At 65.2% G+C, this 53,949-nt stretch carries 49 protein-coding genes, 2 tRNA genes and 1 pseudogene; 28 read left to right on the top strand and 24 right to left on the bottom strand.

Going from position 1 to position 53,949, the window contains the following annotated elements:
- Positions 1–180: 180 nt before the first annotated feature.
- The 4 genes from ACIQLF_RS10700 to ACIQLF_RS10685 all read left to right on the top strand — a co-directional run bounded on the left by ACIQLF_RS10700 (position 181) and on the right by ACIQLF_RS10685 (position 2,196).
- Positions 181–252, top strand: a tRNA-Val gene (locus tag ACIQLF_RS10700).
- A gap of 33 nt (positions 253–285) precedes the next feature.
- Positions 286–358, top strand: a tRNA-Gly gene (locus tag ACIQLF_RS10695).
- 294 nt (positions 359–652) lie between these two features.
- Entirely contained in the window at positions 653–895 is a 243-nt protein-coding gene (locus ACIQLF_RS10690; protein ID WP_400297880.1) for an antitoxin, read from the top strand.
- Between the two features lie 104 nt (positions 896–999).
- The gene (locus ACIQLF_RS10685) at positions 1,000–2,196 is read left to right on the top strand and encodes a benzoate/H(+) symporter BenE family transporter (RefSeq protein WP_400297877.1); all 1,197 of its coding nucleotides are present in this window, start codon (positions 1,000–1,002) and stop codon (positions 2,194–2,196) included.
- Positions 2,197–2,292: 96 nt separating this feature from the next.
- Here the strand turns inward: ACIQLF_RS10685 and zapE are convergent, their stop codons facing one another.
- A complete protein-coding gene (zapE, locus tag ACIQLF_RS10680; RefSeq protein ID WP_400297875.1) occupies positions 2,293–3,330 on the bottom strand; it encodes a cell division protein ZapE in 1,038 nt (345 codons plus the stop codon).
- Between the two features lie 261 nt (positions 3,331–3,591).
- Between zapE and ACIQLF_RS10675 the strand changes: the two genes are divergently transcribed.
- The 3 genes from ACIQLF_RS10675 to ybaK all read left to right on the top strand — a co-directional run bounded on the left by ACIQLF_RS10675 (position 3,592) and on the right by ybaK (position 5,559).
- A complete protein-coding gene (locus tag ACIQLF_RS10675; protein ID WP_400297872.1) occupies positions 3,592–4,500 on the top strand; it encodes a sulfurtransferase in 909 nt (302 codons plus the stop codon).
- Between the two features lie 4 nt (positions 4,501–4,504).
- The gene (locus ACIQLF_RS10670; protein ID WP_400297869.1) at positions 4,505–4,954 is read left to right on the top strand and encodes a SufE family protein; all 450 of its coding nucleotides are present in this window, start codon (positions 4,505–4,507) and stop codon (positions 4,952–4,954) included.
- A gap of 95 nt (positions 4,955–5,049) precedes the next feature.
- A complete protein-coding gene (gene ybaK / locus ACIQLF_RS10665; RefSeq protein ID WP_400297866.1) occupies positions 5,050–5,559 on the top strand; it encodes a Cys-tRNA(Pro) deacylase in 510 nt (169 codons plus the stop codon).
- Here the strand turns inward: ybaK and ACIQLF_RS10660 are convergent.
- Positions 5,556–6,809, bottom strand: coding sequence for an alpha/beta fold hydrolase (locus ACIQLF_RS10660; protein WP_400297863.1), 1,254 nt, complete (start codon positions 6,807–6,809; stop codon positions 5,556–5,558). The two genes, ybaK and ACIQLF_RS10660, sit on opposite strands and share 4 nt — an antisense overlap.
- A gap of 144 nt (positions 6,810–6,953) precedes the next feature.
- On the opposite strand from ACIQLF_RS10660, the gene msrB reads away from it, so the two are divergent.
- The 10 genes from msrB to ACIQLF_RS10610 all read left to right on the top strand — a co-directional run bounded on the left by msrB (position 6,954) and on the right by ACIQLF_RS10610 (position 17,680).
- Positions 6,954–7,397: a peptide-methionine (R)-S-oxide reductase MsrB gene (gene msrB / locus ACIQLF_RS10655; RefSeq protein ID WP_400297861.1), complete on the top strand. Its 444-nt coding sequence runs from the start codon at positions 6,954–6,956 to the stop codon at positions 7,395–7,397.
- Between the two features lie 219 nt (positions 7,398–7,616).
- Positions 7,617–8,990, top strand: coding sequence for a DUF6421 family protein (locus ACIQLF_RS10650; RefSeq protein WP_400297859.1), 1,374 nt, complete (start codon positions 7,617–7,619; stop codon positions 8,988–8,990).
- A 75-nt stretch (positions 8,991–9,065) separates the two neighbouring features.
- On the top strand, positions 9,066–9,794 hold the full coding sequence (locus ACIQLF_RS10645) for an SDR family NAD(P)-dependent oxidoreductase (RefSeq protein ID WP_400297857.1): 729 nt from the start codon (positions 9,066–9,068) through the stop codon (positions 9,792–9,794).
- A gap of 79 nt (positions 9,795–9,873) precedes the next feature.
- Positions 9,874–10,929: a threonine aldolase family protein gene (locus ACIQLF_RS10640; protein ID WP_400297854.1), complete on the top strand. Its 1,056-nt coding sequence runs from the start codon at positions 9,874–9,876 to the stop codon at positions 10,927–10,929.
- Between the two features lie 110 nt (positions 10,930–11,039).
- Complete coding sequence (locus tag ACIQLF_RS10635; protein WP_400297851.1) at positions 11,040–11,678, top strand: DUF3000 domain-containing protein; 639 nt, start codon at positions 11,040–11,042, stop codon at positions 11,676–11,678.
- Positions 11,679–11,746: 68 nt separating this feature from the next.
- The gene (locus ACIQLF_RS10630; protein WP_400297849.1) at positions 11,747–13,057 is read left to right on the top strand and encodes an HRDC domain-containing protein; all 1,311 of its coding nucleotides are present in this window, start codon (positions 11,747–11,749) and stop codon (positions 13,055–13,057) included.
- A gap of 163 nt (positions 13,058–13,220) precedes the next feature.
- Positions 13,221–14,462: a thiolase family protein gene (locus ACIQLF_RS10625; protein WP_400297847.1), complete on the top strand. Its 1,242-nt coding sequence runs from the start codon at positions 13,221–13,223 to the stop codon at positions 14,460–14,462.
- 2 nt (positions 14,463–14,464) lie between these two features.
- Positions 14,465–16,597: a 3-hydroxyacyl-CoA dehydrogenase NAD-binding domain-containing protein gene (locus ACIQLF_RS10620; RefSeq protein WP_400297844.1), complete on the top strand. Its 2,133-nt coding sequence runs from the start codon at positions 14,465–14,467 to the stop codon at positions 16,595–16,597.
- 138 nt (positions 16,598–16,735) lie between these two features.
- Positions 16,736–17,167, top strand: a complete 432-nt coding sequence (locus ACIQLF_RS10615) for a ubiquinol-cytochrome c reductase iron-sulfur subunit (protein ID WP_400297842.1) — start codon at positions 16,736–16,738, stop codon at positions 17,165–17,167.
- Positions 17,168–17,203: 36 nt separating this feature from the next.
- The gene (locus ACIQLF_RS10610) at positions 17,204–17,680 is read left to right on the top strand and encodes a Rieske (2Fe-2S) protein (RefSeq protein WP_400297839.1); all 477 of its coding nucleotides are present in this window, start codon (positions 17,204–17,206) and stop codon (positions 17,678–17,680) included.
- Positions 17,681–17,722: 42 nt separating this feature from the next.
- On the opposite strand, the gene ACIQLF_RS10605 is transcribed toward ACIQLF_RS10610, so the two are convergent.
- Positions 17,723–18,157, bottom strand: a complete 435-nt coding sequence (locus ACIQLF_RS10605; protein WP_400297837.1) for a DUF5956 family protein — start codon at positions 18,155–18,157, stop codon at positions 17,723–17,725.
- 120 nt (positions 18,158–18,277) lie between these two features.
- On the opposite strand from ACIQLF_RS10605, the gene ACIQLF_RS10600 reads away from it, so the two are divergent.
- Positions 18,278–18,913: a cysteine hydrolase family protein gene (locus tag ACIQLF_RS10600; RefSeq protein ID WP_400297835.1), complete on the top strand. Its 636-nt coding sequence runs from the start codon at positions 18,278–18,280 to the stop codon at positions 18,911–18,913.
- Positions 18,914–19,177: 264 nt separating this feature from the next.
- Here ACIQLF_RS10600 and ACIQLF_RS10595 read toward each other — a convergent pair whose 3' ends face one another.
- Both ACIQLF_RS10595 and ACIQLF_RS10590 read right to left on the bottom strand, forming a co-directional pair.
- A complete protein-coding gene (locus tag ACIQLF_RS10595; RefSeq protein ID WP_400297832.1) occupies positions 19,178–19,879 on the bottom strand; it encodes a class I SAM-dependent methyltransferase in 702 nt (233 codons plus the stop codon).
- A 314-nt stretch (positions 19,880–20,193) separates the two neighbouring features.
- The gene (locus tag ACIQLF_RS10590; RefSeq protein ID WP_400297829.1) at positions 20,194–21,045 is read right to left on the bottom strand and encodes a class I SAM-dependent methyltransferase; all 852 of its coding nucleotides are present in this window, start codon (positions 21,043–21,045) and stop codon (positions 20,194–20,196) included.
- 158 nt (positions 21,046–21,203) lie between these two features.
- Here ACIQLF_RS10590 and ACIQLF_RS10585 point away from each other — a divergent pair, with 158 nt between their 5' ends.
- On the top strand, positions 21,204–21,797 hold the full coding sequence (locus ACIQLF_RS10585) for a hypothetical protein (RefSeq protein ID WP_400297826.1): 594 nt from the start codon (positions 21,204–21,206) through the stop codon (positions 21,795–21,797).
- A 9-nt stretch (positions 21,798–21,806) separates the two neighbouring features.
- Positions 21,807–22,495: pseudogene (locus tag ACIQLF_RS10580) on the top strand (FMN-binding negative transcriptional regulator).
- A gap of 47 nt (positions 22,496–22,542) precedes the next feature.
- Here the strand turns inward: ACIQLF_RS10580 and ACIQLF_RS10575 are convergent.
- A complete protein-coding gene (locus tag ACIQLF_RS10575) occupies positions 22,543–23,682 on the bottom strand; it encodes a beta-propeller fold lactonase family protein (protein WP_400297824.1) in 1,140 nt (379 codons plus the stop codon).
- 257 nt (positions 23,683–23,939) lie between these two features.
- On the opposite strand from ACIQLF_RS10575, the gene ACIQLF_RS10570 reads away from it, so the two are divergent.
- Positions 23,940–24,455 carry a putative immunity protein gene (locus ACIQLF_RS10570; RefSeq protein ID WP_400297821.1) on the top strand — a complete coding sequence of 172 codons (516 nt, stop codon included), beginning with the start codon at positions 23,940–23,942 and terminating at the stop codon, positions 24,453–24,455.
- 342 nt (positions 24,456–24,797) lie between these two features.
- On the opposite strand, the gene mscL is transcribed toward ACIQLF_RS10570, so the two are convergent.
- Complete coding sequence (gene mscL, locus ACIQLF_RS10565; protein WP_400297818.1) at positions 24,798–25,271, bottom strand: large conductance mechanosensitive channel protein MscL; 474 nt, start codon at positions 25,269–25,271, stop codon at positions 24,798–24,800.
- Positions 25,272–25,946: 675 nt separating this feature from the next.
- Between mscL and ACIQLF_RS10560 the strand changes: the two genes are divergently transcribed.
- Positions 25,947–26,699: a DUF4240 domain-containing protein gene (locus ACIQLF_RS10560; RefSeq protein WP_400297815.1), complete on the top strand. Its 753-nt coding sequence runs from the start codon at positions 25,947–25,949 to the stop codon at positions 26,697–26,699.
- 822 nt (positions 26,700–27,521) lie between these two features.
- Here the strand turns inward: ACIQLF_RS10560 and ACIQLF_RS10555 are convergent.
- From ACIQLF_RS10555 to ACIQLF_RS10535, 5 genes are all read right to left on the bottom strand, one after another.
- Entirely contained in the window at positions 27,522–28,943 is a 1,422-nt protein-coding gene (locus ACIQLF_RS10555; RefSeq protein ID WP_400297812.1) for an ABC transporter ATP-binding protein, read from the bottom strand.
- On the bottom strand, positions 28,940–29,704 hold the full coding sequence (locus ACIQLF_RS10550) for an energy-coupling factor transporter transmembrane component T (protein ID WP_400297810.1): 765 nt from the start codon (positions 29,702–29,704) through the stop codon (positions 28,940–28,942). The genes ACIQLF_RS10555 and ACIQLF_RS10550 overlap by 4 nt, the downstream gene beginning before the upstream one ends.
- 3 nt (positions 29,705–29,707) lie before the next feature.
- Complete coding sequence (locus ACIQLF_RS10545; protein ID WP_400297808.1) at positions 29,708–30,514, bottom strand: ECF transporter S component; 807 nt, start codon at positions 30,512–30,514, stop codon at positions 29,708–29,710.
- Between the two features lie 128 nt (positions 30,515–30,642).
- A complete protein-coding gene (locus ACIQLF_RS10540; RefSeq protein ID WP_400297805.1) occupies positions 30,643–31,731 on the bottom strand; it encodes a nucleoside hydrolase in 1,089 nt (362 codons plus the stop codon).
- 3 nt (positions 31,732–31,734) lie between these two features.
- The gene (locus tag ACIQLF_RS10535; protein ID WP_400297803.1) at positions 31,735–32,718 is read right to left on the bottom strand and encodes an aldo/keto reductase; all 984 of its coding nucleotides are present in this window, start codon (positions 32,716–32,718) and stop codon (positions 31,735–31,737) included.
- Between the two features lie 182 nt (positions 32,719–32,900).
- Here ACIQLF_RS10535 and argG point away from each other — a divergent pair, with 182 nt between their 5' ends.
- On the top strand, positions 32,901–34,328 hold the full coding sequence (gene argG, locus ACIQLF_RS10530; RefSeq protein WP_400297801.1) for an argininosuccinate synthase: 1,428 nt from the start codon (positions 32,901–32,903) through the stop codon (positions 34,326–34,328).
- 196 nt (positions 34,329–34,524) lie between these two features.
- Here the strand turns inward: argG and ACIQLF_RS10525 are convergent, their stop codons facing one another.
- Genes ACIQLF_RS10525 through dxs form a run of 3 tightly spaced genes read right to left on the bottom strand, consistent with a single transcriptional unit; the run spans position 34,525 to position 37,678 of the window.
- Positions 34,525–35,097, bottom strand: a complete 573-nt coding sequence (locus ACIQLF_RS10525) for a hypothetical protein (protein ID WP_400297798.1) — start codon at positions 35,095–35,097, stop codon at positions 34,525–34,527.
- A 14-nt stretch (positions 35,098–35,111) separates the two neighbouring features.
- A complete protein-coding gene (locus tag ACIQLF_RS10520; protein ID WP_400297795.1) occupies positions 35,112–35,714 on the bottom strand; it encodes a DUF402 domain-containing protein in 603 nt (200 codons plus the stop codon).
- A complete protein-coding gene (dxs, locus tag ACIQLF_RS10515) occupies positions 35,711–37,678 on the bottom strand; it encodes a 1-deoxy-D-xylulose-5-phosphate synthase (RefSeq protein WP_400297791.1) in 1,968 nt (655 codons plus the stop codon). The genes ACIQLF_RS10520 and dxs overlap by 4 nt, the downstream gene beginning before the upstream one ends.
- 180 nt (positions 37,679–37,858) lie before the next feature.
- Here dxs and ACIQLF_RS10510 point away from each other — a divergent pair, with 180 nt between their 5' ends.
- Both ACIQLF_RS10510 and ACIQLF_RS10505 read left to right on the top strand, forming a co-directional pair.
- Positions 37,859–38,290, top strand: coding sequence for a low molecular weight phosphatase family protein (locus tag ACIQLF_RS10510; RefSeq protein ID WP_400297787.1), 432 nt, complete (start codon positions 37,859–37,861; stop codon positions 38,288–38,290).
- A 157-nt stretch (positions 38,291–38,447) separates the two neighbouring features.
- The gene (locus ACIQLF_RS10505) at positions 38,448–39,470 is read left to right on the top strand and encodes a hypothetical protein (protein ID WP_400297784.1); all 1,023 of its coding nucleotides are present in this window, start codon (positions 38,448–38,450) and stop codon (positions 39,468–39,470) included.
- Positions 39,471–39,617: 147 nt separating this feature from the next.
- Here ACIQLF_RS10505 and acnA read toward each other — a convergent pair whose 3' ends face one another.
- The 3 genes from acnA to ACIQLF_RS10490 form a co-directional block, all read right to left on the bottom strand.
- Positions 39,618–42,323 carry an aconitate hydratase AcnA gene (gene acnA / locus ACIQLF_RS10500; protein ID WP_400297782.1) on the bottom strand — a complete coding sequence of 902 codons (2,706 nt, stop codon included), beginning with the start codon at positions 42,321–42,323 and terminating at the stop codon, positions 39,618–39,620.
- A 180-nt stretch (positions 42,324–42,503) separates the two neighbouring features.
- Positions 42,504–43,856, bottom strand: coding sequence for a class I SAM-dependent RNA methyltransferase (locus ACIQLF_RS10495; RefSeq protein WP_400297779.1), 1,353 nt, complete (start codon positions 43,854–43,856; stop codon positions 42,504–42,506).
- Between the two features lie 5 nt (positions 43,857–43,861).
- The gene (locus tag ACIQLF_RS10490; RefSeq protein WP_400297777.1) at positions 43,862–45,898 is read right to left on the bottom strand and encodes an APC family permease; all 2,037 of its coding nucleotides are present in this window, start codon (positions 45,896–45,898) and stop codon (positions 43,862–43,864) included.
- A 188-nt stretch (positions 45,899–46,086) separates the two neighbouring features.
- Here ACIQLF_RS10490 and ACIQLF_RS10485 point away from each other — a divergent pair, with 188 nt between their 5' ends.
- A complete protein-coding gene (locus tag ACIQLF_RS10485) occupies positions 46,087–46,761 on the top strand; it encodes a potassium channel family protein (RefSeq protein WP_400297774.1) in 675 nt (224 codons plus the stop codon).
- 8 nt (positions 46,762–46,769) lie between these two features.
- Positions 46,770–47,438, top strand: coding sequence for a potassium channel family protein (locus tag ACIQLF_RS10480; protein WP_387525620.1), 669 nt, complete (start codon positions 46,770–46,772; stop codon positions 47,436–47,438).
- A 275-nt stretch (positions 47,439–47,713) separates the two neighbouring features.
- On the opposite strand, the gene ACIQLF_RS10475 is transcribed toward ACIQLF_RS10480, so the two are convergent.
- From ACIQLF_RS10475 to ACIQLF_RS10465, 3 genes are all read right to left on the bottom strand, one after another.
- On the bottom strand, positions 47,714–48,628 hold the full coding sequence (locus ACIQLF_RS10475) for a cation transporter (protein WP_400297772.1): 915 nt from the start codon (positions 48,626–48,628) through the stop codon (positions 47,714–47,716).
- Between the two features lie 383 nt (positions 48,629–49,011).
- Positions 49,012–50,724: an ABC1 kinase family protein gene (locus tag ACIQLF_RS10470; RefSeq protein WP_400297769.1), complete on the bottom strand. Its 1,713-nt coding sequence runs from the start codon at positions 50,722–50,724 to the stop codon at positions 49,012–49,014.
- 4 nt (positions 50,725–50,728) lie between these two features.
- On the bottom strand, positions 50,729–51,271 hold the full coding sequence (locus ACIQLF_RS10465) for a PadR family transcriptional regulator (RefSeq protein WP_400297766.1): 543 nt from the start codon (positions 51,269–51,271) through the stop codon (positions 50,729–50,731).
- A 122-nt stretch (positions 51,272–51,393) separates the two neighbouring features.
- Between ACIQLF_RS10465 and ACIQLF_RS10460 the strand changes: the two genes are divergently transcribed.
- The gene (locus tag ACIQLF_RS10460) at positions 51,394–51,633 is read left to right on the top strand and encodes a hypothetical protein (protein WP_400297763.1); all 240 of its coding nucleotides are present in this window, start codon (positions 51,394–51,396) and stop codon (positions 51,631–51,633) included.
- A gap of 341 nt (positions 51,634–51,974) precedes the next feature.
- On the opposite strand, the gene ACIQLF_RS10455 is transcribed toward ACIQLF_RS10460, so the two are convergent.
- The 3 genes from ACIQLF_RS10455 to ACIQLF_RS10445 all read right to left on the bottom strand — a co-directional run bounded on the left by ACIQLF_RS10455 (position 51,975) and on the right by ACIQLF_RS10445 (position 53,445).
- On the bottom strand, positions 51,975–52,157 hold the full coding sequence (locus ACIQLF_RS10455; RefSeq protein WP_400297761.1) for a hypothetical protein: 183 nt from the start codon (positions 52,155–52,157) through the stop codon (positions 51,975–51,977).
- 145 nt (positions 52,158–52,302) lie between these two features.
- The gene (locus tag ACIQLF_RS10450) at positions 52,303–53,175 is read right to left on the bottom strand and encodes an FHA domain-containing protein (protein ID WP_400297758.1); all 873 of its coding nucleotides are present in this window, start codon (positions 53,173–53,175) and stop codon (positions 52,303–52,305) included.
- Between the two features lie 12 nt (positions 53,176–53,187).
- Positions 53,188–53,445: a hypothetical protein gene (locus tag ACIQLF_RS10445; protein ID WP_400297755.1), complete on the bottom strand. Its 258-nt coding sequence runs from the start codon at positions 53,443–53,445 to the stop codon at positions 53,188–53,190.
- Between the last annotated feature and the right edge of the window lie 504 nt (positions 53,446–53,949).

Here is a 53,949-nt window from a genome sequence, read left to right as displayed (position 1 = left end):
CGAGGTCGCGAGTTCGAACCTCGTTGTCCACTCCAAGAAATATGGACCTCAATTCTTTCGAAGAGGGGTCCTTATTCTTTGGCTTTCCAAAGAAGCAAAGCAGTACCTGGATTCACGCAGTTGGTTCCCTTCGATTTGATCGAACAGTAATTCAATGTAGAGTTCAGGTGCAGCAACTTTGGGCGATTGGCGCAGCGGTAGCGCGCTTCCCTGACACGGAAGAGGTCACTGGTTCGAACCCAGTATCGCCCACAACGATCTATACTATTTGTATCGATCGTTCATGTGGACATAGCTCAGCTGGTAGAGCGCAACCTTGCCAAGGTTGAGGTCGCGAGTTCGAACCTCGTTGTCCACTCGGAATAAAAGCCGCTCGGTTCTTCGGAACCGAGCGGCTTTTTCCGTTAAGCCGTTCCCCGGCTCCCCCTGCATCACACAGCCCGAATTTCCGGCGTTTCCGGTCAGCGCAATTGTTTCCGTGCATTGTGGCCGCTCACGTGGATGCAGCCCGCAATTAGTGACGCGCCATGGCGCATCTGATGCCGGTTGTCGCAAATTTCGGCGTGTGGCCTGTTGAATTGTGGCTTATTGCACATAGGATGAATCTCAGTCGGGGGCATGCCTAGCCCCCAAAATTGAGAGGAGGTGCCTTTTGTCTATTTTTGACGAGCTGAAGGGCAAGGCCGAAGAATTGAAGGACAAGGCCACCGAACTGATTCACCACAACTCGGAGAAGATCAGCGGTGGCATTGACCAGGCCGGCGACTTTATCGACGAAAAGACCGGCGGCAAGTTCGCCGAGCACGTGGACAAGGTCCAGGATGGCGCCAAGGGTCTCCTCGACAAGGTCGATGGTGACGACCAGGCTCCGACTGATCAGGCTCCGACCGCCTAGTCTCCTCCAATCCATGTAGGACTTGTGCCGTAGGCACGACAAACGGGTGCTGGTACTGCCGTGAGGCAGAACCAGCACTTGTTGTTTTTGAAGAAAGTTACACCTTGACCCATACCGTTCAGCAGAGCCCCGCACGGCGTTCGAGCACGATGCAACCGATCATGGCGGGCCTGGTCACGGCCCTTGTCGGATACACCTCATCGTTTGCCGTCGTCCTGACCGGACTCAAGGCCGTGGGCGCCACCGACGCTCAGGCGGCCTCCGGCCTTTTTGCGCTCACCATCACGTTCGCCATTTGCGCGATCGGCCTCGCATGGTTCACCAAACGGCCCATCACCACCGCGTGGTCGACCCCGGGTGCCGCCCTCTTGGTTGGGGCGGCGGGCCTCAACCTGGGGTGGAACGAGGCGGTCGGCGCATTCATCATGACCGGTGTGCTGATTGCCGCAACCGGTGCGATCCCCTGGCTGGGAAGGCTGCTGGCTTCCATACCGGTCCCCCTGGCCCAGGCGATGCTTGCCGGCGTGCTGCTCAAGCTCTGTCTGGCCCCTTTTGTGGCACTTTCGGACATCCCGCTTTACGTTGCCCCGGTGATCCTGGTGTGGCTGGTCTTCCTGCGCTTCAGTCCCCGATGGGCGGTTCCGGCCGCGATGGCCACCGCGTTGGCCCTCGCGGGAATCACCATGGGACAGGCCTCCGAATCCGGTGCCATGGGTGAACTGCTGCCGAGCCTCGTCTTCACCGCCCCGGCGTTCAGCATCGAGGCATTCACGGGAATCACCTTGCCGCTGTTTGTCGTGACCATGGCCTCGCAGAACGTCCCCGGCGTGGCGGTGCTGGCGAGCTTCGACTATGAAACGCCGTGGCGTGCATCGATGCTCAGTACCGGCATCGGAACCTCGATAGCGGGGATTTTTGGCGGCCATGCAATCAACCTGGCCGCAATCTCCGCGGCACTTGCCGCAGGCGAAGAAGCCGGCGAGGACCGCTCCAGGCGCTGGATCGCAGCGGTTTCCTCGGGCGGCTTCTACATCCTGCTGGGTCTGGCGTCGGCGGCCATCACGGCGTTGGCATCCGCCAGCCCCGCGGGCCTCCTTGAAGCAGCGGCCGGATTGGCGCTCCTGGGAACCCTGGGCACGGCCGCATCTTCAGCGCTGGCGGACCCGTCGAGCCGCATGAGCTCGTTGGTCGCATTCCTGATCGCCGGGTCCGGGCTCAGCTTCGCCGGCATCGGCGGCGCCTTCTGGGCTCTGTTGGCCGGCTTGGCCCTGCGTTTCCTCATCGAGCGGAAGCGCGGCTGAGCCCACGGCGCACATTCCTGGCGCGAAAAGGCCGCGTTGCCCATGCATCGAGTGCATGGGCAACGCGGCCTTCGTCATTTCCCGGGCGGGCTTTCCCTAGAGTGCGGGCTCCCCGGCCTGGCCTTCGCGGGCCAGTGCGGTCAGGCGGGAGACGGCGCGGAAGTACTTCTTCTGGTAGCCGCCGGCCATCATTTCCGGGGTGAAGAGCTCGCTGAACGGCTTGCCGGAGGCAACGATCGGCACGTCCTTGTCATACAGGCGGTCGGCCAGCACGACGAAGCGCAGGGCAACGGACTGCTCGGTGATCGTTTCGACGTTGTGCAGCACCAGCACGTCGGTGTCGCCGATCAATGCACGGTAGCGGCTGGGGTGGACCTTGGAGAGGTGCTCCGCCAGCTCGGAGAATTCGTCGATGGCAAAGGTCTTGTCGCCGTAGCGTTCCTTGGCGAACACCTCGATGGCCGAATCCTCCAGCGGATCCGGCGCGTCGGGCAGTCCGCGGTGGCGGAAGTCGACGCCGTCGACGCGGTGCACGTCGAACTGTTCGGCCAGGACCTTGATTTCGCGCTGGAAGTCGACCGCGGCGAAGCGGCCCTCGCCCAGGGCGCCGGGAAGCGTGTTGGAGGTCGCCGCTATCTTCACGCCGGCATCGGAAAGCTCGCGCATGAGGCGGGACATCAGCACGGTGTCCCCCGGATCGTCCAGCTCGAATTCATCGATGCAGACCAGCGAGTAGGTGCTGAGCACCTCGACCGTCTGGCGGAAGGAAAGCGCGCCAACCAAATTGGTGTATTCGACGAAGGTGCCGAAGGCCTTGCGGCCCGGGGCCAGGTGCCACAGCGAGGCAAGCAGGTGGGTCTTGCCGACGCCGAATCCGCCGTCGAGGTAGATGCCCGACTTGTGGGTCTTCTTCTTGCCGAAGAGCTTGCCCAGGAGGCCGCCCTTGGAGGCGCCGATGTGGCTGGCGAAGTGCTTGAGCTTGGTGACGGCCTCGGCCTGGGACGGTGCCGACGGATCCGGGCGGTAGGTCTCGAACGACACCTCGCCGAAACGGTAGGACGGGTGGAAGCCGGCAAGCAGCTCTTCAATCGAGACCGTTGGGGTCCGTTGGGAAAGATGCGCAATCGTGGCCATACGGCGGAACGGTCCTTAGCTTCGAGGTGTGGTGGTGATCGGCGCGCGGAATCACGCCCCCGCTATTTTACCGCCAAGTGAATCGGCAACCAGCATATGAGACTCATCGCACGCCGATGCCCCTCCGCTGCCGCATACACGGACGCTGGAAGCGAAATATGGCACAAGATGACAGCCTCCCCCACCATGGCCCGTCCCGGATCGCTAGGCTGGTGGTGAAGCACTTTTTCCCGATATTTCTTGTTGCGAGGTCAATTCATCATGAGCCTGCCCATCGACGCCGATCCCCGGTTCGCCAGCTATGCCCATCCGGAACGGCTGGTGTCCACCCAGTGGCTGGCGGCAAACCTCACCACCCCGGGCCTGGTCATTGTCGAGTCCAACGAGGATTTCCTGCTCTACGACACCGGCCACATCCCCAACGCCATCAAGATCGACTGGCACACCGACCTGAACGACGAGGACACCCGCGACTACGTCGACGGCGAGGCCTTCGCCGCGCTGATGTCCTCCAAGGGCATCAGCCGCGACAGCACCGTGGTGATCTACGGCGACAAGTCGAACTGGTGGGCCGCCTACGCGCTGTGGGTCTTCACGCTCTTCGGCCACGAGGATGTCCGCCTGCTCGACGGCGGCCGCGACAAGTGGATCGCCGAGGGCCGGGAAATCACCCGCGAAAAGCCCATGGTTGTCCCCACCGACTACCCGGTGGTCACCCGCGACGACAGCACCATCCGCGCTTTCCTGCCACAGGTGCTTGAGCACTTCGGCAATCCGATGATCGATGTCCGTTCCGCCGAGGAATACAGCGGCGAACGCACCCACATGCCCGCCTACCCGGAGGAAGGCGCGCTGCGCGGCGGGCACATCCCGTCGGCCGCGTCCGTGCCGTGGGCCCTGGCCGCAGCCGAGGACGGAACCTTCCGCTCACGCGAGGAGCTCGAGGAGGTCTACCTCGGCAAGGCCGGGCTGACCCCCGGTGACAAGGTCATCACGTACTGCCGCATCGGCGAGCGTTCCAGCCACACGTGGTTCGCCCTGCAGTTCCTGCTCGGCTTCGAGGACGTGCGCAACTACGACGGTTCCTGGACCGAGTGGGGCAATGCCGTGCGCGTTCCCATCGTCAAGGGCTCGGAACCCGGTGCCGTACCCGCAGGCATTGGAGCATAATCCCATGAGCGACCTTCCCAAGGAACTTGCCGAAATCGTCGACGACTTCCAGGCCGTCACCGAACGCGAGCGCCTGGAACTCCTGCTGGAATTCTCCGACGAACTCCCCGCGCTGCCGCAGCACCTGGCCGACCACCCTGACCTGCTCGAACAGGTCGTCGAGTGCCAAACCCCGCTGTTCCTGGCCATCGAGGTCGAGCCTGCCGGCGAGCAAAACGTCTCGCTGTTCTTCTCCGCCCCGCCGGAGGCACCCACCACGCGCGGCTTCGCCTCGATCCTGCACCAGGGGCTCGACGGGCTTCCCGCGGCAGCGGTGCTGTCCATTCCGGATGACATGCCCAACCGGTTGGGGCTCACCCGCGCGCTGACTCCATTGCGTTTGCGCGGCATGACTGCAATGCTGGCACGCATAAAGCGACAGGTGAACGAACGCCTCGCGGCGTCCAACGAGTAGCAACACCGGTGGCGGCACACGCCATTCACCGTGACGGGAATCGAGTTTGGGCATCGGCGCAGGCCGTTGCCCAAACCCTTCTTGAGGAACAGGCGATGACAAAGAAGAAAAGCCACGCAGCGGCCGGCACCCCGGCAACCACCCTGCTGGACCGCGAAAAAGTCGACTACACGCTGCACCCCTACACCCACGATCCGGCCGCGGATTCCTTCGGCTTGGAGGCCGCCGAGGCCCTGGGCGTGGCACCGAACCGGGTGTTCAAGACCCTGCTGGTCGCCACGGGAGAACAAGGCGCCTCGGCCTTGGTGGTGGGCATCGTGCCCGTCGACCAGTCCCTGGACCTGAAGGCGATAGCCTCCGCGCTGGGCATCAAGAAGGTTGAAATGGCCGATCCGGTGGCCGCCGAACGCCGCACCGGATACGTGGTGGGCGGCATTTCGCCGCTGGGCCAGCGGCAGCATTCGCGAACGATCCTCGACTCAAGCGCGATGGCCCATGAAACGATCTACGTTTCGGGAGGGCACCGCGGCCTGGACATCGAGCTGGCGCCGACGGACCTGCAGCGCCTGACAGACGCCCAGCTCGCGCACATCGCCCACCGCTAACCTCCCACTTCGGCGGGCTCCCCCGGCCGGGTCGAGTTCAGCACCGCGCCCACGAAATCCTTGACCTCCCGGTCCCAGCGTTCGGGATCGACGTTCCATTCGCGGGTGTGTCCTGCCCGGGTGAACCGCTTCAGGACCACCGTTTCCGGGTTGAGCTCGGCCAGCTGCTCCGAGGGGCCGATGGGCACGAAGTCGTCGTCCTCGCTGTGCATGATGAGCGTCGGGATGCGCAGCTGGTCGTGCCGTTCGACCCAATTCAGTTCCTTGAGGTCCAGCGGCGCGGCCAACCCCGTCATCCACCGGCCGGCCTTGTTGCTGAGCAGCCATTGGCCGAACCTTCCCACGGCCTCCGGGATCCGGTTGAGCTTGGCCTGGTGGGAGAGCACGTCGATCCAATTGATCACCGGGCCGTCAAGCACCATCGCCGAAATGCTGCGGGCGTTGCCCGACCTGTCGGCGGCTTGGAGCCCCACCGCACCTCCCATGGACCAGCCGAAGAGCATGACTTCCCTGGCACCCCGGGAAAGCGCATAGTCGATCGCCGCATCGACGTCCGGCCATTCCGTGGCCCCCAGGCCGTAGCGCCCGTCGACCGCGGCCGGGGCGACCCCGTCGTTGCGGTACGAGACCAGCAGCGCGCTAAGCCCCAGGTCGCCCAGCGTGGGAAGGGCCCGGATTCCTTCCTTGCGGTTGGCCCCGCGCCCGTGCACGCAGATCGCCCAGGTGTCGGCCCGGTCGGTGCCCGCGACAAACCATGCCGGGGCTCCCCCGTTTTCCGTGGGAATCTCGATCTCGGTGTATTCCACGCCGACGTCGGCCGGCGAATTGAAGACGACGCCGGAAAGCCTGCCGCGCACCGCGGCGGAAAGGTCGCCCGAGTAGACCTTCTCCACCGGGCGGGTGACGGTGCCGTCGCCGGTGCGGTATCCCTTGGGTTCGCCGAGGCGCGCGTGCCCGCGGTCGGCCGAGAAGAAAAGCGAATACCGGCCCGGGGCCGTCGAGTCCTTGTTGGCGGGAAGGATGATGTCCTGGCCATCGTCGGTCGGGACCACGGCCAGGATGGCCAGGCTCTCCTCCGGCACCGCGTTGGGGGTGACCACCCGACGGGCAAAATACGCGGCCAGGGCCGAGACACTGCCGGCGAACAACGATCCGGCAGCGGCGCCCACGCCGACACCCAATAGTGCAATGCTCAGGCCCTTGCCCGTTGACTTGGTACGCGGCAGACGCGGTGCTTGTTTTGCCATCATGGTTACATCATCGCAAATCTTTGCACCGCTGCCTTGCGGCCGTGCGGCTTTTCTCCGCTCGAATCTCCGGCGGCAGCGGATCCCCGCCGGCCAACGAGCGTTGATTCCGGGAATGACCACGGCCTGTGCCGTGTTGAACACATCATGAGCGATAGCCAGCATTCAGAGAATTCCCCGGCTCCTGAGGAGCCCGCGGTGAAAAAGACCGAGGAACAATGGCGCAGCGAGCTGACCCCCGACGAATTCCGGGTGCTTCGCAAGGCCGGCACCGAGCGCCCGTTCACCGGGGAGTACTGGGACACCAAGACGGAGGGCGTCTATGCCTGCCGTGCCTGCGGCCAGGAGCTCTTCACCAGCAACGCAAAGTTCGACGCCGGCTGCGGCTGGCCGTCCTTCTTCGCGCCGCTGGCCGAGGACCGCGTCCGGTACATCCGCGATTCGACCCTCGGCATGGCCCGGGTCGAGGTTCGCTGCGCCGCCTGCGATTCGCACCTTGGCCACGTTTTCGAGGGCGAGGGCTTCAATACGCCCACCGACCAGCGCTATTGCATGAACTCGGTCTCCCTTCGGCTGAAAACCGCCAAGTAGCGTCCTATTTTGCCGGGCGGGACCGGTCGGCGGCCGGCCGTTCCCGCCCGAGCATTCCCCCGAGTCGCACCTTGGGGCTTCACAACGGTTCGGAGCGTTAAAAATACTTACGCTAGGGCATATTTTCGATCAGCAACCATCGCATCTCAGTAGGCTGGATACAGAAGGCCGCGGAGCAACCCGCGGCACGCCCATCCGCACCGAAAGGGGTGTCAGATCATGACCCACGCGACTCTTCCCAAGCCGCTGTCAAACTCCGAGCTCGTATCCTCCGAAGCCTGGACTACCCTCAAGCTAGCCGCGACCGAGTTCCAGACCCTCCAGGTCAAGGATGGATCGGTGCCCGAGGCAACCGACCACGCCCACGCGGCCGAACTGGTCGAATCGATCGTCGAGGCGGTCCACACCCTTGCGCCCCAGTTCCCGCACGACGCCGAGTACCTCGAAGCCCTCGTCCGGGACCTGAACGCCTGGCGCTCGGCGGGCTTCGGCGTGCCCGACTTCCTGGATTCCCTGATGGGCTTCCAGCCGCAGACCCAGCGCGAGGACGGACTGCGCCACCTGGTCCTCTTCCCCATGTACACGCAGAACGGCTCCACCAACCGGTTGCTCGAGGCCGTGCTCGTCGAGGTCATCTGGCCCGAGTTCATCGGTGCGCTCGAGGCCGGGGACTACGGCAACAAGCTCTTCGTTCCGCTGCGCTTCCTGGACTTCACCCCGGGCTACGACACCAACTCCGCGGTGCTCTTCCCCGAATCCGTCGCGATCCGCGAAACCCCGTCCTTCACCTGGGGCGCCATCTTCCAGGACCGCGAGGCCGCACGCTTCCGCCGCGTGCTCAAGGCCGCCGCGGAGATCACCAACCTCGAACTGCCCGCCGACGCGGCGGCAATGCTCGGCGACCAGTCGCTGACCGAGGAAACCTTCGTGATGTGGGACCTGATCCACGACCGCACCCACATGCGCGGGGACCTGCCCTTCGACCCGTTCATGATCAAGCAGCGCATGCCGTACTTCCTGTACTCGCTGGAGGAACTGCGCTGCGACCTGACCGCCTTCCGCGAATGCGTGAAGATCCAGGGCGACGAGTCCCAGGACGAGGCGACCCGCCACCACGCCAAGCTGGTCCAGTACGCGGTGATCTTCGACCGCATCTTCCGCTTCGCAATCACCGGCACCCGCCACCGCAACTACGACGCCGTCGGCGGACAGCTGCTCTTCGCGTGGATGCACCAGCACCACGTGCTGCACTGGACCGACACCAAGCTGGCCATCGACTGGGACGCGGTCCCGGCCGTGGTCTCCGCACTCGGCGACGCCATCGACGAGCTGTACTGGCGTTCGATCGACCGCCCGAAGATCGCCCACTGGCTCGCCGCCTACGAGCTGGTCTCGGCCACGCTGACCCCGCACCCGGCCTCGGTCTGGGCCAAGGGCCCCGACGCCCTGCCGCTGACCGCGCCGCTGCGCGAGATGACCGACCAGGTGCTGGACGACGAGTTCCCGCTCTCGATGTTCTACGAGGCCCTGGGCAAGAAGATGACCCCCGTCATCGAGTCCACCATCGGCATGACCGGCACCAGCGCACTCTAATCCCCCTCCTGTGGTGCAAGGGTCCCTCGCGGGACCCTTGCACCACAGCTACATGTGAGGTCTACACTCTCGATCATGGCTACGTTATCCGATCTGACAGTACTCATCGCCGGGGCAACCTCCCCGGCCGGTGTCGCGGCCGCCCGCGCCCTGTGCGACGCCGGGGCCACCGTCCTGGCGGCAGGCTCCAACGCGGACCGGCTCGCCGAACGCCTGCCCTTTGTGCACGGGCGCTACGAGGTTGACTTGGCCAACCACGCGGCCGTCACCGAGATGCACCAGCTCATCGACACCGAACGCGGCCGCATCGACGGGCTGCTGCACCTGGTCGGCGGCTGGCGTGGCGGCAAGGGGCTGGCCGGGCAGTCGGACGACGACGCCGACTTCCTGCACGCCCAGATCATCACGACGCTGCGCAACACCACCCGGGTGTTCCATGAGGACCTCCTGGCATCCCCGCGCGGCCGCGTGGCGATCGTCAGTGCCACCGCCGTGGACGCGCCCAGCGGGTCCAACGCAAACTACACCACCGCCAAGGCCGGCGCCGAGGCCTGGATGCGTTCCGTCGCCGCCGCCATGACGGCCGCGCAATCGGGGAACAAAGCGGCCCCGGAACCCCAGCGCGCCGCCGCGGTGCGCTGGGTCATCAAGGCCTTCAGCGACGAGGCCACCCGGGCGGCCCACCCCGAACGCAATGTCGCGGGCTTCACCGACGTCGCCGCGCTCGGCGCCGCAGCGGTTTCCCTCTTCACCACCGACGCCGCCACGCTCAACGGGGCACGCATCCTGCTGCCCGCGCTCTGAGAGCGGCGTTACACTTTTACGGACGCACGGGCTTTTTGCCCATGCCATCTACACTTTTGACCAGTTAGGACCTTTCCCCGTGACTTCCCCCCTGCACGACACCTCGGTGCGCGGCTTCGCCTCCGACAACTACTCCGGCATCCACCCGGAGGTGCTTGCGGCACTGGCCGAGGCCAACGGCGGCCACCAGGTCTCCTACGGCGAGGACCAGTACACCGAACGGCTCGGCGAGGTCGTCAAAGGGCACTTCGGCCCGGAGGCCACGATCTTCCCGGTCTTCAACGGCACCGGCGCCAATGTCACGGCCCTGCAGTCGATGCTGCCGCGCTGGGGTGCGGTCATCTGCGCCGCCACCGCCCACATCAACTCCGACGAGAACGGCGCCCCTGAACGCGTGGGTGGCATGAAGCTGCTCTCGGTGCCGACCCCGGACGGCAAGCTCACCCCGGAGCTGATCGACCGCGAGGCCTGGGGCTGGGGCGACGAGCACCGCGCCCAGCCGCTTGCCGTCTCGCTGACCCAGTCCACCGAACTCGGCACCCTGTACACGCTCGAGGAGCTGCGCGCCATCACCGCCCACTCCCACTCGCTGGGCATGCGCGTACACATGGACGGCGCCCGGATCTCCAACGCAGCGGCCGCGCTCGGCGTCGGCCTGGGCGAGATGACCGCAGGCACCGGGATCGACATCCTGTCCCTGGGCGGCACCAAGAACGGCATCATCTTCGGCGAGGGCATCGTCACGCTGTCCCCCGGCCCGGCCGATTCGATGAAGTACCTGCGCAAGATGAACATGCAGCTCGCCTCCAAGATGCGCTTCATTTCCGCCCAGCTGCTGGCCCTGTACGACGGGGACCTCTGGCTGCGTTCGGCCGCCCACGCCAACGCCATGGCCGCGAAGCTCAGCGCCGCGGTGGAACTGGTGGACGGCGTGGAGCTTGTCTACCCGACGCAGGCCAACGGCGTCTTTGCCGCGCTGCCCAACGCCGCGGCCGACGCGCTGCGCGAGCGCTTCCGCTTCTACGACTGGGACCGCGCCGCGGGCCAGGTCCGCTGGATGTGCTCCTTCGACAACACCGAGGCCGACATCGACGCCTTTGTCGCGGCGCTCAAGGAAGAAATGGCAGCGCTCTAGGCACTGCCGTCCCCGCGGCAACCGCACGGCGCCGGGAGGGCGGGACACGATCAATCCCCTCCCGGCGTGCCTTGACGCAACAAAGCGCCGCGGCACTTTAGACTCGCCATGTGAGCTCCCATGGACCGATATCAGTAGTGCCGCCAGCCTTCCTCGAAGCGCTGGCCGCGGTGCGCCGAACCGGCTGCCGCAGCGAGCTACGCCTGGAAGAGATTCCGGCACCGGCACGGCTTGCCCCCTACGCCCTGGCGTTGGCCGCCGACGTCCACGAGCGCGTGCCGCGCAGCGCCCTGGGCGCGGGCAGGACGGGAACCGATCCGCACCCGGTGATCCACGGGGAGGAGCTCGCCACCGGCCGCTTCATCCTGCTGCACGACCCGGCCGGATCCGCACTCTGGGACGGCGACTTCCGCATCGTGACCTACATCAGGGCCCGCATGGAGTCCGAAATGGGCAACGACGCCATGCTCGGCTCGGTGGCCTGGACCTGGCTGGTCGACGCGCTCACCGAGTCCGGGGCCGAATACCGCCAGGCCGGAGGCACCGCCACCCGCGTGCTCTCGGAGAGCTACGGAACCCTTGCCGACCGCAACGACACCATCGACATCGAACTGCGCGCGTCCTGGACCCCCGGAGACGGGAACATCTCGGCGCACCTTGAGGCGTGGGCGGAAATGGTCTGCACCTTTGCCGGGCTGCCCCCGCTGCCCAGCGGCGTCACGGCGCTGCCGCACCGCCGCTTTTCCTAAGGGGCCGAACGGCCCGCGTGGCCGCCAAATCCCCCTGCGCCTGATTCGGTACTAGAATTGGATGCACCATGACCCGTACCGAACACGCCCAGCGCCCCGGCGCAACAGATGCCCCCAGCCTCGACGCCGCATCCCAGGAGTCGACAGAACCACAGGCCGGGGAGGTTGTTGCCGAACCGACATTGCTGGACACCCCGCGCGACGGCGTCCCCGAGGTCATCATCACGGTTCCCGGGCTCAAGCGTGCCGCGCGCGCCATTGCCGCGGGCACCGGCCCGGTTTCCGTCGACGCCGAGCGTGCCTCCGGCTTCCGCTACGGCCAGCGCGCCTTCCTGGTCCAGTTGCGCCGCGAAGGTTCGGGCACCTGGTTGATCGACCCCGAACCGTTCGAGAACCTTGACGAGATCCAGGAAGCCATCGGCAACGAGACCTGGATCCTGCACGCTGCGTCCCAGGACCTTCCGTGCCTGGCCGAGCTCGGCATGGCACCGGCACGGCTCTTCGACACCGAACTCGCGGCACGCATCGCCGGACTGCCGCGCGTGGGCCTGGGCCCGGCCGTCGAGTCGCTGCTGGGGCTGCGCCTGGCCAAGGAACACTCGGCCGCCGACTGGTCGACCCGCCCGCTTCCCGAGCCGTGGCTGCGCTACGCGGCCCTGGACGTCGAGGTGCTGGACGTGCTGCGCGAGGAGCTCATCAAGATCCTCGAGGCCGGCGACAAGCTCGATTTCGCCGAGCAGGAATTCGAGGCCGTGCGCACGGCTCCGACCGCTCCCCCGCGCACCGACCCGTGGCGCCGCACCTCCGGGCTGCACCAGATCCGCGACCGCAAGACCCTTGCCGCGGTCAAGAACCTGTGGGAGGCCCGCGAGGCGTTGGCACGCAGCCGCGACGTCGCCCCCGGCCGGCTGATCCCGGACTCCGCGCTGGTCGCGGCCGCCAAGGCCATGCCCACCAGCGTCCCGGCGCTGCTGAAGACCCCGGGTTTCCACGGCCGCTCGGCCGCCAAGGACGCCCCGCGCTGGTTGCGCGCCCTGCAGGACGCACGCTTCTCCACGGACCTGCCGCCGAACCAGGTGCCGTCCAACGCACCGCCGCCGCCGCGCGTCTGGGCCGACAAGGACCCCGTTGCCGCCGCGCGCCTGCAGACCGCAAAGTCCCGGATCACGCGCACCGCCGAGGTCTGGAACATCCCGCTGGAGAACCTGCTGACCCCCGACTACCTGCGCCGCCTGTGCTGGAAGCCGCCGGCGGAGATCGACCTGGACACCGTGACCGAGGCACTGCGCGAGCTCGGCGCCCGCCAGTGGCAGATCGACCTGGTGGCCCCGGTGATCACCGTGGCCCTGCTGGATCCTGACAAGCTGGCCGCGCGCTAAACGCCTCGACCGGCATCCCCGCGGCACCACCGCGGGGATGCCGGTTTTTTCATGCCCGGACGCGGCCCGCCGTTCTTGTCCCGCGTTGCACTTGCACTCCAAGTTACCGACCAGTAGCGTATGGGGTGGATCACATTCCACCCCCGCAATGCAAGGAGCACCGGTGAGCCCACAGTCAGTGAACACCCGCCAGGCCACGCGCCAGGTCCGCGATGTCGTCTTCGTCGACGGCGTCCGCACCCCCTTCGGCAAGGCCGGGGACAAGGGGATCTACCACGGCACCCGCGCCGACGACCTCATCGTCAAGTGCATCCGCGACCTGATGCGCCGCAACCCCTCGCTGCCGGCCGAACGCATCGACGAGGTGGCCATCGCCGCCACCACGCAGACTGGCGACCAGGGCCTAACCATCGGGCGCACCGCCGCGCTGCTGGCCGGGCTGCCCCAGTCGGTGCCCGGCTTCGCCATCGACCGCATGTGCGCCGGGGCCATGACCGCGGTGACCACCACGGCGGGGTCCATCGCCTTCGGCGCCTACGACGTGGTCATCGCCGGCGGCGTGGAGCACATGGGCAACCACCCGATGGGTGCCGGCGCGGACCCCAACCCGCGCTTCCTCTCCGAGCGCATCGTGGACCCCGCGGCCCTGAACATGGGCAACACCGCGGAGAACCTGCACGACCGCTTCCCTGCCATCACCAAGGAACGTGCCGACCGCTACGCCGTCGCTTCCCAGGAAAAGCTCGACGCCGCCTACCGCGCCGGACAGATCCAGCCGGACCTGGTTCCCGTCGCGGCCCGCCGCCCCGAGGAGGGCTGGAAGCTGCACACGACCGACGAGCCGCCGCGCCCCGGCACCACGCTGGACTCGCTGGCCGAGCTGCGCACCCCCTTCCGCGCCCACGGGCGCGTCACCGCCGGCAACGCCGCGGGCCTGAACGACGGCGCCACGGCCGCGATCCTGGCCAGCGCCGACGCCGCCGAGGAACTCGGCCTGCCGGTCAAGATGCGGCTGGTCTCCTACGCCTTCGCCGGGGTCGAGCCGCAGGTCATGGGCATCGGACCGGTCCCGTCCACCGAGAAGGCTCTGGCCCAGGCCGGGCTGGGCATCGAAGACATCGGGCTGTTCGAGATCAACGAGGCCTTCGCCGTCCAGGTGCTCTCCTTCCTGGACCACTTCGGCATCGACCAGGAGGATGACCGCGTGAACCGCTACGGCGGGGCCATCGCCGTGGGCCACCCGCTGGCCTCCTCCGGCGTCCGGCTGATGACTCAGCTGGCCCGCCAGTTCGAGGAAGACCCCTCGGTCCGCTACGGACTGACCACCATGTGCATCGGGTTGGGCATGGGCGGCACCGTCGTCTGGGAAAACCCGCACCACGCCGACTTTGGAAAGGACGCCTAGCCATGAGCCAGGGCACCATCGAAAATTTCTCCGCCCTTGCTGCGGCGATCCCCAATGAAATCGTCACCCACTCGCTGGTCACCGACGTGGCCCTTCCCGGAGGCCGGCGGCTGGCGCTGCTGACCCTGGACAACGGGCTTGACCACACCAAGCCGACGACGCTGGGCCCCAGCACGCTGATCGAGCTGCACGGCGTGCTCACCGAACAGAAGGCGCGCGCCACGGCCGGGGAAATCGACGCGCTGGCCGTGACCGGAAAGCCGTACTTCCTGGTCGCCGGGGCGGACCTGTCCGGCGTCAAGCACCTCTCCTCCCCGGAGCACGGCGCGGCCATGGCCACCCTGGGGCATGCGGCCTACGACCTGCTCGCGGAGATGGGCGTGCCGACTTTCGCCTTCATCAACGGCGTCGCCCTGGGCGGCGGCCTGGAGATCGCCCTGGCCTGCACCTACCGGACGGTGTCCTCGGGCGCCAACGGCATCGGGCTGCCGGAGGCCTTCATCGGCCTGGTCCCGGGCTGGGGCGGGGTCTACCGGCTGCCGCGGCTCACTGGCCCGGAGGCCGCCATGACCGTCATGATCGAAAACCCGCTGAACAACAACCGCTCGCTCAACGGCGCCGCCGCGGCCAAGATCGGCATCGCCGATGCCCTCTTCGGGCCCGCCGACTTCCTGGAGCAGTCGCTGCTCTGGGCCGGCGGCGTGCTTGAAGGCACCGTCGAGGTCAAGCGCCCCAATGCGGTGGACCCCGCCACCGATCCCGAGGTTGCCAAGCGCTGGGCTGCGGCCGCCGCCAAGGCGCGCGCGTTCGTCGAGGCCAAGACCTCCAACGCCGCCCCGGCACCGGCCAAGGTGATCGAGGTCTTCGAGGCCGGTGCAAGCATCAGCCAGGCCGAATCGGCGCAGCTGGAAATCGGCGCGCTCACCGAGCTCATGCAGACCAACGCCTTCCACAACACCGTGTACTCCTTCCTGGACCTGACGCAGAAGCGTTCCAAGCGCCCCGCCGGGGCTCCGGACGCCAAGCTCGCCCGGCCCGTCACCAAGGTCGGCGTCGTGGGAGCAGGCCTGATGGCCGGCCAGCTGGCGCTGCTCTTCGCCAAGAACCTGAAGGTGCCCGTGGTCATCACCGACATCGACCAGGCACGCGTGGACAAGGGCCTGGCCTACATCCACGGAGAGGTCGACAAGCAGCTGGCCAAGGGACGCATCTCCCCCGACGCGGCAAACCGCACCAAGGCCCTGGTCACCGGATCGGCCACCAAGGACGCCTTCGCAGATGCCGACTTCGTGATCGAGGCCGTCTTCGAGGAACTCGCCGTCAAGAAGCAGGTCTTCGCCGAGGTGGAGGCCGTCGTCTCCCCCGAGTGCATCCTGGCCACCAACACTTCCTCGCTGTCGGTCACGGAGATGGGCAGGGATCTGGCGCACCCCGAGCGCCTGGTCGGATTCCACTTCTTCAACCCGGTGGCTTTGATGCCGCTGCTGGAGATCGTGCGCACCGAACACACGAACGACGTTGCCTTGGCCACGGCGTTCGCGCTGGGCAAGGCGCTGCGCAAGACCTCCGTGCTGGTCAAGGACGAGGCGGCGTTCGTCGTCAACCGCATCCTGCTGCGCCTGATGGGCGAGGTGGCCAACGCCTTCGACGACGGCACGGACGCCGCGGTCGCGGACACGGCACTGCGCCCCATGGGACTGCCGATGACGCCGTTCACCCTGCTGGCCATGGTCGGCATCCCGGTGGCGCACCACGTGTCGGGGTCCCTGCACGCGGCATTCGGCGAGCGCTTCCGCGTCTCGGACAACCAGCAGGTGCTGATCGAGAACGGCATCAAGTCGCTCTGGGTCCCGACGGCCGATGGCGGGCAGGAGATTCCCGAATCGACGCTGGAGCTCCTGTCCTTCGGTTCGAACCCCAGCACGGCCGACGAGCTGCTTCTCCGCACCCAGGACGCCCTGGCGCAGGAGATCGGCCTGATGCTGGCCGAGGGCGTGGTCGCGGGTCCCGAGGACATCGACCTGTGCATGATCATGGGCGCTGGCTGGCCGATGCACCTGGGCGGCATCACTCCGTACCTTGACCAGGTCGGCGCCTCCGAACGGGTCAACGGGAAGAAGTTCCACCAGGCCTAGCCGTCGGGCATTGGGTTGCGTGTGGTCCGGAAGCGCAGGCTTCCGGACCACACGTGGTTTTCGGCCAGGAATGGTTCCGAAAAGATTTCGCCTCACCCATCCATCGACGTTGCGCCGTTTGTACGCAACACTGTGCTTATGAAACAGAACATCACTTTGTCGCCCACACGCAGGGTTGTTCTTGGCACCTCCCTGGCGGCCGGTGCCGCCGCCGCCTTGGTGGCGTGCGGGCAGGGCAAGTCCGGCGAATCCGTCCCTTCCCCCACCGGCACAGCGTACGACGCCACAGATCTGTCCCGCCTTGCTGTCCAGGGAACCACCTCCGTGACGGTGAACGGGCACAACTACCTGCTCTACCGTCCCGATGAGAAGACGGTCCTGGCCTACACCTCCGTTTGCACACACCAGGGGTGCAAGGTGGGCACCGGTGACAGCACGAATTTCATCTGCCCGTGCCACGGTTCCGAGTTCTCGAAGGCGGACGGCTCGGTCGCCCAAGGACCGGCGGACAAGCCCCTGACCAGATACGCAACAAGCATCGAAGGCGACAAGGTCAAGATCTACCTGTAGCCTGGCCTGCTGCCGACCCGTGGAATGATGGAGGGCATGAGTTCCATTTCTCCACAGACCCGTCGTGCCTTTGTTGGATCCACCATGGTGGCCGGTGCCGCCGTTGCCTTGGCAGCGTGCGGCGACGGCTCATCCGCAGCGCCGAACAACGTCCCTTCTGCCCCGCCCGAACCAAGCGGCGCGGGCACCGTCGTGGCCACGCTTTCGGAGTTGGGGGTCGGTACCCGGCTCTCCGTCACGGCGACACGGACCGGTGCCGACGGAAAGACCAAGGACGCGGGTTTCCTGCTCTTCCGCCCCAACGAAAAGACGGTGCTGGCCTACACCGCCATTTGCACCCACCAGGGTTGTGCGGTGACCACCAAGGCACCCCAGGGAGAGGACTTCTACTGTCCCTGCCACGGCTCCTACTTCCAGCCCGCGGATGGCAAGGCCATAGCCGGCCCGGCACGTGGCGCCCTGGAACGTATTGCCGCGCAGATCACGGGCCAGGACGTGCTGATCTTCGTCTAGGTCCGACTACGCCATGCCGAGCCTTGGCTGCCGCTAAAAGCTTCACCTCAAATAGAACCCGCCAACGACCGATTCCATGATTTCCAGGATTTGGTTGGGGCGGGTTTCGTTTGCCTGCTGACGGCCGAGTATCCGCGAGCTCAGCGCATCCAGGGGCGAGGAACCGTTCGGCCAGGAGTTGGGAACCCTCAGGTACCAATCGAAACCGGATGGCGGGGGAGGAATCCCCGCATCGGCGAGGTACCCATTGACCGATTCATCGACGTTGGCGCGGTCTTCTGCGCCAAAGGGTTCGAGGTAAGTTCTTTCCGTGCCGTTCTCGATGCAGGTGACCCGAACAGTCTTTCCTTCATCGCTGCCGGGGAACCTACGCATGTTTGATACGCCGCAAGCCCAGCCGATCATCGCAAACCAGCCGTCTTCCGGCAGAAGTTCCCAGCCCTGTTCCGGCGCCTGAACCGGCACGTCGTTCCACATGGCCACAACCCTAGACGCGGTGCGTCTGCGGTGCCAACCCCTTCCCCCACGCCACGGGGCGTATTAGATTCGCTGGTGATGCCACCTCCGGCAAGCATTCACCAACAAGGGAGTCCCGTCATGTCCAACGAATCCACAGCGGTTGTCTTCATCGAGTTCCAGAACGACTTCACCTCCCCCGGAGGCGTACTTCATGACGCCGTCAAGGATTCCATTGAAGCGAACTCGACACTGGACAACGCGGCGAAGGTGCTGGCCGCCGCGCGCGAAAACGGGGCCACGGTCATCCACGCGCCGATCAGCTTCGCACCGGGCTACAACGAGATATCTTCCCACCCCTATGGCATCCTCAAGGGCGTCGTCGACGCCACGGCATTCGTCAAGGGCCAGTGGGGCGCGGAAATCGACGACCGCTTTGCACCTGTTGAATCCGACATCGTCGTTGAGGGGAAACGCGGTCTTGACGCCTTCGGCAGCACCAACCTCGACTTCATCCTCCGCTCCAAGGGAATCCGGAAGGTAGCGCTGGCAGGTTTCCTCACCAATTGCTGCGTTGAATCCACGATGCGCACCGCCTATGAGCGCGGTTTCGAGGTCGTGACGCTCACCGATGCAGTCGCTGCGACGAGCGTGGAAGAGGGCGAGTCCGCGGTGCGGTTCAACTACCCGATGTTCTCGACCCCGGCCACCACAGATGAATTCATTTCCTCGCTGGAATCGACTCAAGATCTGGCCGACACCTCGCGCGGTTACTGAAGCACCACGGTTGAATCGTCAACCTCGGACCAAGGGTCTGAGGTAGACGGAACATGAATTCTCGCAAGGGGTCCAGTCTGCGGTTCCGGTGCCCGTTAGCACCCGCCCGCTCATCAGGCATTTCGCGGGCGGGCCCTACGGGAATCCGGCGGCTGAAGAACCACGTGTACTTATCGACCTCGGGAATTTCGGTGGCGTTTGCACCGCCCAGGAACCCCTAACGGGCAGCGCGGTTCTTACTACCGGATTTGAAGAGAATCACCGTCAATTCGCGCGCAGCACGAAGAAAATGAAGCTCAGGAACGAAGTCCGGTCCTTGAATTGTGGCGGGATGATTTCCGCAGGCGCGTCGGTCGAGAACGGCGGTTCGCTGACTACCTCGATCTGGAATCCGGCCTTGCCAAACGCATCCGTCATGGCGTGCAATGGTCGGTGCCAATACGTCAGAGTGCCGGGTTGGCCATTGAACGTGAGTTCATCCGAGTACTTCGTGGGCTTGAAGTAGTCGGTGCCGGGATTTGTCCAGGGGTAGAGGATCGGATGGTTTACGGACATGATGAGCCTGCCTCCCGGCCGCAGGACGCGCCGCAACTCGTTGAGCGGGCTCACCCAGTCTTCCAAATAGTGGAAGACCAACGAGGCAACTGCATCGTCGAACGTGTCATCGGCGAACGGAAGGGGCTGGCCAAGGTCGGCTACGAGCAGTTCCGCCTCTTCACCAAGTCTTTTCCGGGCCAAGCCGATCATCGCTTCGCTGGAGTCGAATCCTGTCACGTTGGCACCGCGTTCACAGAGCTCTTCCGCGAGCGGCCCGGAGCCGCAACCGGCATCAAGAATGCGATGGTTACGGACATCTCCCGCGAGTTTTAGCATCGCCGGTCGTTCGTAGAATGCGTTAATCAGGCTGGTTTCGTTCTCAGCCGAGTACGCCTCGGCAAAGGTGTCGTAATTGGTGTCCTGGGACATTTAACATTTCCTCCGAACCTCAGAATGGGAACACGAATTTTTATGAGACTAACAGTCTTAACTCATTCTTACGGGTAAAAATAGAGTCGACACGCTCACTCGCAAGTTGCCCTTCGAGATGGCTCACGAAGAAATCCTGAAACCTTTTTCCCGCAGATGATTCATTATTCAGAGTTGTATTTACTGAGCAGATATTTGTCGGCCGTGGCAAGTGGCTCGTATGGCGCGTGGATTCGACGCGGTCACCGTGCGCGGCGATGACGGTAGTTGCGCCACGCCTTGCCATGTACCGGGCCACGGCCAGTCCGCTTTGTCTATTTAGCCGTTTTCCGGGCGACGATCGTGTAGGTGCAAGGCACAAGATCACGCTCGGATTCCGGCCACGCGAAGCCGTCCGGGACTTCGACCATGCGGGGGCTGAACTTCCACGGAAGCGTCGTGCCCTCGTCGAGACGGAGAATCTGCAGCCCCGCCCCGATAAGCGCGTTGATGATTTCGGACATGGAGTGGGCCCACTGGAACGTACGGGCATGTGCCACCTTGCCGTCTCCGGCGTAGGTGGACTCGTCGTCCCACACCTGCGCCTGGCCGTTGCCAAAGTATGGATAGCGAAGCCGTAGTCCGTCGGCATGCTCATCAATGGCGTAGAGGGAAGGGTGCCCGTCACGGATGTAAAACATCCCTCCGGCCCGCAGGAGCCCCGCCGCTTGGGCTGCCCAGCGGTCCAGGTCGGGAAGCCACGTGATGGTTCCGATGCTGGTGTACACGAGGTCGAAGTCGCCATCGACTGCCGCGCGGGCGTCGAGGACGTCGGTCTCGACCCATGTCGCTTCGAGGCCCAGTCGTTCAGCCAGTCCGGCGGCGGATTCCAGGGCGGACGGGGAGAAGTCGACGCCGGTCACCCGTGCCCCGGCCCGGGCCAGCGAAAGCGTGTCCGTACCGATGTGGCACTGGAGATGGCACACATCCAAACCTGAGACCGTGCCGTCCGGGAGGAAAGGCGCGAGTGCTGCCAAGTCTGTCCGGATGACTCCGGTCAGGTGGTCGGGATCGTCCAAGTCGCCAATCGCATACGCCTCTTCGTGCAACGGAACTCGGTCTTCCCAGTTCTCACGGTTGCTCGTTCGCGCGGATTCCCAGTCGATTTCAATTTGGCTATCACCCATGGTGGTCGAGTCTATGCACTAGTCAGGCACGATTGCTACTTGTTTGATTCCGATCAATCCAAGCCGCTTTCGTCAGGCACCGTGCCAAGCGGTTGTTTATGTCTGGCGACCTTTCAGGGATTCCACCGAATATAGCCGCACGGTGGGAAACTTGACTCATGCCCAACGCTGAAGCCCATGACCTTTCTTCCATCACGGCCAGATGGAACGAGCCGGCCGACGCGGTAGAACTCATCGTGAACCACACACCCGTCCCGGTGCTCGTTCACCCGCAAAGAGAAGCAGGGATGTCGCCGTTCGCGCACCGTTTCCTTGAAACCGGAGTAAAGGAGTGGCTGGCAGGCTACCGCGATCCCGAACTGCGGGCGAACACTGAGCTGGATCCGGGCGAGCTGGAGCTCACCGTGTGCCCCATGGATGCAGACATCCTGTGCGGCTCCTTCGCCGTTCGGTTGTCGCGAACCGCCGACCGCGTTATCTGGTCCAACCCCCATTGGGCGGGCGACGACACCGTCGCAGAGATCATGGGCCGCGAGGACCTGGCCACACCGAGCGGCAACGACGATCCCCTCAGCTGGTTCCCGCCCAAGCTGGAATTTGCCAGTGCCGACTATGACGCAGCTATGGCATCGGTGCAGCAAATCATGGAGGCCCACCCGTGGCCCGCCTTCGTTCCCGACCCTCCTTCCTGGTTTGCGCGCCTGAAGGCTCGGACGAGGGGCGTCCGGTGTGAAACCGGGTCGTCACACTAGCTCGAATCAATTCCGGACCATGCGAAGCAGAGCCCCACTGCGATCCACAACCTCCTGACCACACCGGCCGCCGCCAACCTGGTCACCTCGACGGCCAAGGGACTGCTGGCCACCACGCTGCCATTCGTCTTCGATCCTCGGTCGGGGAACACGGCACCCTGCACGCCAACATAGACCGAATCAATCCCGAATGGTCGGAACCCGCTCTGGGACAAGCACTGGCCATCATCCAGGGGCCGGACGCCTACATCTCACCTTCTTGGTACGCATCCAAGGCCGAACACGGACGCGTCGTACCCACCTGGAACTATTCCACTGCCCACGTCTACGGCAGGCCCGTCATCCACGACGATTTGGCTTGGCTGGAAAACCACTTCAGGGCCCTGAACAACCTGAACGAAGCCGGAACCGAATGCCCATGGACGGTCGATGACGCCCCCGAACGCTACATCTCCGGCCAGCTCAGGGCCATCGTCGACGTCGACAGAGTGGTGCCAGGACTCCATGAACGCGGCGATGCGCAAATGGCCCACGAAGTGGAACAGGCCAACCCACGGCTCCACCGCTTGGCAACGGCATCTGGCACCGGGCGGCCCCATGACTCGACCACACGTCCGGATTCCGAAGGGACACGCGCGCCAATCGGTCGGCTCATGTCACACGGGGTCGGCCGCGCGCAGCATTCCCGCCCTGCGTGAGTTCTGGAAGAGCGTCGCGGACCATGCGCGGCCGACCTTCACCTAATTTATTCGCGGATCGTGTCCGTCAGGGAAAGGCCTTCTACATTCACGCGGGCAACAGAAAGGTCCCGGTTCAGCACATACGCTCGGTCTTGGCCAGGACTGAAGACAATCGCCTGGCGGGGTTCCTTGAAGCCCTCGAGTGTCTTCACGACAGAGTTCTCGGTGACGTCGATGACGTCGATTGTGTTGTCGGCCTTGTTGCTGGCAAAAAGAAGGGTGCCGTCGGGCGACAGCGCTGCACCGTATGGTTCGCGGCCGACTTCGATTTCGTTCGTTTTGTCACCGTTCCGCAAGTCGACCACGGAGATACTGTTGCGCCCGCTGTTTGCCGCGTACAGCGTGTTCCCGTCAGCGGTCACTGAGATTCCCCGGATCTTGGAGAATCCGGTCAGTTCGCGAAGAATCTGCTTGCTGTCGGCATCGACAACGGTGACCTTGTCCCCCTCGAAGTTCGTCACAAAGACTCGTTTCCCGTCCGGGGATACCTTGATGCCTTGCCTTGGCCGGGAAAAGCCGGTGATTACGTCAGTCGGTTTCCGTGCCTCAAGATCGACGACCGTGACGGAGCTATGTGCCTGGTTGTTCACATACATGGTCTTTCCATCCGGACTTACCGCTGTTCCGAATGCTCCCGGACCAACCACGACTTCGTCCTGCAGCGCGTAGTCCTCCGTGCCGTAGAAACGGAGGGTGCCGAGGGTGCTGTCAGAGACGACAAATTGCGAGCCTTCATTGATAAACACGATGTTCCGCGGCGTGCCGAAGCCCCCGATCTTCTTGATCAGCCCACCTGCGGCCAGGTCATAGACCCTGATCGATTTTTCGCGGCTGTCCGAGACCACCGCGGTCTTCTCATCCGGGCTCACCGCGAGGGAATTGTTGGTAATCTCGGCGTCAAATGCTGTTCCGCTGTATTCGGGAGCCACCTGATCCGAACCGGCCGCGGCACCCGTGGGCGGGGATTTTGCGCCGGCGGTGTCTGTCGCGGCGCCGCAGCCGGTAAGGGCCAGCGCGATCAGGGATAGCGCCGCCATGGTTGTGATGATCCGTTTGTTCATAAAGTGTGGCTCCTCTGGGGGTTTGTTTTTGAGATCAGGACCGACTCCAGTTACTAAGACGAGGGATTTGGCAGGATCGTTCACTTGAAGCCAAACGCTTTCTCACGAAAGGGCATATCAGCGGCGCCGAGGTGGGGGCACGATGGCCATGCAAGGACTTCCGCGGTCACCGGAATTGCACGGATTCTGACATCTCTTGCAAATGACAGAGGGCTGGTCAAGGATGGTCGTCGACGACCAACCCGGGCGGCAGGACCCCGTTAGGGGTTCGAAATACGAAAGCATGACCAGACACCTCGCCAAGTTGCCGTTGCAATATGGTGTCGGCGTGAGGTAGCCGCATGATCCTTCCCGCTGTTCGTGACCCTCGGCTCGTGAGCGTCCGCCGGGGTGGGACGCTCACAGAATCCGATCACCGGCTTCTGGCATTGTGGGCGGCCATCTGCGCCGAACACGTGCTGCCCTTGTTTGAGGAATCGAACAGTGGGGACACCCGACCTCGCGACGCGATTGAAGCGGCACGGGCTTGGGCTCGCGGCCAAGCGAAGATGATGGACGCCCGTGCGGTCGCCGGGCACGCCATGGGTGCCGCTGGGCCTCTGCGGGGAGCCGCGCGCTTTGCGGCGTACTCGGCCGGCCAGGCAGCCTGCGTTGCCCATGTTCCCGAGCACGACCTCGGTGCCGCTGCCTACGCCATCAAGGCGGTTCAGTCCGCTGCACCCCCGGGGAAGGGAGAAGAGGCGGGCCAGGCTGAGCGCGACTGGCAACGCCGACAGATTCCCCAAGGTCTTTACGACCTCGTCCTCGAAGACCAAGCCCGCCGCAACGACATCTGCTGGTCTGTGTTCAATGATTGAAACCTCGGACCGCTCACCTTGCCCAGTGACGGTTGGTTCAAACGGACGGGTTGGGTTCAGTGCAACGCTGCGTCGCTCGGGCTTCCCGGTCCTCGTCATGGTTTCTTAAAGGCTGTGAGGCCAAGCTGGTCGGCGCCCTGACGAATGCTGCCGCCACGAGAGCGTACCTATGGATTTGCGGGAGACGTGTCGATCTGCCGCCAGGGCGACTGCACCCAGCGTGTTGCCTTGCCTCTGCCGGTTGAGCAACTCACTGTTCCCTGGCATTGGAAGTTTTCAGGGACGCCCGGCACATCCGGGCGTCGGTACGTGGCCTTCGCGATCAAGCCATGGGGGTCCGTGTCAGGCGATGCCGTCGTTGGGGTTCTGCCAGCCCTCGCGCTTCTTGAGTAGTTCGACGTCCTCTTCCTCAAGTTGTCCGGGCTCGATGTCGGCCGTGCAGTACTTGCACTTGATGGCGTCAATGGCCACGAATTCCTTGCAGTACGGGCATTCCTGCTGGCCTTGGGCACGGAAGTTGCCCATGCCAAAGCGTTTGAGGAGCTTGACGATCCCGAACAAGACAAGCGCCAGCAGCAGGAACCGGATCAGCACTGTGAGAAAATTGCCGTACCTGATTTCGGCGTTGTTGATAGTGAAGCTCAGCGCCGTGAAGTCCGGGGTGCCAAAGATTGCTGCCACGAGCTGCAGCAGGATGTCGTTGGTCAGGCTCACCACCAGGGCAGCAAATGCGATTCCGATGATGAAGCCAAGGGCAAGGTCAAACATGTTGCCGCCCATGGCAAAGGCTTTGAATTCTTTCCACATATTCGACATGGCACGAGGCTAGCTCCCCCCGGGCCCCATTGGGAGGCTGCCTGCAGGCCGCGCCGGTGTGGCAGCCTTTCTCGCCACCGCCCGAAGGCCAGAGCGGGGCGCTTACTACCCAGTTGCTGGCGGCGTGCCGACCCGGCAGCGGCCCTTCGGCCAGCACAGAATGATGCAGCGCCTAGTGTCTGCACACAACACCAGCAGGTCCCTGATTCCGGCAAAGACCAACGAGGTCACCGCAGCCAGACCCACACAATTTCTGGCCTGGTGATTCCACCAGCGCCTTGAATCTGACGCTTCCGCCATGTCGTGCCTGCATCAGCCCCCCCTGCATTGGCCTATTAAGAGGTTTGGCGAACCGCTGGTCCGTGCCTCGTGAGAGAAGGCACGCGTTAGGGACGCCCCTAAGCAACCAATCAGCGCATGAGCACCGCGACCGCAAGTCGTTCCGCTCACGGACTGATAGACGCGCTGCAAGCGGCATTGCACACCCAGCGCAGCCACATTTGAAAAAACATCCAGGTTCGGCATGGCCACAATGGCAGACTCCGCATTTCGGCCCGAAGGTTGGGTCTCGGGATTCTTGGTGCTGGGCGAAAAGTCGAACGGTCACAGGCCGTACCGGTAAAGTGCCCATGATGCGATTTACTCGCAGTCCGACGAACGAGCCACGGGGGAATCATGGAAGCAGTCAACCACGCGTTTGGTAAAGATGGGCTCCGGTCTCGCGCTGGTGGCAGCTCTCTTCGCTCGACAAACGCCAAACCGGGTGCAGTGCTGGGGTTTGCCGTGCTCAGCTTGGTTCTGGGTGCCTGCGGCATACAGCCAATAAATGAGGTTGCGACCCCACGTCCTGTGGAGCCGACCGCTGTTTCCCGGCCCGCGGCAATCTTCATCCCAGAACTGCAGTACATGAATGACGGAAAATTCTGGGACATCATCGACCGGTCGCGGGAAGCGTCGGAGGGAAGCACCGAGCGTCAAGCGGCCGAGTTGGAGGAAATACTTGCTGCCATGCCTCCGGAACAGATTGCTTCCTTCAACGCCACGTTCGTTTCGAAAAGCCTCAAGCTCTACACGTGGGAATTGTGGGGCGCGGCCTACGTACTTGTCGGCGGGTGCTTGGACGACTGCTTCGACTACTTCCGGAACTGGGTGGTCGGACAGGGCAACGAGTACTACAAAGCCGTGAAGCGGGATGCGCAGGTATTGGCCGATGGAAGACTCGTCAGCGATACCGAAATCGGTGACGCGGAGTTGCTCGCTTACGCCGGAGAAGAGGCATACCTGCGCAGCAGTGGTGGAAGGGATCTCTACGAGGACTACCCCGAGAGCCCTTCGACCATTGCGGAAGAAGGACCTTCGGGAACCGCTTGGGACGAGGAAGAAGTCGAGTATCTCTATCCGGGCCTCACGCCCCTTCCGGCAGGCTAAGCAGGACGCATCACCAAGCTGGCGCGGTGGGGAACAGTCGGTTGACGAATTTTTGGCTGGCTTCCATCAACGACTTGGTGGAAGCCTGTCACTTCGCCCGCGTGATGGACTATGGAGGACCTCTCAAACCACCCTCGCGTTGGGGTGCTCGTTGGCCGTCTGCCGCCGGGTGTGCGGCGCAAGCCTATTCCTTCGGTTTTGCCCTGCACGCCCAATAGATAGCGGGATCCAACTGAACACACATAACCCAATTTTCATCGGCCACCAAGTGCATTGCTGACCGGAGAACTGTCCTGGTCGGCTGGTCCAGCCGGGTTGGCGGTCCTGCGCTACGGAGGGGCGGCCCCAGACGACGACAAGTGCGGTGGCAATTGGACCGAGAAACAGGCCAAGAACAAACCATATCCATCGGCGCCGGCCCTTGGTTTCAGCCAGCCCTGCGGTCACGATGGCCAATGCAAGCCACCAGCCTCCATTGGCGGTCAGGTTGGAAGAGTCAGTCAAATTCCATATTACTTTCGTGGCATTGCTAATTCTGGGCTACCGACAGTGTGGAGGGCCAAGGAATGCGCGGGGCGTTCCCCTGCCGACAACGAATCAATGTGCCAGTCGTCAAACCGTTGCACGGTGAAATTCACATTCCCGCAATCCGGCGACCCAAAGTACTAGGTCAGGAGGGTGCCCGCCAGTGGGATGGGCATGCCTTCCGGACACTTCGCCTTGTGGAATCCCGCATTGGGTCATTTCGATGCGGTGGCCAACGTACCGAAATGACACTCAGACGCACAAGGCGCGGCCCGCCCTGAGGCGGGCCAACCAACTCTAAGCCGGGGCGTGACCGGCCGGTTCCATCCGGTGCACGCGGTGCGCGGTGGCATTCATGAACGCCGCATCGTGGGTGGCAAGCATCACCGCACCACCACGGCCCAGCACGGATCCGATCGCCGCGCGCAGCCAGGCCAACCCGTCCGCATCCAGCGCCTCGGTCGGTTCGTCGAGCAACAAGACCGTCGGCTCGCGCACCAGCACCGTTGCCAGGGCGACCAGCCGGCGGGCCGAGGCCGGCAACTCGTAGGGGTGGGTCTCGGCTTCGTCGGCCAGCCCCAGCGAGGCCAGAACCTGAGGGATCCGGGCGGCCTGGGGACCGCGCTTGGGCAGGCCGAAAGCAACCTCGCGGCGGACAGTCCGCTCGAACAGCTGGTCGACGGGGTTCTGCAGCAGCAGACCCACGGACCCGCCCGGCGACGCGGTCCCGACCATGCGTCCGGCAGCGGGGCGCATCAGGCTGGCCGCTGCCTTGAGCACAGTGGTCTTGCCGGTCCCGTTCGGGCCGACAAGGGCGACACATTCCCCGGCTCCCAGCTGGAGGTCCAGGCCGGCCACCACGGTTCCGGCGGTGCCGGGGTAGCCAAGGTGGACCCCGGAGAACTCGAGCAGGGCGGGCGCGTCGGCCACCTGTCGCCGGGTTGGCGCGGGTGAGGCATGCACGGCGGGTGCGACCTCCGCGATGTCCGCCGCTTCGTGGCAACGGCCCCCGCGCAGCGACAGGACCCGATCGGCACCGGCAGCCAGCCGGTCGATGAAGCGGGTGAGCAGCACCACCGCGGTGCCCTCGGAACGAAGCCGGTCCACCAGGGCCGAAACCCGGGCCGCCGCCGCGGCGTCCAGGCCGGCCAGCGGCTCGTCGAGCACCAGCACCGGGGCCTCGCCGAGGGCGAGCGCGGCCAGCGCCACGAGTCGCTCCTGCCCTCCGGAGAGCTTTCCGGGGTCGCGGTGCATCAGCGCGTGAAGTCCCAGCCTGTCCGCGTGCGCGGCGATCCGCTCCCGCATTTGCTCGCGCGGAACCCCCGCGTTCTCCAGGCCCAGGGCCAGTTCCTCTTCGACGGTTTCGCGTACCCCGGAGAGGTAGTGGCGGGCGTCCTGGGGCAGCATCCCGACCTGGCGGGCCCACCCCACCGGGTCGATGCGCACGTTGCTGCCGGTGCCGTGGCGGATCTCCCGCCCGGCGAGGCGCAGCGTCGCTTCCAGCTCGTCGCCGTCGTGTCGCGGCAGCATCCCGGCCAGCACCGCGCCGAGCGTGGACTTGCCGGACCCGGAGTCCCCCACGATCACCGTCAGCGATCCGGGGGCCAGGGACAGGTCGATCCTGGCGAGCGTGTCGCGGGAGGCCCCGTGGTACCGGAACCTCGCCAGTTCAATTCCGAGCACCGCGGTACCGCGCGCGCCCATGCCGGCCCCGCTCATGCCAGTCCCGCCCAGGTCGGGGCCAGGACGGCCAGCGGGCCCAGCACGACGCACGCCATGGCAACCCGGCGCAGCCGTCGCTGGGCGGCCGAATCCGGCACGGAACGCAGACGGGTGTGCGGCCCGGCGGCCGGAAAGCCGCGTGCCGCAAGATGGGCCGAACGGTCGGCCGCGTCCTGCAGGGAGGAGAGCACCAGCGGCACCGCGCGCAGGGTGACGCGCCGCCACCAGCCAAGGACCCCGGAACCGGCGGCTGCCCCGCGCAGCGCCTGCGCCTCGCCGATGGCCCGCTGGCGCTCGGCCATGCGGGGCATCAGTGACAGCGTGGCCGCCAGCAGGTAGCCCAGCTGGGGCGGGGCGGGCGAGAGGTCGACCGCGGCGACCAGGTCGTGGCGGTCGATGAGCAGCGTGCACAGCAGCCCGGCGACCACCAGGACCGCGGTGCGCAGCCCCAGCGCGCCGGCGGTCGCCAGCCCCTCCGTGGTGATCCGCAGCGGTCCGGCCGCGGCCAGCACGTGGCTGCCGGCGGTGTTGACCATCCCGTGGATGAGCAGCTGGGAACCCCAGGCGGGCAGCAGGATGGCGGCGGCGAGCCCGGCCAGCTTGAGGGCGCGGCGTGCCCGTGCGGCCAGCAGCAGGCACCCGAGCAGCACGGCGCAGCTGAGCCACCAGCGGCCGGCGGCCACGGTGGTGGCCGTGACGGCGGCCGCCAGTGCGAGCACCGTGAAGGGGTGCAGCGGAGCGGTACGGGGCAGTGGCATTGGCTAGCGGGAGCTGCGGCGGCCGAGCACGTTGTGGCGGCGCACGAAGGCGAAGCTTGCGGTCAGGCGCCCGGGCAGTGCGTAGATGAGCAGCGCGGCGAGCAGGAAGACGATCGCCTTGTCCCCCGGGTCGGAGATCAGTGCCTGCTTGGTCACGGCGGAGAGCAGCGAGTCGCCCATGGAGCGGAACGCGGCGACCACCGCTCCGGTGCCGACGCCCGAGGTGCCGCCGAAGACGAAGGCTGCGACCGGGGCGGAGACCACGCCGACCAGCACGCCGGCGGCAAGGCCGGCCACCGGTGCCAGGTAGGGGCGGCGCAGCGCGCCGCAGCGGGCGGCGGTGCCGGCCAGGAAGCCGACGAGTGCGGCGCCGGCGGCGAAGGGAAGCACGGTCGGGTTGAACAGCGACCAGATCAGCGTGCCGAGCACGCCGGTGGCGGCGCCGGCCCGGCGTCCGGCCAGGAAGCCGACCAGCACGGTGCCCAGCGAGTCCAGGTACAGCGGGACCATCACGGAGCCCACGAACTGGCCCAGCACGATGTTCAGCGCGAGCGCCACGGGGATCAGGGTGAGCGTGGAGACCGGCAGCTCGGGCAGCACGGCCGCCAGCAGCAGGAGCGCGGCGACCAGGTACGCGGCGAAGGTCGCCAGGGCCACGGACGCGCCGAGCCCGTCGGTGAGGCCGGCCGGCTGGGTCATCACCAGGGCGGCGTAGGTGCCCGCGAGCAGCAGGGCTCCGGCCGAGGCCAGGATGCGGCGGCGCAGCGGGCTCCCGGTGGCGGTCTCGGGCAGGGTCAGGTTCGGTGACATGGGGGCATTCCTCGGATACGAAGGCGCCAGCGGGAACACCGGTGGCGCCGGGGAGTGTGATCGACGGGCCTATGTCACCTTGACCCGGAGAACGATTCTAGCCGACGTGCGCACACTCCCCGGGCCGCTCAGTTCCCCGTCTCCAGCCGCCGGGCCAGCGCGCCGAGCCGCTCGACGAGCTCGGCGAACCCGGCTTCGGGGTCGTTCCAGGACACCACGTGCGCGTTGGCCGGCTTCCCCCAGAGCGATCGGAAGTCCGCCACGGTGGTTCCGAACAGCAGCGGGGATTCGGTTTCGACGTCCACCGTCGCCGGGCGGCTGCGGTACTCGAGGGTGCCTGCGGCGATCCCGGCGGCGAAGAAGTCGTGCACGTGGGCGATGTAGCCCTGGTCGTAGAGGCGGTGGAACTCGAAGTAGAAGCGCAGCGCGTCGGAAAGGTAGCGCACCAGCGGGTTGGAGGCCGTGCTGCGCTGTCCCTCCGGGTCCCCGGCAAGCACGATCTCGGGCTCGGCGCAGCCGGCCGCCTCGGCCAGCTCGGTGAGCAGCGCCGGCTGCATCTCGAAGCGCTCGGTGGTGTCCAGCGAGCAGACGATCGGCAGCTTGGAGTCCTCGAGCCCGGCCTCGGCGGCTGCCGTGTAGGCGGCATAGACCTCGGCGGCGGCGTGCGGGTCCACGTGCGTGTTCCACTCCGCGGTCGGGGTGGTGTTGCCCTGGTAGTAGAAGGCGCCGCCCATGATCACGACCTTCCCCAGCAGCCAGGGCAGCCGAGGCTCGCGGCGCAGCGCGTGCGCGAAGTTGGTCAGCGGGGCCGTCAGCAGGGCCGTCAGCTCCCCCGGGTTGGCGCGGGCCGCCTCGATCCAGTAATCGACAGCGTCCCGCCCTCCCGCTTCGGCAGGCCCGGGGTCGGGCAGCGTGGCGTAGCCGACCCCCTGCGGGCCGTGGGTTTCCGGGGTGGTGACCAGCGGGACGCGCAGCGGTTCCCGCGCCCCGATCAGCACCGGCACCTGCGGTTGCCCGCACAGCGCCAGCAGGGCCCGGTTGTTCGCGGCGACCTGGTCGGCGTCGACGTTGCCGGGCGTGGCGGTGATCGCGACGATCTCCACGTGCGGGCAGGCGGCCAGGTAGGCCAGGGCAAGGGCGTCGTCGATCCCGGTGTCGTTGTCGAGCAGGATCCGGACGCGTGGCGGGGTCGATGGCTGCTTCAATGGCTCGGGCATCGTCTAGAACAGCGCGATCTTCGGGACCTTGGGGAAGATCTCGTCGAGTTCGGCCAGGTCCTCGGGCCCCGGCGTCCAGGAGACCGCGCGCGCATTCTGCTCGACCTGCTCGGGGCGGGTGGCCCCGGCGATCACGCTGGCAACGGCAGGCTGGGCCGCAAGCCAGGAGAACGCGACCTCGAGCTCGTTGAAGCCGCGCTCCCGGGCGAAGTCGGAGAAGCGGCGCAGCTGCCCGAAGTCGACGGTGTGCATCAGGTGCTGCCGGGCGTGGGTCAACCGGCTGCCTTCCGGAGCCTCCCCCGAGGAGTACTTGCCGGTCAGCAGGCCGTTGGCCAGCGGGAAGTAGGGCAACAGGCCCAGCCCGAAGGCCTCGGCCGCCGGGGCCACCTCGAGTTCGGCGCGGCGGTCGAGCAGGTTGTAGTGGTTCTGGGTGGAGACGAAGCGCTCGCCGCCCTCCATCCTGGCGGTGAATTCCGCTTCCGCGATCTGCCAGCCGGCCCGGTTGGAGTGCCCGATGTAGCGCACCTTGCCTGCCCGCACCAGGTCGTCGAGCGCGGCAAGCGTCTCGGCGATCGGGGTCTGTTCATCCGGGGTGTGGAATTGGTACAGGTCGATGTAGTCGGTGCCCAGGCGCCGAAGCGACGCCTCAACGGCCCGGATGATGTACCGGCGCGAACCTCGGGCCCCGAAGTCGTTGCCGTTGGCCCCGTTCATGTCCAGGCCGAACTTGGTGCCGATCACGACCTCGTCGCGGCGCGACCCCAAGGCCTTGCCGAGCATCGTTTCCGAGAGTCCGGGCTCCATGCCGTACACGTCCGCGACATCAAAAAATGTGATTCCCGACTCAAGCGCGGCGTTGATGACCGCGTCGGTTCCCTCTTGGGTCTGGGTGGCGGTGCCGGCCCGACCCAGGTTGTTGCAGCCCAATCCGACGACCGAAACCGCCAGCCCGGAATTGCCCAAACGTCGATGTTCCACCGAACTCATAAGGATTCACCCTCTCAAATATTTATGCACTGCCTGCCGCCCGCGGCGGCGTCGCCGCCGGGGACCGGGGACAACGGGCCCCAGAAAATTCAAGCACGGCCCGCGCCCGGCGGCACAGTAAGTCGTCGGGTCGTCTTGCAGAGTTCTCCGGAATCGCCCTTAGACCCTATAGGATGGGGAACATGTCTAAAGTCCTCACCTCCCTGCCCGTTGGCGAACGCGTAGGTATCGCGTTCTCCGGCGGCCTCGATACGTCCGTTGCCGTTGCCTGGATGCGTGAAAAGGGTGCGATCCCTTACACGTACACCGGCGACCTTGGTCAGTACGATGAACCGAATATTGATGCAGTCCCGGGCCGCGCCCTGGAGTACGGCGCAGAAGCCGCACGCCTTGTCGACTGCAAGCCGGCACTGGTTGAAGAGGGCCTTGTTGCCCTGGCCTGTGGCGCCTTCCACATCCGCTCCGGCGGAAAGTCCTACTTCAACACCACCCCGCTGGGCCGCGCCGTAACCGGCACCCTGCTGGTTCGCGCCATGCGCGAGGACGGCGTTGACGTCTGGGGCGACGGCTCCACCTACAAGGGCAACGACATCGAGCGCTTCTACCGCTACGGTCTGCTCTCCAACCCGAAGCTGCGCATCTACAAGCCTTGGCTGGATCCGGCATTCGTCGCCGAGCTCGGCGGCCGCCAGGAAATGAGCGAATGGCTCGTTGAGCGCAACTTCCCGTACCGCGACTCGGCCGAAAAGGCCTACTCCACCGACGCCAACATCTGGGGTGCAACCCACGAGGCCAAGACCCTCGAGTTGCTGAGCACCTCTCTGGAATCGGTTGAGCCGATCATGGGCGTGCGCTACTGGGACGAGTCGGTCGAGGTCAAGACCGAAGACGTTTCGATCACCTTCGAGGCGGGCCGCCCGGTCGCCATCAACGGCGTCGAATTCGCCGACGCCGTGGCGCTGGTCGACGAAGCCAACAAGATCGGCGGCCGTCACGGTCTGGGCATGAGCGACCAGATCGAAAACCGCATCATCGAGGCCAAGAGCCGCGGCATTTACGAGGCACCGGCCATGGCCCTGCTTCACATTGCCTACGAGCGCCTGCTCAATGCAATCCACAACGAAGACACCGTGGCCAACTACCACGCAGAGGGCCGCCGCCTGGGACGCCTGATGTACGAAGGCCGCTGGCTGGACCCGCAGGCCCTGATGCTGCGCGAATCGCTGCAGCGTTGGGTCGGCTCGGCCGTCACCGGCACCGTCACCGTGCGCCTGCGCCGCGGCGACGACTACACGGTGCTGGACACCGTGGGCCCGAACCTCAGCTACCACCCGGACAAGCTGTCCATGGAGCGCGTTGGCGACTCGGCGTTCGGCCCGCTGGACCGCATCGGCCAGCTGACCATGCGCAACCTGGACATCGCCGATTCCCGCTCGCGCCTTGAGCAGTACGCTGCCCAGGGCCTGCTGGGCAACAAGACCGTCGAACTCGTCGGCGAGCTGGAAGCAGGCGGAGCCTCGGCGATCGTCGACGCCGAAGCAGCCGACGCCGAGGAACTGGCACAGGACCGCTCGCTGGAGCGTGCCGCCTTTGATTCGGGAACCGACTAGGCCTTAGCCTCACAGGCGCAGGACTGACGCGCAAAGGGCGCTGTTCATCCCCGGGAAACCGGGAATGGGCAGCGCCCTTTCGCATGCGCAACGCATGCATATGCAGCAAGGGCCGGCTGCGGCAACGATTGATTCGTTGCCGCACCCGGCCCTTCGCCATGGTCATGGCCATCGAGACCTACATGGCCGACGAGACCTAGGAAAGGGAGAAGGTTCCCTTGGCCGGCAGCGGGTGGGCCTGCTTGAGGTTGTCCAGTCCGTCGAACGGCGCGGTGGCGATGGTGAGCTTGGTGAAGTCGAGCTTCGCCTCGCGCAGGCAGGTCTTGATGGCCGAGACCGCGCGCTTGGGCTCCGGGGACAGGATGCGGATGTTCAGCTTGCGCGGTGCGTAGTCCGAGGACTCCACGGTGCCCAGGCCGCGCCAGGCCAGGTGGCCGGTCAGGGATTCCTTGGCGGTGGTCTCCAGGTACTTGTCGCGGTCGGTGCCCTCGACGGACTTCAGCGTGTACTGCACGATGACCCAGTGCTGCTCGGCTTCGGTCAGCGGCAGGAAGCCGTCCTCGGTGCACTGCTCGCTGAACGCATCGAGCAGGCCAAGTGCTGTCGCCTCGGTGACGTCCTTGGCGGTCTCCGTCTTGGACTGGTGGCCGACGGTGCCGTGGTTGACGACGAACTGTCCCAGCTCTTCACCCTCGTACTGGGAAAACCAGGCTTCGCGGAAATTCAGGGTGCCGTCTTCGTCGCGGCGGTAAGTGCGGACAATTGACATGTGGTGGTGCTCCTTTAGCGGGATGTTGCGTCGGAATACGCGGCGCGGCCGCGGGTAATCCAAGCGGTCATGGTGTCGTCAAAGGGCGCTTGCCCCGTGCCGACCAGATTCAGTAGTGATGCTGCTTCGTGCTCGATGGCCGCCACCAACTCTTGCGGGTAGGCCATCTGCGCCGAGTGCTCGGCAAATTCGTCCTGGTCATCCAGGTAGACCCCGCGTTCCCGGGATTCGATGACGTCCAGGTCCATGTCCACGGAGTTCACTTCCCATCCCCCGCGGGCCAGCTCGCGCCAGCCGATGTGGGATGACAGGTCCAGGTAGATGCGGAGGTCCTCCGCGGCTGGGTCGTCGTAGAACGTGCCGACCCAGTACCCGGCGTGCGGCACCAGGCACACCGCGTCGGTGTCCGCCCAGTGCCCGTGGCCCGGGCGCGAGACCAGCGATCCCGCGGGTTGGTAGATCCAGTGGCCGTGGACGTCGTTGCCCAGGTAGTAGCCGGGGACCACCCAGTGGGGCTGCCCGTCGTACTTCCAGGCGCGGGCCACCACGATGTCGCCCGCCGCGGCGTGCGCGGGGTCGCGGGGAAGGTCTGCGGGGATCACCGCTGCCGGCTTCATACCTGCGGGATCTGTCCGGTGGGCATGTCCTGGCCGGGCAGCGGGCGGGCGAACGGCACCTTGGTGCCCAGCACCTGGGCCAGGGTGTCGTTGGCGATCTGCGCCGCGCTCAGGCCCACGCGGTCCATGACCTCGCCGCGGGTGCCGTGGGCCAGGAACTCGGTGGGCAGGCCGACCTCGTTCAGGGCGGTGTCGACTCCGGCCGCACGCATTTCCTGGCGGATCCGGGAACCCACGCCGCCGGCGCGCACGCCGTCCTCGACGCAGACCACGATGCGGTGGCGGGCGGCCAGGCCGATGATCGAGCGCGGGACGGGCAGGACCCAGCGGGGATCCACGACGGTGACGGTGACGCCCTGGGCGTTCAGCCGGCCGGCGACATCCAGGCAGAGCTCGCTCATGGCGCCGACGGAAACGATCAGCACGTCGCGTTCCTCGCCGGAACCGAGCCTTGCCAGCACCTCGACGCCGTCGTGCAGACGTTCGAGGGCAACGATTTCCGGACCGACTTCGCCCTTGGAGAAGCGGACGACGGTCGGCGCGTCTTTGATGGCGACGGCCTCGCGCAATTCCTCGCGCAGGCGCACCGCGTCGCGCGGGGCCGCAAGGTGCACGCCGGGAATGATCTGCATCAGGGCCATGTCCCACATGCCGTGGTGGCTCGGCCCGTCAGGGCCGGTCACGCCGGCGCGGTCCAGGATGACCGTGACCCCGGCCTTGTGCAGCGCCACGTCCATGAGCAGCTGGTCGAAGGCCCGGTTCAGGAAGGTCGCGTAGATGCAGACCACCGGGTGCAGGCCGCCGAAGGCAAGGCCCGCGGCGGAGGTCATGGCGTGCTGTTCGGCGATGCCGACGTCCAACACTCGGTCCGGGTGCCGTTCGGACATGGCCTTGAGTCCCACGGGCTGGAGCATGGCGCCGGTGATGGCAACGATGTCCTCGCGGCCGTCGGCGATGTCGGCGATTTCCTCGCCGAAGACGGAGGTCCAGGAGCGTGCCGAGGCCTTCTTCAGCGGTTCGCCGGTTTCCGGGTCGATGACGCCGACGGCGTGGAACTGGTCGGCCTCGTCGGCGCGGGCCGGCGCGTAGCCGCGGCCTTTTTCGGTCAGCACGTGGACGATGACCGGCCCGGAGAAGTGCTTGGCCTGCTGCAGGGCTTCTTCGACCGCGGCCTGGTTGTGGCCGTCGATGGGGCCGAGGTACTTCATTCCGAGGTCCTCGAAAAGCCCCTGCGGCGCCCACCAGTCCTTGACGCCCTTCTTGGTGGCGTGCAGCGACTTGTAGGCGAACTGGCCCACGGCGCCCGAATCCTTCAGGCGGACCTTGAGCTTGTCCATGGTGTGTTCGTAGGCCGGGAGCGTCCGGAACTTGTCGAGCTGGCGGCGCAGGCCCGCGAGCTGGTCGGCCAGGCCGCCGATGGTCGGCGCGTAGGAGCGGCCGTTGTCGTTGACGACGATGACCACCCGGCGGTCCTTGTCGGCGGCGATGTTGTTGACGGCTTCCCAGGCCATGCCGCCGGTCAGCGCCCCGTCGCCGACCAGGGCCACGACGTAGCGGTCCGATTCGCCGGTGAGCTTGCGGGCGCGGGAGATTCCGTCGGCCCAGGAAAGGGAGGAGGACGCGTGCGAGGACTCGACGATGTCGTGCACGGACTCGGCGCGTTCGGGGTATCCGGAGAGCCCGCCCTGCTGGCGCAGCGTGGCGAAGTCACGGCGGCCCGTCACCAGCTTGTGGACGTAGGACTGGTGTCCGGTGTCGAAGATGATGGAATCGCGCGGGGACTCGAAGATCCGGTGGATGCCGAGCGTCAGCTCGACCACGCCGAGGTTGGGGCCAAGGTGCCCGCCGGTGCGTGCCACATTGTCGATGAGGAACGTCCGGATCTCGTCGGCCAGCTGGTGCATTTCGACCATGTTCAAACCCTGCAGGTCGCGTGGTTCGTTGATGGTCTGAAGCAATGACACGGAGGCGGTCCTTTCGAAGTGACAAATACCCATTCAATCTTACCGCCCCGGATTTGCCGCCGGGGCAACATAGCGGCGGATGCCACAGTGGCGCGCGGCACCGCCGCCACCCGCCTGCGTAAGATGCAGGGGGCACCGATGTCCGGTGACCCCGTGACAAGGCAGAGGACAAGACCCCGAATGAACTCCCCAGACAGCGCTGCACAACCCACGGTCCTGTTCGTCTGCAACACCAACGGCGGCAAGTCGCAGATGGCCGCCGCCCTGCTTCGCCAGGCCGCGGGGGCAGGAGTCCGTGTCGAATCGGCGGGGCTCATCCCCGCCCACCACATCAACGAGCTGGCCGCAGACGTGGTCCTTGAGACCGGGGCGGACATGCGTGCCGAGGTCCCGTCGGCGTTGACCGAGGAGCGCCTGCGGGCGGCCGACCGCGTCATCATCGTGGGTGAGGCCCGGGTTCCGGAACTGGAGGGCGTCGAGATGGAACGGTGGATTCCCGCCCGGGCGCCGGAGGAACTGGCCACCGAGCGCGAGCGCATGGAGTTCCTGCGCGACGACCTTGCGGCGCGGGTCGCATCGTTGAACGAGGAGCTCGGCCAGGCAGGCAGCTGATCCACCGGAACGGGCATGACGCCGGTTCCGTTTCCCCGGGGCCATTGCGCGATCCGTAATTTTCCGTAAGCTGGCCTCGTGGCCAACAAGTGCCACGTTTCCCCTGGGATTCTCCGGCGGTCCATGGTGCATCCCACGCCTGCAAGGATCATTGCCCATGCGATTCTATGCCCTGTCCGTCGCCACCGTGCTGGCGCTGGCGCTGGTTGTTCCGGCACCGGCTGTCGCCGCCGGGCCACCCGCCGGCCCCGCGTTCTCCGTTTCCGCGCCGGCGGCGCCGCAACCGGCCGCCGCGCAAACGCTTCCCCGGCACCGGTACGAAGCCATCCGGAAGACCACCCTGCGCTCCTCGCCCGGCAAGGGAACCGTCGTGGCGGCGGTGGCCCGGGGCAAGGAACTGACCTCCACCGGGCGGACCAGCGGCAAATACGTCCAGCTGTCCAGAGCCGGCAAGACCGGATGGGCCGCATCCGCGGACATCCGGAGGGCCATCATGGCCAAGTACCAGACCTCCTCCGCGACCCCGCTGTATGCCTCGGCCGGTTCAACCAGGCAACTGGCGAAGATCCCGGCCGACTACACCCTGGGCACCCGGACCAATGCCAGGTCCAACGGGCGGGTCAAGGTCGAATACGCGGGCAAGTCCGGGTGGGTCCGTTCCTCCCGGGTGGCCAAGGTTGCCTTGGGCGTTCCGCTCGGCAAGCTGGGCTGGAAGGCCTCCGCGGCAAAGAACATTGCCAAGTGGTGCAAGGGAGTGCCGCTGTCGGTGGGGGCGAACAAGCCCAACATGGCCGAGGCCAGCGGCTGGGTCGGCCACATGAATGAAAAGATCACCCTGGACACCACCGGTTTCGGCGGCAAGAAGATCGACCCGAACCACCCCATGGCCGTTGCGGTCCAGTACCACGAGTGTGCCCACATCATGCAGTACCGGGTCTACAAATACGATTTTGCCAAGCTGGATCGACGCATGGACGCCGTGTACGGGAAACCCCGGGTTGCAGACGGGGCCGAGCACATGGCCGATTGCATGGCGGTCGCCATGGGAGCCAAGCTTTCCGGCTCCGAGTACGATCGCGGCTCGGGGAACACCATCACGTGGTTCGCCGGATACGGCGGGAAATGCAACTCGCAGCACATGTCCGCCGCCCGGAAGGTCATTGCCGGCAAGCAGGTCTGACCGGACCTGCGGCAGAGGGCCGTGCCTGCCTGTCGGCCGGCGGGGTTCGTGGAACGGCCCGGTGCTTCGTTGAAATGCCGCAGGGGCGGTTGGCTTGGAAAATTTCCAAGCCAACCGCCCCTGCGTGCGTCGGTCTTCGCTACCTGGTTAGTTGGCGGAGATCTGGCGCAGGACGTACTGCAGGATGCCACCGTTGCGGTAGTAATCCGCCTCGCCCGGGGTATCGATGCGCAGGACGGCATCGAAGGAGACGGTCTTGCCGTCTTCCGCCACGGCGGTGACCTTCAGGGTCTTCGGGGTGGTGCCGTTGTTGAGTTCGGTCACTCCCTCGACGGAGAAGGTCTCGGTGCCGGTCAGGCCCAGGGTGTCGGCGTTTTCGCCGGCCGGGAACTGCAGCGGAAGAACGCCCATGCCGATGAGGTTCGAGCGGTGGATACGCTCGAACGACTCGGTGATGACGGCCTTGACGCCCAGCAGTGCGGTGCCCTTGGCGGCCCAGTCACGCGAGGAGCCCGAGCCGTATTCCTTGCCACCGAGGACGACCAGCGGGGTGCCGGCTTCCTTGTAGTTCTGCGCGGCGTCGTAGACGTAGGCCTGCGGAGCGCCTTCCTGGGTGAAGTCGCGGGTGAAGCCACCCTCGACGCCGTCCAGGAGCTGGTTCTTGATGCGGATGTTCGCGAACGTGCCGCGGATCATGACCTCGTGGTTGCCACGGCGCGAGCCGTAGGAGTTGAAGTCCTTGCGATCCACGCCGTTGGCCAGCAGGTACTGTCCGGCCGGGGTGTCCGACTTGAAGGAACCGGCCGGGGAGATGTGGTCGGTGGTGACCGAATCGCCCAGCTTCAGCAACACGCGGGCGCCGGAGATGTTCTCAACCGGGGCCGGGGTCGCGGTCATGCCCTCGAAGTATGGTGGCTTGCGGACGTAGGTCGAATCCTCGGCCCATTCGAAGGTGTTGCCGGCCGGGGTGTCGAGCGCCTTCCAGCGATCGTCGCCGTCGAAGACACCCTCGTAGCCCTTGGCAAACATGCCCTCGTCGATCGACGAATCGATGGTTGCCTGGACCTCGGTCGGGGTCGGCCAGATGTCCTTGAGGAACACCTCGTTGCCGGCATCGTCGGTGCCCAGGGCATCGGTTTCGAAGTCGAAGTCCATGGTGCCGGCCAGGGCGTAGGCGATGACCAATGGCGGGGAAGCCAGGTAGTTCATCTTCACGTCCGGGTTGATGCGGCCTTCGAAGTTGCGGTTGCCCGAGAGCACCGCGGTGGCGGCGAGGTCGTTGGCCTGGATGGCCTCGGAGATCTCGGCATCCAGCGGACCGGAGTTGCCGATGCAGGTTGCGCAGCCGTAGCCCACGACGAAGAAGCCGAGCTTCTCCAGGTACGGCATGAGGCCGGACTTTTCGTAGTACTCGGTGACGACCTTCGAGCCCGGGGCGACCGAGGTCTTGACCCATGGCTTGGAGGTCAGGCCCTTTTCAACGGCCTTGCGTGCCAGCAGGGCTGCGGCAAGCATGACCGAAGGGTTGGACGTGTTGGTGCACGAGGTGATCGAGGCGATGGAAACCAGGCCGTGGTCGATCGAGAACGTGGTGCCGTCGGCCTTTGTGACCTCAACCGAGGTCGACGGGCGGCCGATGTTCAGCTCGTCGGCAGCACCTGCGGCGTAGTTGTGGATGTCCTTGCGGAACTGTTCCTTGGCGCTGGAGAGCTCGATGCGGTCCTGCGGACGCTTCGGGCCGGCGATCGACGGAACAACCGTGGACAGATCCAGTTCCAGGAACTCCGAGAAACGGATTTCGCGGTCGGCGTCGTGCCACATGCCCTGTTCCTTGGCGTAGGCCTCCACGAGGGCCACGTTTTCGGCCGAGCGGCCGGTCAGGCGCAGGTAGTCAAGGGTGACGTCATCGATCGGGAACATTGCCGCGGTGGAACCGAATTCCGGGGACATGTTGCCGATGGTGGCGCGGTTTGCCAACGGAACCTGGGCAACGCCCTGGCCGTAGAATTCCACGAACTTGCCGACGACACCGTGCTTGCGCAGCATTTCGGTGATGGTCAGCACAACGTCGGTTGCGGTGGCGCCTGCCGGGATCGAGCCGTTGAGCTTGAAGCCGACAACGCGCGGGATCAGCATGGAAACCGGCTGGCCAAGCATTGCTGCCTCGGCTTCGATGCCGCCAACGCCCCAACCCAACACGCCCATGCCGTTGACCATGGTGGTGTGGGAGTCGGTGCCGACGCAGGTGTCCGGGTAGGCGCGCAGAACGCCGTCGACCTCGCGGGTCATGACGGTGCGTGCCAGGAATTCGATGTTGACCTGGTGCACAATGCCGGTTCCCGGGGGAACGACCTTGAAGTCGTCGAATGCGGTCTGGCCCCAACGCAGGAACTGGTAACGCTCCCCGTTGCGCTGGTACTCGATTTCCATGTTGCGCTCGAGAGCACCGGCGTTGCCGGCGACATCGATCTGCACGGAGTGGTCGATGACCATTTCGGCAGGTGCGAGCGGGTTCACACGGGTCGGGTCGCCGCCGAGTTCCTTGACGGCTTCGCGCATCGTGGCAAGGTCAACGATGCACGGAACACCGGTGAAGTCCTGCATGATGACGCGTGCCGGGGTGAACTGAATCTCGGTGTTCGGTTCGGCGTTTGCATCCCACTGGCCAATTGCATTGACGTGGTCCGCGGTGATGTTCGCACCGTCTTCGGTGCGAAGCAGGTTCTCCAAAAGAACCTTGAGGCTGTACGGAAGGCTTTGCGCACCTTCTACTGCGTTCAGCCGGAAAATTTCATATTCTTTGCCATCGACGTCCAGTACGCCTTTGGCCCCAAAACTGTCCACATTGCTCATTGGGACTCCTCTCGCCAGATTCTCATCTTCGTTGCACGCGTGCACCCGATTCCAGTTAGGATTCCCTAACTGAGATCGTCGTGCGTTGGTTCGCGGCAGAGCTATAGACAGTCTATCCCCCACACGCGACAAGACCCCGCCGACCCGACACGTTCGGGCCGAACGGAGTCACATCCACGACTAGCGGCGCTCGAAAAGGCCCACGGTTTCCATGTGGTGCGTGTGCGGGTAAAGGTCGATCACGTCGACCTCGCTCAGCCGGAAACCTGCGGCAACCAGGTCCGCGGTGTCGCGCGCGAACGACGCGGGATCGCAGGAAACGTAGGAGATCTTCTTGGCGCCCGAACGGACCATCGCGGAGACGGCGGCCTTGCCGGCACCGGTGCGCGGAGGATCGAGCACGATCGAATCCAGCTTGGCCTTGCGGGTGTTCAGCTCCCTGGACAACGTCTTTTCGACGCGTCCCTGCGAGATGACCGCCTGCGGGAATTCGCGCAGGTTCTTCACGGCGTCCTTGCTCGTGCCCGGGGCTCCCTCGATGGAGAGCACCATTCCGTCGTCCCCCACGGCCTTGGCCAGCGGGGCGCTGAAGAGCCCGGCACCTGCGTAGAGATCCGCAACACGGGCTCCGTAGCCCGGCGCCAGGTGGGCCATGACGCGCTCGACCAGGGTGGCCGGCGCCAGGCGGTGGATCTGCCAGAAACCCTCGCCGGTGATCCGGTAGTCGTGCCCGGCGACGGACTCGGAAAGCCAGGTGCGGCCGCGCAGCCGCTGCAGCTCGCCGCGGCCGTCGGCGACCGAGCCGCCGACCTGGGTCACGGAGGCCGCGGACGCCCACTCCGGCAGGCGTTTGGCCGCACGGCCCGCGGCACCCGTAATGGTGCCGTCCTCGACGAAGAGCACCAGCACGCCGGCGTCCTCGCCGGAGCCGACGGCAACCTCGACACGGCTGATGCCCAGCAACGGCAGCTCCCAGAGCTTGAGCTCGTTGACCTTCGGGAGCGCCAGCGGCATCTCCTTGACCGGGATCAGGTCGTTGGAGCGGAAGGGGCTCATGGCCAGGCGGCCCTTGGAGTCGACGGCGAACGCCGTGCGGGTGCGCCAGCCCAGCGCGTCCTCGCTCTCGCCCTCCGGGGCGCGGACGCCGGTGAAGCCGTGTTCGGCCGCATCGAGCTTGCCCAGGCGGGCCATCTGCTCGATGAAGATCTGGCCCTTCAGCTCGCGCTGGTGTTCCAGGGAAATGTGGCCGAACTCGGCCCCGCCCACCGGAAGGATGCCGCGCTCGGCGGCGCGCAGGGAATCGGCGGCAGCCCAGAAGTGCGGCACGCGGTGCTCGGAGGCCTCGTGGACCTCGATGACGTCGCCGCGCCAGAAGCGGGACTTCTCCCCCGAGTCGCGCAGGGCGATGCTGACCTCTTCCCCGGGGATGCCGTGGCGGACAAAGATCACCCGGCCCTCGTGGCGGGCGACGCTGTGTCCGCCGTGGGCTGCAGCGCCGAGGCGTACTCGCAGGATGTTCGTGTCGGTGCTCATGGGGTTCATTCTTTCGCGTTGGAAACTGGCGGTAATGCCGAAATGGTCTTGTGGCCCGGGGAGGCCTGCTCGGTCGAGCCGCCGTAGGCGGCCGAATCCGAGGATGAGAGGCGCCACGGCACGGAGGCAACGACGACGCCCGGTTCGTAGTGCAGGCGGTTCTTGATGCGCACCGCCGTCTGGTTGTGCACCAGCTGCTCCCACCAGCGACCCACCACGTACTCGGGGATGTAGACGACGATCAAGTCGCGCGGGGAATCGCGCTTGATCGAACGGATGTATTCGATCAGCGGCGGGGCGATCTCGCGGTACGGGGAAGCCAGCACCGTAATGGGGACCGGGATGCCCAGCCGTTCCCACTCGGCGATGCTCGCCTCGGTCTGCTCGGAATCGGCGTCGACCACGATCGCGTCCAGCTTGGAGGGGCGCGAGGCCCGGGCGAAGGCCACGGCGCGCAGCACCGGCTTGCGCACCGTGGAGACCAGCACCAGGGCGTGAACGCGCGCCGGCAGCGCGGTGGGCGACTGCCCCGTGTCGATCGCAAGCTCCGCATCGACGGCGACGTAGTGCCGGTGCAGCGAATCCATCAGCGCATACAGCACCACGATGCCCAGCACGGCAAGCCAGGCGCCGTGGATGAGCCGGGTCCCGAGCACGATGGCCAGCACCGCAGCGGTGAGCACGAAGCCCACCAGGTTCAGCAGGCGCGAGCGCCGGATGCGGGCGCGCAGGCGCTTGTCCGGGGTCATCGCCAGCGCGCGCCCCCAGTGCTTGATCATGCCCAGCTGGCTGAGCGTGAAGGAGACGAAGACGCCCACCACGTAGAGCTGGATCAGCGTCGGCACGTGGGCGTTGAAGGCCCAGATCAGCGCGATGGCGGCGAAGGCCAGGGAAAGGATGCCGTTGGAGAACCCGAGCCTGTCGCCGCGGGTGCGCAGCTGGCGCGGCAGGTAGCCGTCCGTGGCAAGGTGCGAGGCCAGGTTCGGGAAGGAGTTGAAGGCGGTGTGCGAGGCGACAAGCAGCACCGCGACGGTCAGCAGCACGATGGCAAAGAAACCGACCGATCCCCCGCCGAAGATCGCATGGGCCAGCTGGCCGAGCACCGGGTGCTGGATGTAGTCGGCGGGAACCGGCCCGCCGTCGAGGCGCAGCCCCTTGGCGGGGTTCTCCACGACGTGCACGTTCACCGCGCGGGCCAGGTACATGGTCCCGAGCGTCAGCACCGCGGCGATGAGCCCCAGCATCAGCAGCAGGGCCGCGGCGTTCTTTGCCTTGGGCTCGGCCAGGGTGTGCACGTTGGAGGTCGGGACCTCCACGCCGGTCAAGGCCGCCGAGCCGGTGGAGAAGGCGCGCAGCACCAGCAGGATCCCGGCCACGCCGGTGAGCCCGTGCGGGTAGGCCGGGTCGGGGATGACCTCGAAGCCGGCGCTCGGGGCCGACCCCAGGGTTCCCGTGGCCGCAAAGATCCCGCCGAGGGCCAGCATCAGCAGCAGTGCGCCGATGAACAGGTACACGGGCGCGGCGTTGGCCAGGCGCGAACGCCCCCGGCCGCGCAGGTTCAGCAGCGTGAGGATGACGACGCCTGCCGCGGCGATCCAGGCCTGCTTCCCGGCCAGCGCGGGGAAGGCCGCGATGACGTAGTGGGCGGCGGAGGAAATCGACACCGCAACGGTCAGCACGAAGTCGACAAGCAGCGCCGCGGCGACCGTGGTCCCGGCCTTCGGCCCCAGGTTCACGGACGCGATCTCGTAGTCGCCCCGGCCCGACGGGTAGGCCTTCACCGACTGCCGGTAGGAGGCGATGATCACAAACATGACAACCATGATGACCAGCCCCACTTGGGGCGAAATTGTCATGGCCGTCACACCGGCCAGGGCCAGCGTCAGCATCACCTCGTCCGGCGCATAGGCGATCGAGGACAGCCCCGAGGCCGCGAAAACGGGCAGGGCAAGGCGTTTACGCAGCGGCGCCTGCTTCAGGCGCTCTGTCCTAAACGGGCGTCCCACCAAAATCCGCTTAACGGCGTCGAGGAATGAAAGCACGATCCAAAGTTAGCCGCTTTGACCCGCCCTGTCATACACCGCACCGTGGGACCGAACGTGAAGAATCCCGCATCGACGCACTTTTCCATGAAAGACTGAGCCGTTAGCGGCCGCGTCCGGAGGGCCAGCCCCACGGGCCGGCGCAGGTTTGTCGGTGTTGCACCAAGTGAAAAGGCAGGGTCGGGCGCGTGGCGCATTTTGTCATTATGGGTTGCGGCAGGGTCGGGGTCACGTTGGCCCACACCCTGGATGATGCGGGGCATTCGGTGGCGATCATCGACCAGGACGACGCGGCCTTCCGCCGGCTTCGCCGCGACTTCTCCGGGACCAAGGTCTCGGGCGTCGGCTTCGACCGGGACACCCTCGAGCGGGCGAACATTGCCCAGGCCTACGCCTTTGCCGCGGTGTCCAGCGGCGACAATTCAAACATCCTGGCCACCCGCGTGGCCCGGGAGACCTACCACGTCCCGCACGTCGTCGCCCGGATCTACGACCCGGGACGGGCCGAGATCTACCAGCGCCTGGGCATCCCCACGGTTGCCGCCGTGCGCTGGAGCAGCGACCAGGTGCTGCGCCGCATCCTTCCCGAGCAGGCGCTGCGCGGGGACTTCCGCGAGGCCTCCGGCCAGCTGATGCTGGGCGAGGTCAACGTCCACGAGGGCTGGTTCGGCCACGCGCTGGAAGACCTGGAGGCCGCGGCCCCGATCCGCATCGCCTACCTCTCGCGGTTCGGCGAGGGCATGCTGCCCGTGCCGGGCACGCGCCTGCAGCAGGGTGACATCGTCCACGCCATGATGCCCGTGGATGCCACCAGCGAAATCGAAAAAGCCCTGTCCACCGCGCCGAACCCAGTCACGGAGTAGACACCCCCATGAAGGTCATGATTGCCGGAGCAGGTTCCGTGGGAAGTTCCATCGCCAAGGAACTCATCTCCCACGGGCACGAAGTGCTGCTCATCGATGAAAAACCCGAGGTCGTATCTCGTGCCGGGGTCCGGGGCGCCCGCTGGCTCTTCGGCGACGCCTGCGAATTGAGCGTGCTCAAGGAGGCGAAGCTCGAGGAGGTCGACGTCGTCGTCTCGGCGACGGGCGACGACAAGGTCAACCTGGTGGTCTCGCTGCTGGCCAAGAGCGAGTTCGGCGTCGGCCGCACCGTGGGCCGAGTCAACAACCCCAAGAACGACTGGATGTTCGACGACGCCTGGGGCGTCGACGTCGCGGTGAGCACGCCGCGCCTGATGACGGCGCTCGTGGAGGAGGCCGTGGAGATCGGCGACCTGGTGCGCCTGATGACGCTGCAGTCGGGCGTGGTTTCGATGGTCGAGTTCACGGTGCCGCACGATTCGGCGCTCATCGGGCACACCATCGGCATGGTGCCGTGGCCCACCGACGCCACCGTCGTGGCGATCCTGCGCGACGACATCCCGCTGACCCCGAGCCAGGACGACGTCATCGAGGGCGGGGACGAGCTGTTCTTTGTCACCACCATTGTGGCGGAGGACCAGCTGCGCACGGTGCTACGCAGCACCGGGACGGAATAGGCCCCGCCCCCCTCAGCTTCGGCCCGGATCACCACCACCGGTGTGAATCGCAAAGGCAAATGGCTTGTTTTCCGCTGTGCTGGGTGGCCGACGGGAAGAGCCTGCCGCGCGGTGTCGAGAATTTCGGGTAGTCGATCAACAACTGGCCGGAGTGCCAATCCACATCCATTCGGCTGAACGCAAATGCGCCGAGCATTTCCTATGGGCAACTACGGGAATGGCTGCGAGCGGAGACAGCAATGCGTATCCGACCATGGCCAGGACGATCGTTCTCATCAGGCAAGGTCAGGGTCGGCAGTCAGCGAGACAACCGCCCAAATATCCAGTCCTAACGGCTCGAGTGCCGAATTCACAGCCCGCCGGACTGCGTCTTCCTCTCCTATGTTCCAATCTGATCCGGGCACGATGAAGTCGACTTCGACGTAAAGTTTGCGGCCCACCTTTCCGGAACGGATGACCGGTGGCGGGAGAACAAAAGCCTTTTCGACTGAGCCAACCGCTTCAGCGACAGCGGCCGAGAGTTCGAGGGACGGGGCACCCTCGAGCAATTCGTTCGCTCCGGTTTTGACCAACCTTATGGGGACAGCTGCCACGATCACACACGCGGCGAGCACCAGAACCGGATCTATGTACCTTGCCACTAGGTCTAGGCCGACGTTCTGGAGAATAACCGCTGCTACGGCGCCGGCCACCATCATGACGCTAAGAACCGACCCGGCACGCCACTGAGACACCTCAGCCAATACAAGGTCCGAGCCCGGTGATTTGCGGCTTATCCACCGAGCCACGAAGAAACCGACTGCAGCGGTGGTGGTCCCGTAGGTGGCAATAACGATCGGATTGACCGGAGACCCGCCGTCACGGATGATCACGATCGCGTCTCCAGCTGCGAACAACAGAGTCCCCGCGATCGCTAGCCCTTGTATGAGCACTACCAAAGGCGTAAGGGCATCGCGCCCAAACGGAAACCGGTTGGTGGGCCCGGTGGTTGAAACGATCGCTGCCCGCAGGGATAGCCATGAGAGGATGATTCCGATTCCCATGTAAGCGCCATCGAACACGATAATTCGGGTGCTTGTGACGATTCCCAGAAGTAGCGCCCCCGACGCAACTGCGACGGAGATCCACAACGAGTAAAGCAGCGCACGCCGCTCAGCGTTCATGAATGCTGCGTTTACTCCCGCTGACATCCGTCGAATCCCTCCTCCGCACTATTTCTTGTGTCGGCATGCCCCTGTGGGTTTAGTGTTGCGGTGTCCTGCCAAACGGTCAAGGGCCGGGATTTCACCAGCCCAGTAGCTTGGCGACAAAATTGCAGGCAGACTGGCAAATGCGCAATTTGCTGCGAGGGCCGGCCGCACAATGTGTAGGGCCTTCAACCTACGCTTTGCTTTGAAATAGGTCATCCCTGGCGCCATCGCGGCCGCGAAGTTGGTCTTCTTACACAGCTTCCCTCAGGTATCTATTGCTGACAAAGCTACTGTTTTCCGTTCCCACCTGAACGCATGTGGACTTCGGGAGCACTGTTGACGGCGATGTCCGGGTCACGCCGGGTGTTCGCTGGGCAATCGGATCAGAGACCGCGACGCCCCACCCACAGTCCATGCAGCAGCGGAACCACCGACGCGCCCATCAGCAGGTTGCCAAGCGCCGCGTCGTCCATCCGGACCACGGAACCTGCGATCAGCAGGGCGCCGAACGCCAGTGCCGATGCCGCCCCACGCGCCGTGCGTTCAAGCCGTGCCATCTGCCGTTCCAGACGCGGGTTGGCCACCGCCAGCGTCCCGTCCTCGAGTCGGGCAACAAGCCCATCAAGGCGTTTGGGCAGGCGCAGGGCGACACCGGCGGCGGCGAGCACCTGCTGGGCGACGTCCTGCGCGATGTTGCCGCGCTCCTCACGCAGCAGCTGCGCCGCATAGGGTTCCACCGAGTCCCACAGGTTGAACCGGGTGTCGAGCGAGCTACACACCCCTGAGGTCAGTGACATCGCGCGAATGATGAGCAGGAAGTTCTCTGGCAACTGGAACGGCAACGTTCGAACCACGTCCCCGAACTCAACCGCAAAATCCCGGAACTCCCGCGGGTCCACCTCGCGAAGCTCCGCAAAGCCCATCCCGCCGAAACGGGCAAAGAGGTGCGTCATGGCCCGCTCAAGCTCGGCCGTGTCGGCAGAGGGCACCAGCACACCGATGTCTCTGATCGCGTTCACCAGTTCCTTGCCGTCGCGAGAGGTCGCGGCGATCAGCAGCTTCCGCAGGCCCTTGCGCGTGCTAGAGGGAATCTGACCCATCATGCCGAAGTCTATGAACGTCAGCTTCCATGGGCGTGCGGCGGATGAGTCGGGTATCGGAGTGACAAAGATATTTCCGGGGTGCGGGTCCGCGTGGAAAAAGCCATTCATGAAAAACTGGTCGAACATGACCGACGCGAAAACCGGCGCAACCTGCGCAGGATCGATGTCTGCCGCAAGAAGCGCCTCGTAGTCCGTGATCTTGATCGCCGTGACATCCTCGAGCGTGAGTACCCGGCGGGTGCTTCGTTCCCATACCACCCGGGGCACAGCGACCCTGTCGTCGTCGGAAAAATCGGCGGCAAAGCGCTCTGCATTCGACGCCTCCTGCAGGTAATCGATCTCCTCAAGGCTGGTCTGCGCGAACTCCTCGACCAGGGCCGGCATGTCGACGCGATCTGACACGAGGCGCACGTGGCTGAGCCAGCCGCCCACCTTGCGCAGCGCAGCCAGATCGACGTCGACAATCGTTTCGATTCCCGGTCGCTGCACCTTCAACACCACGCTCTCCAGCCCGGTGTCGGCGGCATTGGAGGGAAGAAGCCGTGCCCGGTGCGCCTGGCCCAGTGATGCGGCGGCGATAGGCAGCTGATCGACCGAGGCAAACATTGTTTCGAGCGGCGCACCCAGCTCCGCCTCGGCAAGGGCACGGATCGCGGGAAACGAGACTGGGGGGACTTCGTCCTGCAGCCCTTCGAGTTCAGCGGTGATCTCCGGCGGCAGCACGTCGAGCCTGGAGGACATGAACTGGCCAACCTTGATCATCAGGCCACCCAGGCCCACCGCGAGCACATGGAAGCGCTGCGCGAAGCGCCGCATCCTCGTTGTCCTGGTGCGTCCTGCAATCCTGCCTAGCCCGATGCGAGGGAGGAACAGCTCAAACCACCAAGCCACCGTCAGATGCCACGCGGCGAAGCGCAGGATGCGGCGATAGCGAGCTCGGGTGTCCTTGGCACCGGGCACCGAATTGGTTCGGGCGCGAGGAACCGAGCTCACCCTCTCAGCCTTGGGCAAGGATCGAATACAACCGACGGCGTGCCTCGTCTAGCACTGCAACGGCCTCCTGCACCTGCTCCGGCGAGCCGGTGCGGCCCACTTGGGCCGCGGCCTGCGCGAGCTCGACTCCGGCCTTGGGTAGCGCCGCAAACCCGGCACCTGATCCCTGGCCTGCTGGCTCCCACGGCGCTGACGCCTCGGCGGCCGACGCTTCCTCGCGGCCGGCTTCAGTCAACGAGTAGATCTTGCGGCCGTTGGATTCCTCCGCACTGATCGTCCCCTCGTCGGCCAGCAGCTGCAGCGTTGGGTAGACGGAGCCGGCGCTGGGCTTCCACCTGCCACCGCTGCGCTCCTCGATTTCACGGATGATCTGGTAGCCGTGCATCGGACGTTCCGCCAGCAGCGCCAGCACCGCCGAGCGCACCTCACCTCGGCCCGCGCGGGTGCCCGAGGGCTTCTCAAACCTTGTGCGCAGCTCCTCAAGGGCCTGCCACATGCCCTCGAAGTTGTTGCCGCCAAACCCGCCTGCCGGGTATGAACTACGCATCGTTTTCTCCTCTGTGAATCGTGAACGATGTAGAGCGATACTTAACGATATATCTTGAAAATCAAGAAAAACAATAGCTTGATAGACGACGGAAGAGACGGCCATTCACGAAGTTGCCGGCGGTGCCACCGACCGCGAAACCGGCACCCTCCCCGGCCAGCGACAGGCGTGACCAACGGGTCGGGCGTTGCCCCTGCGCCCTGCTCGAAAAGGGCAACACCACCAGCCTCGAGAAGGCCCGTAGCGACCTGGCGGCATCTTGGCAGAACAGCTCCATCGAATCGTTGAGTGCCGGTCCCAGCAAGGAACGACTCAGTGGCGCCCTGGACGGCATGAGGTCCGAACGCTGCCGGAAGACGTAGACGAAAGACCGAATTGGCTATCGCCCAGATGCTGGGGGGTGCCGGCAGCTACCCAGCCGCAAGTTCTGCTTCGCTAGACGGCCACAGTTTCAGGGCAGACTACTTTTCTACAACTTGTCAGAATTCTGGCATCGCAGCCAATGACCTCCAACTTTTCGATGCCCTTGACCTGATGCCTTTCGGAGGCCCGGAGAAAGACGAGGATGCCTTCCCGCTCCTGCAGATCGTTTCCCGGGGGACGCGTCAAACCTGATGAATGCCTGATCGAAGTGGTTGAGCACTATTTCGGGTTTAGGAACCGTTCGCCAATTACCGATCAGAATCGGGAGTTGCTCGAGCACCTAGGGCGCGTCTCCTAGGAAGGTGTCCCAGATTCCGTCGTTGCCGAAGCGGCGGTGGCGCTTCGGCACTGTCTTCCAGGACCGGAAGCGGTAGATCACGCCCTCGGTCATCAGACGGTTGTCACCGAAGGGACGCCACGTGTGGCCCGTGGAATCGGGCATCAGTGGGGAAACAAATGCCACGGTTCATTGGAGAGAACGACGTATCGGGATCTCTCCCGTTTATCACCGCAAAAGAACCATCCAGCATTATGCGACGCGCCCTCTCCAGACTGGTGAAGGACGATCCTCCAAGGTCGGCGAATGGCATCAAGAGGCCAGAAGTCCACTACTCGTTCGAATCACGTTCAATGAGGCCGGTACGCGGATTCAACTGAGGTTTTTGGAAAGCAAACTCACCGCCGTTGCGTCCTCCGAAGGGACGACCGTGATCGGCATACTCTTCTCGGAAGAAAACAAGCCTCCAGTCGCCCATTTCCAGCCTCGCGCCGCTTCGCAGGGTATATTCGCCTCCCGGATTCAGCCCAGCACTTCCACCCACGTTGCCTACGGCGACAAGGACGTATTCATCGAGCTCATTGTGAACGATTCTCGCATGCACCGGGTCCAGACCCGAAAGGACAAGTTTGGCACCGGGCGCACTACCGATCTCCATCACCTCATCTACGACATTGAGAATCTTGGGCGCCTTGCCATCCCACGATTCGCTATCCCTGACGAAAATGATCCGTGGCCTACCCCCACCGCGTGCATAGTGGGTCGTGGTTGGCCGGCGATGATAGCGTTTGAGAAAAGTCGGCAGAAGCGGAAACAAGGTCGCAGGTACTGTCATCGGTTCGATGGCAGGAGAGTTTTTCTTGCGTCCCAGCATGTCCTTGAACGCCTCGGGCTTCCCGATTCTGACTGCGGTCGAACTGGCTCCGATAAGACCCGCTAGATTTGGCTTGACATTGCCTATGCTGGCTATGGTTCCCTTGGGACCGTCAATGACAATCGTTATCCCAGCGTTCTTGAGTCTTGTCGCAAGATCATTCAGGGCTTTCCGGTCGATGGACCTCAGTGACGGGAAAATCGAAAGCGAGTCGGCCTTGATGGTAATCGTCTTGCCTGCGGCTTTGACCGTACCGCTAACAAGATCGAGGCCTGCTTCTTCGGCGCTTGGCAAGTTGACCGAGAATGCAAGATCGGCGTCAAAACGCATGGCCGGCACCGTCTACTTGCGGTACGGATCGGAACCCGCAGCTGCGTCGTCACTGGTCGTGACACGCAACGTCCCGTCGAATTTCCAGATCGCACGCGGCGCGTCCGGTCCAATATCACGCGGAACCTCAACGGTCATATCAACCAACGTGTAGTTCACCGCCGCTCCACGGCCAGTCAAATACGACCAAAGCTGTTGACCAAGATCAGACCAATCACCGATTTTCAGGTCTTCTTGGTTCGAAGAAGCCTCGGCATCAAAGTTTTTCACTCTAAATCACTCTCCATCATTTACGGAAACGAACACTTTGACCGGAAATTTTAGCTAGCCTGGCTAGCAATTTGAGACTCACGTTACCTGCAGCGTTGGCCAAGGTAAATACCCCGAGGTGATTCTTCTCCGCCACTTGGAACAAACCGTATTTTCAGTGACACGACACAACCCGAGCACACCTTGAATCGCGGTCGTTTCCCATGCCCGAACACAGGAATCCACCTGGTTTCCGCGGATTTTCAGAAGGCGCGCCGCTGGAAATCTGCTACTTTCCCATTCAGCTCTGAGAACCTGAAGGACCACGCCGCCGGATGATTTCTTGACCCAAATCATCTGCAGCCCGCTTCCCACCAGTAGCTGCAGCTGCGCACATGCGAATCAGAAGGCCAGCATCCGCCGAGCGAGACTCGTCGAGCACCAACCCCCTGGATGGCCAATGCGTTGTGATGGTGGCGGCGGCAGCTACTTCTTTGCCGGCGGCATCAGCACCGAGTCGATCAG

Origin of the sequence: Paeniglutamicibacter sp. NPDC091659 (genome assembly GCF_044756805.1) — a bacterium.
Taxonomy (GTDB): domain Bacteria; phylum Actinomycetota; class Actinomycetes; order Actinomycetales; family Micrococcaceae; genus Paeniglutamicibacter.
Note: the sequence above shows the minus strand (reverse complement) of the source record. Positions and strands in the feature narration are given on the sequence as shown.

Bases quoted from the DNA above. Each gene is read 5' to 3' on its own strand.
- zapE (WP_400297875.1), bottom strand. From the start codon at position 3,330: ATGGCCACGATTGCGCATCTTTCCCAACGGACCCCAACGGTCTCGATT.
- ACIQLF_RS10675 (WP_400297872.1), top strand. From the start codon at position 3,592: ATGAGCCTGCCCATCGACGCCGATCCCCGGTTCGCCAGCTATGCCCAT.
- ACIQLF_RS10670 (WP_400297869.1), top strand. From the start codon at position 4,505: ATGAGCGACCTTCCCAAGGAACTTGCCGAAATCGTCGACGACTTCCAG.
- ybaK (WP_400297866.1), top strand. From the start codon at position 5,050: ATGACAAAGAAGAAAAGCCACGCAGCGGCCGGCACCCCGGCAACCACC.
- ACIQLF_RS10660 (WP_400297863.1), bottom strand. From the start codon at position 6,809: ATGATGGCAAAACAAGCACCGCGTCTGCCGCGTACCAAGTCAACGGGC.
- msrB (WP_400297861.1), top strand. From the start codon at position 6,954: ATGAGCGATAGCCAGCATTCAGAGAATTCCCCGGCTCCTGAGGAGCCC.
- ACIQLF_RS10650 (WP_400297859.1), top strand. From the start codon at position 7,617: ATGACCCACGCGACTCTTCCCAAGCCGCTGTCAAACTCCGAGCTCGTA.
- ACIQLF_RS10645 (WP_400297857.1), top strand. From the start codon at position 9,066: ATGGCTACGTTATCCGATCTGACAGTACTCATCGCCGGGGCAACCTCC.
- ACIQLF_RS10630 (WP_400297849.1), top strand. From the start codon at position 11,747: ATGACCCGTACCGAACACGCCCAGCGCCCCGGCGCAACAGATGCCCCC.
- ACIQLF_RS10620 (WP_400297844.1), top strand. From the start codon at position 14,465: ATGAGCCAGGGCACCATCGAAAATTTCTCCGCCCTTGCTGCGGCGATC.
- ACIQLF_RS10615 (WP_400297842.1), top strand. From the start codon at position 16,736: ATGAAACAGAACATCACTTTGTCGCCCACACGCAGGGTTGTTCTTGGC.
- ACIQLF_RS10610 (WP_400297839.1), top strand. From the start codon at position 17,204: ATGAGTTCCATTTCTCCACAGACCCGTCGTGCCTTTGTTGGATCCACC.
- ACIQLF_RS10605 (WP_400297837.1), bottom strand. From the start codon at position 18,157: ATGTGGAACGACGTGCCGGTTCAGGCGCCGGAACAGGGCTGGGAACTT.
- ACIQLF_RS10600 (WP_400297835.1), top strand. From the start codon at position 18,278: ATGTCCAACGAATCCACAGCGGTTGTCTTCATCGAGTTCCAGAACGAC.
- ACIQLF_RS10595 (WP_400297832.1), bottom strand. From the start codon at position 19,879: ATGTCCCAGGACACCAATTACGACACCTTTGCCGAGGCGTACTCGGCT.
- ACIQLF_RS10590 (WP_400297829.1), bottom strand. From the start codon at position 21,045: ATGGGTGATAGCCAAATTGAAATCGACTGGGAATCCGCGCGAACGAGC.
- ACIQLF_RS10585 (WP_400297826.1), top strand. From the start codon at position 21,204: ATGCCCAACGCTGAAGCCCATGACCTTTCTTCCATCACGGCCAGATGG.
- ACIQLF_RS10570 (WP_400297821.1), top strand. From the start codon at position 23,940: ATGATCCTTCCCGCTGTTCGTGACCCTCGGCTCGTGAGCGTCCGCCGG.
- mscL (WP_400297818.1), bottom strand. From the start codon at position 25,271: ATGTCGAATATGTGGAAAGAATTCAAAGCCTTTGCCATGGGCGGCAAC.
- ACIQLF_RS10560 (WP_400297815.1), top strand. From the start codon at position 25,947: ATGGAAGCAGTCAACCACGCGTTTGGTAAAGATGGGCTCCGGTCTCGC.
- ACIQLF_RS10555 (WP_400297812.1), bottom strand. From the start codon at position 28,943: ATGAGCGGGGCCGGCATGGGCGCGCGCGGTACCGCGGTGCTCGGAATT.
- ACIQLF_RS10550 (WP_400297810.1), bottom strand. From the start codon at position 29,704: ATGCCACTGCCCCGTACCGCTCCGCTGCACCCCTTCACGGTGCTCGCA.
- ACIQLF_RS10545 (WP_400297808.1), bottom strand. From the start codon at position 30,514: ATGTCACCGAACCTGACCCTGCCCGAGACCGCCACCGGGAGCCCGCTG.
- ACIQLF_RS10540 (WP_400297805.1), bottom strand. From the start codon at position 31,731: ATGCCCGAGCCATTGAAGCAGCCATCGACCCCGCCACGCGTCCGGATC.
- ACIQLF_RS10535 (WP_400297803.1), bottom strand. From the start codon at position 32,718: ATGAGTTCGGTGGAACATCGACGTTTGGGCAATTCCGGGCTGGCGGTT.
- argG (WP_400297801.1), top strand. From the start codon at position 32,901: ATGTCTAAAGTCCTCACCTCCCTGCCCGTTGGCGAACGCGTAGGTATC.
- ACIQLF_RS10525 (WP_400297798.1), bottom strand. From the start codon at position 35,097: ATGTCAATTGTCCGCACTTACCGCCGCGACGAAGACGGCACCCTGAAT.
- ACIQLF_RS10520 (WP_400297795.1), bottom strand. From the start codon at position 35,714: ATGAAGCCGGCAGCGGTGATCCCCGCAGACCTTCCCCGCGACCCCGCG.
- ACIQLF_RS10510 (WP_400297787.1), top strand. From the start codon at position 37,859: ATGAACTCCCCAGACAGCGCTGCACAACCCACGGTCCTGTTCGTCTGC.
- ACIQLF_RS10505 (WP_400297784.1), top strand. From the start codon at position 38,448: ATGCGATTCTATGCCCTGTCCGTCGCCACCGTGCTGGCGCTGGCGCTG.
- acnA (WP_400297782.1), bottom strand. From the start codon at position 42,323: ATGAGCAATGTGGACAGTTTTGGGGCCAAAGGCGTACTGGACGTCGAT.
- ACIQLF_RS10495 (WP_400297779.1), bottom strand. From the start codon at position 43,856: ATGAGCACCGACACGAACATCCTGCGAGTACGCCTCGGCGCTGCAGCC.
- ACIQLF_RS10480 (WP_387525620.1), top strand. From the start codon at position 46,770: ATGAAGGTCATGATTGCCGGAGCAGGTTCCGTGGGAAGTTCCATCGCC.
- ACIQLF_RS10475 (WP_400297772.1), bottom strand. From the start codon at position 48,628: ATGTCAGCGGGAGTAAACGCAGCATTCATGAACGCTGAGCGGCGTGCG.
- ACIQLF_RS10465 (WP_400297766.1), bottom strand. From the start codon at position 51,271: ATGCGTAGTTCATACCCGGCAGGCGGGTTTGGCGGCAACAACTTCGAG.
- ACIQLF_RS10450 (WP_400297758.1), bottom strand. From the start codon at position 53,175: ATGCGTTTTGACGCCGATCTTGCATTCTCGGTCAACTTGCCAAGCGCC.